Genomic DNA, 55,367 nt, shown 5'->3' with positions numbered 1-55,367 from the left:
CGCCAGTGCCGTACGGGCCGTACGTCCCTCGGGGCCGATCGCGGACAGGTCGGGCACGGCGGCCCGCTCGGCCGGCTCGGCGCCCGGATCGAGGTGCTTGCGCACCAGCCGCAGCAACTCCGCCCCGCCGTCCGCCTTCACCTTCGCCTCGAAGGCGTTGCCCCGGGTCAGCGCGAACTGCGACTGGCCGAAGGCCGACGGTGCGCCGAGGGCGCTCGCCAGCGCGGTCTTGTCCACCCCGGCGCCGTCCAGGATCGCGCGCCGCCGGCACCCCGGGTTCGCGGCGAGTGCCGCGAGGGCGCGCGCGTCGAGGGCCTTGGCGGGGACGTCGGGGCCGCGCAGCTCAGCGAGCTGGTGCCGGAGCGCCGTCCCCCGCGTCGGTGGGGGCGGCGTCCGGTTCGGCTCCGGAGGCGAGCCGGGACTCGCGCTGCGATGGAATGCGCTCACCCGCCGAAGTCTGGCATCCGCCACTGACAATCGGGGAAACTGCGCCGCCGGAGCGTGCTGCGACCAGTGAGGTGCCCCGGGTCACCCGGATCCGGACGAAGTTCGCGGCCCGCGTCACATACGGCGTGAGCAGGTAGCCGACGCCCATCACGAACGCGCCCGCGACCGCGTCCAGGAAGTAGTGGTTGGCGGTACCCATGACCACGAGCGCGGTCAGCAGCGGGTAGGCCACCCCGAGCACCTTGGTCAGGCGGTTGCCGCCGTGGCGCCACAGCATGACCCCGCACCACAGCGCCCAGCCGCAGTGCAGGCTCGGCATCGCCGCGTACTGGTTGGTCATGCCGCCCAGACCGCGCGGGGCGCTGGCGTCGCCGGCCCACCAGCCGTACGAGCTGTACTGCGCCATCGTGTCGACGAAGCCGTACTTCGCGTCCAGTAGCCGGGGCGGGCAGGTGGGCAGCAGGGTGAAGCCGATCAGTCCTATGAACGTGGACGTCATCAGCCAGGTGCGGGCCCGCCGGTAGACCTCGGCGCGCTTGCGGAACAGGAACACCAGGATCACCGGGGTGACCAGGTAGTGCAGCGAGGCGTACCAGAAGTCGGCCGGTACGCCGAGCCACGCCTCGCGGGTGAACAGGCGGTTGAGCGGGTGCTCGGCGTTGAGGTGCAGGGCCTTCTCGATGCGCAGGACCGTCAGGCCGTGGTCGACGGCGGTCGAGGTGTCCCCGCGCGCGAGCAGGCGGCCGGCCGTGTAGAAGCCGTACACCAGCAGGATCAGCGGCAGCTCGGTCCACCAGCGCAGTCGGGTTGGCGCAGCCACCTCGGTGCCCGTTTTCTCGGTCTGCGGCATCCGACTGCCTCCCCCTTCTCGTCCCTGTCTGCGCGGCACCCGGCTGGCCGACCGTGACACTTTACGTTGCGCGCAATCCCGCCCATGCAGGGCGCTCAGCCCTCAAAGACGCGGAGACCGCCCGCCGGGTTGCCCGTTCCCGGCGCGTTCCCAGGGTGGGTGATGATGGAGGTGTCCCGCTTCCGAATTTCTCCCGAAAGGTTCCCTCTCCATGGCACCGCGCATCCTGCTGGCCCGGCACGGACAGACGGAGTGGTCGCTGTCCGGCAAGCACACCGGCAGGACCGACGTACCGCTCCTGGAAGAGGGCCGGCGGGGCGCCAAGCTGCTGGGCGAGCGTCTGCACCGGCCGCCGTACGGCGCTCTCGCGGACGCCGAGATACGCACCAGCCCGCTGGCACGCGCGCGTGAGACGTGCGAACTCGCCGGGTTCGGCGAGCGGGCCGAGCGGTGGGACACGCTGATGGAGTGGGACTACGGCGCGTACGAGGGCCTGACCCCGGCGGAGATCCAGGCGGCCCGGCCGGGCTGGCTGATCTGGCGGGACGGGGTGCCCGGGGGCGAGTCCCTGGCGGAGGTGACCGCGCGGGCGGACGAGGTGGTGGCGTGGGCGCGCGCCGCCGACCGGGACGTGCTGGTGTTCGCCCACGGGCACATCCTGCGGTCGATCGGGGCGCGGTGGCTCGGGCTGCCGCTGGACTTCGCGGCACGGATCCGGCTGAACCCGACGTCGCTGTCGGTGCTGGGCTGGGCCTACGGGGAGCCCGCGATCGAGAGCTGGAACGACCTGGGGCACCTGGCCGGCTGACGGTGGGCGGGGGCGGGGGTGTGGTCGCTTGGGGGAGGCGCGACTGCCCGCAGCTAGGGAGAGACGGCGGGCGAAGCGCCCCGTAAGGGGCGCGGGGAACTGCGCGACCAGCCCCCACGCACCCGCACTCGAATCCCGGCCCTACACAACCCGCGGTGTCGACGCGTGCCGGTCCAGGAACTCCTGGACCCCACTCGCCCGCCGATGCGGCAGCAGCACCCGCGCCGTGCCCGCCAGCATCCCCTGGATCCGGGACGACTGGACCTGGCCCAGCAGGTCCAGGACCCGCAGCCCCGCCATCGCCGCCTCGTCGGGACGCCCCCCACGGGCGAGGTCGTCCGCGAGCTCCGCCGTGTACAGCGCGATGTTCCTCGTGAAGTGCGGATCCTGCAGCTCGGCGGCCCTGCGCGCATGCCGCGAGGCCCGCCGCCAGTCGCCCAGCGTGGACCAGCACTGCGCCTCCAGGCCTTCCAGCTCGGCCTCTCCGTAGAAGCTCATCCACTCGGGGTCGGCGTCCGAGTGGCCTCGCTCGAAGAGGGCCTGCGCCCGGACCAGGGCCTGCTCGCAGCCGGTGCGGTCGGCGAGCCCCGCCCAGCCGCCCGCCTCGCGCAGCGCGAGCAGGGACATCAGGCGGGCCGAGCCCAGCGGCCGGCCGACCCGCTGCGCGGCCTGCGCCGCGCGCACCGCTTCCCTCGGCCGCCCCGCGTCCCGCGCGAGGAATGCCGTGTTGCAGAAGGCGTGCGCCTCCAGCCCCGGGTCCCCGGTCATCCGCGCCGTCGCCAGCGCCTCCGCGTAGTGCGAGCGGGCGTCGTCGAAGCGGCCGGAGTCGTGGGCCAGCCAGCCCACCGAGATGGCCAGTTCACCGGCGCCCGAGTGCAGCCGGTCGGCGGTCGTCTGCCGGGTCGCGCCGGCGTCCAGCAGCGCGTACGCCGCGCGCAGCGGAGCCGCCGCGCGCCGGTACAGTCCGTCCGCGCCGTGCCGGTCGTCGAGCAGGCGGATCCGGCGTACGGCCTCCTCCAGGGCGGCCGCGTGCGAGGACCCGGCCCGGCGTACCGGCCGGTCCGCCGCCACGGCGTCGATGGTGGACCCCAGGGGGCCCAGCGTGGCGGCGGCCACCGTGGCGCCTCCGCCGGTCATGAATAGGCGACGCAGCACGTCGCTCTCCTCGTAGTTGTCGTGCGTCTCGTACGTGTCCTGCGGGTGATGCGTGTCCTGCGGTTCAAACCCGTCCGGTGGTCGAAACCCGTCCGGCGGGTCATACGGCTCGATGGCCCCTTGTGTCTCACCTCTCACGCGTGCGAGGGGTGTGTCCTCGGGCGGCCGTGCCCCGCGTCCGCGGACGGACGAGCGGGGCGCGAAGCCGAGGTCGGCGAGCGTGCGACCGGGGAACATGTGCAGGAACACCCGTTCGTACGCGTAGTTCGGGCAGCGGATCTCACCCGCCTCGACCCGGCCGATGTAGCGCGCGTCACAGCTCACCCGCTCGCCGATCTCGCGGGCGGCACGCCGAACCAGCGCGGCGAACTCGGCCGGCGAGTGCCGGCCGCGCAGTTGCCGGAAGGCGAGGTTCGGCCGTACCGGCCGATCGGGCTGCGACGGGGTCGTGGTTGACGACGCCATGGCCGGGTCCTCTCGTGCGAACCGTCGAACCATGCCGGACTCGTGGTGAGTTGTCCGAGTGGACCCTTGATTCCGGCGGGCAAGAACGTACCTGCTGTGTCGGACCCGTGACGCTGGGTTTGGCTACAAACCGGATATCTCCTGCACGATCTGCCATGAACTGCCATCCTTTGCGGCTGACTTCCGCCGTAGCCGTTGACGCGGTGGCGCGTTGGACGTCATGGACTGCAAGAGGGCTGCGCGGTGGAGGCCGGGATGGAGACCAGCCAGAGCAACGATCCTTGTACGCCGTCGAGGACTTCGACGGCAGACGATGCGGGATGCGATCTCGTGACGGTGCCGGCCCGGCAGGGCCTGGAGGCGGTCGACATCCTGCGCCGGGGGGCCGGGGAGGCGGTGGGGCCCGTGCTCCACGACGACGGGGGCGACACCCTCGGCTTCGTGGTGCCGGCCGGTACGGCGGCGGCCTGGGACGTCCCCGGCAGCACCTGTACCGGCACCGACGGGCGCGGACTGCGGCTCAACCCCGAGCCGCCGGTCGACGGCTCCGACTGGCTGCTGCCGCCCGGCGAGGCCGATCTCGCGACGGACCCGGCGGTGCTGCGCCGGGCGCTCGGGGAGGCGGCGAGGCTGATCAAGGCCGCGGACAGCTGCTGCTGAATTTCCGGTACGGCCGCGGCCTGCGAAAATGGCGGAATGGGCAAGTCCAGGAACACCCGGCGCCGGTCGGCTGCCGCCGCCGAGGCCGTTGTCGAGGCCGTCGACGGCGGCCTCGCCCAGCTCATACCCGACCCCGAGCGCGGCCGTGCCTGGACCCTGCTCATCGACGGTGCCCCGCAGTCACACGTCGACCTCGACGATCCCGCGTACCTCTCCTTCGAGTACCAGCGCCGCCTCGGCCATGTGATCGACCTGGTCGCACCGCCGGGCAGACCGGTGCAGGTGCTGCACCTCGGGGGCGGGGCCTTCACGCTGGCGCGGTACGTCGCGGCGACCCGGCCCCGGTCCACGCAGCAGATCGTCGAACGGGACGCGGCCCTCGTCCAACTGGTCCGGCGGGAGCTGCCGCTGGATCCGAACGCGCGGATACGGGTGCGGTCCGTGGACGCCAGGGAAGGGCTGGGCAAGGTGCCGGAGGGGTGGGCGGACCTGGTCATAGCGGATGTGTTCAGCGGGGCGCGGACGCCGGCGCACCTGACGTCCACGGAGTTCCTGGACGAGGTCCGGAGAGTCCTGCGGCCGGGGGGTGCCTACGCGGCGAACCTCGCGGACGGGCCGCCGCTCGCGCACCTCAGGGGGCAGATCGCCACGGCGGCGGCGCGGTTCGCGGAGGTCGCGGTGGTGGCGGACGCGGGGGTGTGGCGGGGGAAGCGGTTCGGCAACGCGGTGCTGGTGGCGGCCGACGTACAGCTGCCCGTCGCAGAGCTGACCCGGCGCTGTGCATCCGACTCGCACCCTGGGCGGGTCGAACACGGGCGGGCGTTGCGGGACTTCGCCGGTGGGGCGGTTGCCGTGACGGACGCGGTGGCCGTGGCTTCGCCTTCACCGCCGCCATCGGTGTTTCGCTGAAGCCTCCCCTTCAGTACGTCTCGACCTGCACGTGCGGCGGGCCGTCGTGCCAGGTGCAGAAGACCGACACCCGGTCCGTGCTCCTGCTGAACTCGATGCGGATCCAGGACTCCGTCTTCCACACCTGCATCGACCAGCCCGTGCCCGGTGTCGCCGACACGAGCGTCGCGCTGCTCCTGGCCAGGTCGAAGACCGCCCGGCCGCCGTCGGTGTCGTAGGCCTTGACCTCGCCGGTCGCGGTGGCGGACGGGGTCGGGGCGGGCGCCGCGGTGCGGGAGGGCGTCGGGGTGGGAGTCGCCGACGGGCGCCGGGAGGCGGTGGGCGAGGGGCTCGGCGGGCGGGACGTGGCCGACGCCAGCGGCTTGGAACCCTGCGTCGTCGGGTCGTCGTCCGCCGCCGTGATGGGCAGGGCGCGCGGCGGGTCGTAGGCCGTGCCCGCCATCACCGTGTGGACACCCCACCACGACAGCGTGACCGCCGCGCCCGTGGCGAGCAGCCAGGCCAGTACGTGTACGAGTCCTCTGCGCATCGCGGGCCATACTGCCTCAGGGGTACCGCCGTGCGCACCCGACCCGAGTTATCCACAGGCTCCGGCCGGCGCCTGCCGCATGGCGTACGGTGCGGCGCATGGCAAGTGTGCTCGTGGTCGAGGACGACCAGTTCGTACGCTCGGCGCTGATCCGGCATCTCACCGACGCCTCGCACACCGTGCGCAGCGTCGGTACGGCACTGGAGGCGCTGCGCGAGGTCGCCCATTTCCGCTTCGACGTGGTCGTCCTGGACCTCGGACTGCCGGACCTGGACGGCTCCGAGGCCCTGAAGATGCTGCGCGGCATCACCGACGTGCCGGTGATCATCGCCACCGCCCGGGACGACGAGACGGAGATCGTCCGGCTGCTCAACGCCGGTGCGGATGACTACCTGACCAAGCCGTTCTCCGTCGAGCACCTGTCGGCGCGGATGTCCGCCGTGCTGCGCCGGGCGCGGTCGGCCGGGGGCGAGGCGGCGCCGTCGAGCGTGCTGCGGGTCGGTGGGCTGGCCGTCGACCCGCTGCGCCGGCAGGCCGAGTTGGACGGGGTGCGGCTCGATCTCACTCGCCGGGAGTTCGATCTGCTGGCCTTCCTCGCCGGGCGGCCGGGGGTCGTGGTCCCGCGCAAGGAACTGCTGGCGGAGGTGTGGCAGCAGTCGTACGGGGACGACCAGACCATCGACGTGCATCTGTCCTGGCTGCGGCGGAAGTTGGGGGAGACGGCGGCCCGGCCGCGGTATCTGCACACACTGCGGGGGGTCGGCGTGAAGCTGGAGCCGCCCGGCGGGGAAGCGAGGCCGGTCGGATGAGATGGGCTCTGGTCAAGGTCTGTCTGGCGGTCACCGCGATGGTCGTGGTCGCCTTCGCCGTTCCGCTCGGTCTGGTCGTCAAGGAGCTGGCCCGCGACCGCGCGTTCTCCAACGCCGAGCGGGAGGCCGCCGCCGTCGCCCCGGCCCTGTCCATCACCACCGACCGGGACAAGCTGGAGCGGGTGGTGGCCGCGGCCGGCGCCGACCGGGGCATGGCCGTGCACATACCCGCGTCCGGGGACGGTGCCGCCGTCGACATCGGGCGGCAGCGCGCCGCCGACCGGGACATCGCGACCGTACGGAAGCTGGGGCGTGCCTCCACGACCGGGGTGGCGGGCGGCTCGACGCTGCTGCAGCCCGTGGCGCTCGGCTCCGGTGCCATCGCGGTCGTCGAGGTGTACGTCCCCGAGTCCGAGGTGACCAACGGCGTCTCCACGGCCTGGGCGGTGCTCGCCGCCGTCGGCCTGGCGCTGATCGTCGGCTCGGTCGCCGTCGCCGACCGGCTGGGCGTACGGATGGTGCAGCCCGCCCAGCGGCTGGTCGAGGGCGCCCACGAACTGGGAGAGGGCAGGCTGGGGTCGCGGGTGCCCGAGGAGGGGCCGACCGAACTGCGGCTGGCGGCGGCCGCGTTCAACTCGATGGCCGACCAGGTCGTACAACTGCTGGCGAACGAGAGGGAGCTGGCCGCCGATCTGTCCCATCGGCTGCGGACCCCGCTCACCGTGCTGCGGCTCAACGCGGCCTCGCTCGGGGACGGGCCCGCCGCCGAGCAGACCAGGGCCGCCGTCGCCCAGCTGGAGCGTGAGGTCGACACCATCATCCGGACCGCCCGGGAGGCCAAGCCGCAGACGGCGGCCGCCGGTCCGGGCGCCGGGTGCGACGCGGCCGAGGTGGTGCGGGAGCGGATGGGGTTCTGGTCGGCGCTCGCGGAGGACGAGGGCCGCAAGTGGCGGGTGGCCGGCGTCGACCGGCCGGTACGCATACCCGTGGCCCGCGCCGACCTGGCCGCGGCGCTCGACGCGCTGCTCGGCAACGTCTTCCGGCACACCGCCGAGGGCACCGCCTTCGCGGTCGACGTGCACAACGGGGACGACGCGGTCATCGTGCTGGTCTCCGACGCCGGGCAGGGCATCCGGGATCCCGAGGCCGCGATGGCCCGGGGGCGGGGTTCCGGGGCGGCCGGGTCGACCGGGCTCGGCCTCGACATCGTGCGCCGGCTCGCCGAGTCGACCGGCGGGGACGTGCGGATCGGCTCGTCGGTGCTCGGCGGCACCGAGGTGCGGATCTGGATCCAGCTGGACGGCGGGAAACCGGAGCGGAAGGGGCATCGGGGGTCGGTGCGCAGACGCCGTTCGCGCAGGCAGTCGGGGGAGACGGGCCGGAGAGGAACCGGGGAGACCAAGAAAATTGGTCTCGACCTTTAATCGGTCCCGATCCCTTCCTTAAGCGCACCCTAAGATCCCCAACGCCCGTCCCTATCAGGCCGTTTGTCCGGTTCCCGGTCGCTAGCGTGCTGCCGCACCCCCCCCATTCGGCAGGCGAAGGCAGGCACGCGCATGAGTACGCACCGGCGCAGCATCAGTGGCAGGAACAAGGTGATAGGCGGTCTGGTCGCCGCGGCCGTGGTCGGTGGCGGGGCGATCCTGTTCACCGGAATCGCGCAGGCGGCCGGGGTCGGCGCCGCGTACACCAAGACCAGCGACTGGTCGACCGGGTACTCCGCGCAGTACGTCGTGACGAACAACAGCGGTGCCACGGAGAAGGACTGGACGCTGGAGTTCGACCTGCCGGCCGGGGCCAAGCTCAGCTCGCTGTGGAACGCCGAGTCCACGGTCAGCGGGCAGCACGTCACCGTGAAGCCGCCGAAGTGGGACACGGACGGCCTCGCGGCCGACGAGTCGGTCACCGTCGGCTTCGTGGTCAACGGCAGCGGGGACCCGACCGGTTGCCGTATCGACAACGCGAGCTGTTCGGCGGACGGCACGGCGACCCCGGAGCCCAGCGGCCGCCCGACGGAGTCCACCACACCGACCGCGACCGTCACACCCTCTGCCACCTCCACCCCTACTCCCACCTCCACCCCCACCGCGACGGTCACCCCCACCGCGTCCCCCACCCAGAGCAGCGGCACCGGCACCACCGCCTCCGCCGGCTTCGCCCCGTACGTCGACACCTCCCTCTACCCGGCGTTCGACCTGCTCGCGGCCGCCGACGCGACCGGCGTGAAGAACTACAACCTCGCGTTCGTCACCGACGGCGGCGGCTGCACGCCCAAGTGGGGCGGGGTGACGGACCTGGCCAGTGACGGCGTGGCCTCCCAGATCGGCGCCCTGCGCGCCAAGGGCGGTGACGTCCGGGTCTCCTTCGGCGGCGCCTCCGGCTCGGAACTCGCGACCACCTGCTCCTCGGCGGACGCGCTGGCGACGGCGTACGGCAAGGCCGTGGACGCCTACGACCTGACCAAGGTCGACTTCGACGTGGAGGGCGGCGCGCTGCCCAACACCACGGCGAACACCAACCGCGCGAAGGCCATCGCCAAGCTCCAGGCGAGCCACCCCGACCTGGACGTCTCCTTCACCCTCCCGGTCATGCCGGAGGGCCTCACCCAGGACGGCGTGAACCTGCTCTCCGACGCCAGGGCCAACGGCGTGAAGATCAGCACCGTCAACATCATGGCGATGGACTACGGCGCCTCGTACGACGGCGACATGGGCACGTACGCCACCCAGGCCGCCACCGCCACCCAGGCCCAGGTCAAGAGCGTGCTCGGGCTCTCCGACCCAGCCGCCTGGAAGGCGGTCGCCGTCACCCCGATGATCGGCGTCAACGACGTCTCCACCGAGGTCTTCAAGGTGGACGACGCCACCCAGCTCGTCGACTTCGCCAAGTCCAAGGGCCTCGGCGGGCTGTCGATGTGGTCCGCCACCCGAGACAAGCAGTGCGACGGCGGCGCCAAGCCCACCGCCGACGCCACGTGCAGTTCGATCACCCAGGACAAGAACGCCTTCTCGAAGGCGTTCGCAGCGATCGGCTGACACGACCGTGACAGAGCGAAGGGGGGCGCGGTACTCCCTGGACCGCGCCCCCGGGCTCAGGACGCCGGGCGGGCCGGCGGGAGGGTTCCCGTGCGGGCCGCTTCCGCGTACCAGTGGGCGCTGGACTTCGGGGTGCGGGCGAGGGTCGCGTAGTCGACGTACACCGCGCCGAACCGCTTCTCGTAGCCGTACGCCCACTCGAAGTTGTCCATCAGGGACCACAGGTAGTAGCCGCGGACATCGGCGCCGTCGGTGATCGCGCGGCGTACCGCCGAGAGGTGGCCGTGCAGGTAGGCGATGCGCTCCGGGTCGTGGACCCGGCCGTCCGGGTCGGGCTTGTCGTCGTAGGCCGCGCCGTTCTCGGTGATGTAGAGGGGCAGGCCCGGAGTCTCGGCGGTGTACCGCATGATCAGGTCGTGCAGGCCGGTCGGGTCGATCGTCCAGCCCATCTCGGTGCGCTCGCCCGGGGTCTGGTGGAAGGCGATGTCGTCGGCGCCCGGCCAGGGGGAGTGGGCACTCGCGCCATGGCCGTCCGACCGCGGGCCGGTCACCGCGCCGGACGCCGACGACACCAGGGTGGGCGTGTAGTAGTTCAGCCCGAGGGCGTCCAGCGGCTGCTGGATGGCGGCGAGATCGCCGTCCAGGACGTACGACCAGTCGGTCACCGACGCCGTCGCCGCGAACAGCGACTGAGGATACGAGCCGTGCAGGATCGGGCCGTGGAAGACGCCGTTGGCCAGGTCGTCGATGGTCCGGACCGCCGCCAGATCGGCCGGGTCCTGCGAGAGGGGCCGTACGACGGAGGAGTTGAGGCTGATCGCGATCTGGTTGCGGGCCGGCATCGCCGCACGCAGCGCCGACGTGGCGAGGCCGTGCGCGAGGTTGAGGTGGTGCGCGGCGCGCAGGGTGGCCGCCGGGTCGGTACGGCCGGGGGCGTGCACCCCGGAGCCGTAGCCCAAGAACGCGCTGCACCAGGGCTCGTTGAGGGTGATCCACTGCTCGACGCGGTCGCCGAGCGCCTCGCCGAGGATCTGGGCGTACTCGGCGAACCGGTACGCCGTGTCCCGCTCCGGCCAGCCGCCCGCGTCCTCCAGCTCCTGCGGCAGGTCCCAGTGGTAGAGGGTGACGGCGGGCTTGATGCCCTTGGCCAGCAGCTCGTCGACCAGCCGGCGGTAGAAGTCCAGGCCGACCTGGACCGCCGGGCCGCGTCCGGTCGGCTGGACGCGCGACCAGGAGACCGAGAACCGGTAGGCGTTCAGACCGAGGTCCGCCATCAGCGCCACGTCGTCGCGGTAGCGGTGGTAGTGGTCGACAGCGATGTCACCGGTCTCGCCGCCGGCCGTCCTGCCCGGCGTATGGCTGAAGGTGTCCCAGATCGAGGGGGTGCGGCCGTCCTCCCGCACCGCCCCCTCGATCTGGTACGCGGAGGTCGCGGCGCCCCAGAGGAAGGCGGGAGGAAAGGTCACGGAAGTCATGGGCTCAGGCATGGAAGCGCTCCCATAGGAGGTCGTGGAGACCGACGGGTAGATGAGGAGAGAGAAAGGGGCGGGCGGGACGGGAGGGGCCGGGGCGGCGGTGACCCGGCCCCCGTCGTTCCGCGGGCGGTCAGCCCTTCACCGCGCCCTGCATGATGCCGCCCACGATCTGCTTGCCGAAGATCGCGAAGACGAGCAGCAACGGCAGCGTGCCCAGCAGCGCGCCCGCCATGATCAGGGACTGGTCGGGGGTGTAACCGCGGCCCAGGCCCGCCAGGGCGACCTGCACGGTCGGGTTGCCGGTCTGCGTCAGGACCAGGAACGGCCACAGGAAGTCGTTCCAGGCCTGGACGAACATCAGCATGCCGAGCACCGCCATCGCCGGGCGCGCCGCCGGGAACACGACGTGCCACACCACCCGCCAGCTGCTCGCGCCGTCCACTCGGGCCGCCTCGATCAGCTCGTCCGGCAGCGCCTGGATGAGGTACTGCCGCATGAAGAACACGCCGAACGCGCTCACCAGGGACGGGAAGATCACCGCCTGCAACTGGTCCGCCCAGTTCAGCTTGGCGACCATCATGTAGAGCGGGATGATGCTGAGCTGCGGCGGCACCATCATCGTGCCGATCACCGTCAGCATCAGGATGTTGCGGCCCCGGAACCGCAGCTTGGCGAAGGCGAACCCGGCGATCGTCGACAGCACGACGATGGTCACCGCGGACGTCCCCGCCACGATCGTGGTGTTGAGGAACGCCTTGCCGAGATTGGCCTCGGTCCAGGCGACGTCGAGGTTGTGGAAGAGGTTCCCGCCGAACCAGAACGGCGGCGGGGTCTCCGCCAGCCGGTTGTTGTTCCGGGAGGCGGCGATCGCCGTCCACACCAGCGGGAACAGCGAGCCGATGGAGAACAGCACGAGGACCGTGTAGGCGATCGGGCCCGCGTGCATGGTGCCGCCGGCGCGCGCGGACTTCGGGCGCCGCACGCGCTTGGGCTCGGCGTCGGAGGGGGTGGTGGTCAGGGTTGTCGTCGTCACGGCCGGTCTCCTAACTACTGGCGCGCAGCCGGCGCGAGATGACGTAGTTGACGAGCCCGATCACGATGAGGATCAGGAACATCGTCCAGGCGATGGCCGAGGCACGGCCCAGGTGCTGGTTCACCCAGCCCTGCTCGTACAGGTACAGGCCGAGCGTCTGGAACTGGTGCTCCGCGCCGCCCGACGCCCCCTTGTTCGCGTCGAAGATCAGCGGCTCGCCGAACACCTGGCTCGCCCCGATGGTGGAGACGACACAGGTGAACAGGATCGTCGGGCGCAGCTGCGGCAGCGTCACATGGAGGAACTGCTGCCAGCGCGAGGCGCCGTCCAGGGCCGCCGACTCGTACAGGTCCTGCGGGATCGCCTGCATCGCGGCCAGGTAGATCAGCGCGTTGTAGCCGGTCCAGCGCCAGATCACGATCGTCGAGACCGCTATCTGGGAGGGCCACTTGTCGTTCTGCCAGTCGATGTGGCCGACGCCGAAGAAGTGCAGCGCCCAGTTGATCATGCCGTAGTCCCGGCCGAACAGCAGCACGAAGACCAGGGAGGCGGCCGCGATCGACGTGGCGTACGGCGCCAGCATCACGACCCGGTAGAAGATCGAGGCACGCAGCCGGTAGTTGAGGATGTGGGCGAGCCCCATCGCCATCAGCAGCTGCGGAACCGTCGAGATGATCCCGATGGTCAGGGTGTTCCTGGCCGCGTTCCAGAAGAAGTCGTCGCCGAAGATCCGGGTGTAGTTGTGCAGCCCCGCCCACTGCATGTCGGTGGGCGCGGTCAGCTCCACCGTGTGCAGCGAGGCCCACCCCGTGTAGACCAGCGGGAAGAGCCCGAAGGCGACGAAGAGCAGGAAGAACGGCGAGATGAAGCCGTACGGGCTCCACTTGATGTCCCGCTGCCAGCGGCGCGAGAGACGGGTGCGGCGCCGCAGCTCCGCCTCCGTGGGAGCGGCGGGCGGACGGACCGGGGCCGCGCCCCCCTCCTGCGCGAGGGGGGCGGCGGTGTCGTGCCGGGTGGCCATGGCGGTCACTTGTCCAGGCTGTTGTCGATGGTCTTGACCGCTGTGTTCCACGCCTCCGCGGCCGACTTGCCCTTGGTGACGAGGACGACGCCGTTGTTGGCCAGACCGTCCTGGATGATCTGGTCCTTCGGGCCGATGACCTGCACCGGGCTGCTCTTGGCGGCCGCGGCGAAGATCGTGCCGATCGGGGCGTCACCGGTCATGTCGTTCTTGGCGCCGGTCACCGCCGCCGAGGTGTACGTCGACGGCGCGCTCGGGAAGGAGCCCTGCACGCTGAAGAGCTTGGCCTGCTGTTCGGGTGCGGTCAGCCAGGCGACCAGCTTCTCGGCCTCCGCGACGTTCTTGCCGCTCTTGGGCACGGTCAGGAAGGACCCGCCCCAGTTGCCGGCCTTCGGCGCCTGGGCCACGTCCCACTTGCCGGCCGCGTCCGCCTTCGACTGGCCCTTGATGTAGCCGAGCATCCACGGCGGGCAGGACATCGCCGCGAACTTGTTGTTGGCGATCGTGCTGTTCCAGGACGGCTGGAACTGGGTCTGCGCCTGGACCAGCCCGTCCTGCGCGGCCTTCGCGGTCTGGTCGAACGCGGTCTTCACGGCCGGGTTCGTCTTGTAGATGATCTTGCCGGAGGAGTCGTAGAACTTGGTGCTCTCACTGGAGAGGATCGCGTTCAGGAGACCGCCGGGGGAGTCCATGAAGGTGGTCCCGGAGGGCGCCTTCTTCTTGTAGTTCTCGCCGACCTGGACGAACTTGTCCCAGCTGCCCGCCCAGAGCTTGCTCACCGCGTCGCGGTCGGTGGGCAGACCGGCCTGCTGGAAGAGGTCCTTGCGGTAGCAGATGGCGAGCGGGCCGACGTCGGTGCCGAGCCCGATGGTCTGGCCGCCGCTGGTCGTGGCCTGCTTCCACTTCCAGTCCAGCCAGTTGCTCTCCGAGACGCCGCTGACCTTGGACAGGTCCTCCAGCTTGTCGGCGAAGGTGCTGGTGACCTCGGCGATGTTGCTGACTTCGACGGCCTGGACGTCCATCAGGCCGCTGTTGGTGGTCAGGTGGTTGACCAGCGCCGGGTAGTAGTTCGCGTTCTGCTCGACCGAGGTGTCCTTGATGACGATGTTCGGGTGGAGCTTCTCGTACTCCTTGTAGAGCCCGGCCTCCTTGAAGCCGAACGTGCCGAACAGACCGAGCGTGATCGTCGTCTTGCCCTTGCCGCCGCTGGTGTCGTCACTGCCGCCACCACCGTCGTCGGCACAGCCGGCCAGCAACGCTCCTCCCAGCGACACGACGGCCGCCAGGACCACCGCCTTGCGGGAGGCGGTTCGGGTACGTGCTCGCATTACGTCCTCCTGTTGCCCTGACGTGCCGACCCCCCGGCCAACTGCATGGTTGGGCCCGTCTGTTTCTCGCTGCGGCTCGGGCGGGGAACGTGCGGGATGTGTATGTGTCAGGTACTGTGGGAGCGCTCCCACCGATGATGTGTTGAAGGGTCGTCGGTTCGGAGCGGGGTGTCAAGGGAGCGGACGCGGAGGGGTGTGTTCGGTTATCCGGCTGTTAGCTAACCGCGGTTGGGAGCCGGGGCGGCGGGGCGGCGACAACGGCTGAAGGCCGGCCGGCGTCGCCCGCGGGCCCGTGCGGCGTCCGAAGGCGGGGTCGTCCGGACCGGAGCGGGGCCGGGGGCGGCAGCTCCCGGGAGCGGTCGTCCCGAAAGACGGGGCTGTTACATTCCAGGCCGGCAACAAGAACGCGGTGAGAAGGGCGGAGCCCATGGCAAGCCACGGAGCGCGGGGGCGTGGTGGTGGTCGGCCCACCCTCGAGGAGGTCGCCGCCCGGGCCGGGGTGGGGCGGGGAACCGTGTCGCGGGTGATCAACGGCTCGCCGCGGGTCAGCGACGCCACCCGGGCCGCCGTGGAGGCCGCGGTCGCCGAACTCGGTTACGTGCCGAACACCGCCGCCCGGGCCCTCGCGGCCAACCGCACCGACGCCATCGCCCTGGTCGTCCCCGAACCGGAGACCCGGTTCTTCGCGGAACCGTACTTCTCGGACATGCTCCGCGGTGTCGGCGCCGAACTCTCCGACACCGAGATGCAGTTGCTGCTGATCTTCGCCGGCAGCGACCGGGAGCGGGAACGGCTCGCCCAGTACCTCGCCGCCCACCGCGTGGACGGCGTCCTGCTGGTGTCCGTCCACGCCGACGACCCGCTGCCCGACCTCCTCGCCCAGCTGGAGATCCCCGCCGTGATCAGCGGCCCGCGCTCCGCCGCCGAGACGCTGACCTCCGTCGACTCCGACAACTACGGCGGCGGGCGCTCCGCCGTCGAGCACCTGCTGGCCGGCGGCCGCCGGACGATCGCGCACATCACCGGCCGCCTGGACGTGTACGGCGCCCAGTGCCGCGTCGACGGCTACCGCGACGCCCTGCGGGACGCGGGCCGGGAGGTGGACGAACTCCTCGTCGTCCCCGGCGACTTCACCGAGGAGGGCGGCCGCCGGGCCATGACCCTGCTGCTGGAGCGGCGCCCCGACCTGGACGCCGTCTTCGCCGGCTCGGACGTGATGGCGGCCGGCGCCCGCCAGGTGCTGCGCGAACTGGGCCGCCGTATCCCCGAGGACGTGGCGCTGGTCGGGTACGACGACTCGGCCATCGCCCGCCACATGGACCCGCCGCTCACCAGCGTCCGCCAGCCCATCGAGGAGATGGGCCGCGCGATGATCGACCTCCTCCTCGCGGAGATCGCCGACCGCCGCCCTGCCGTCTCCCGGGGCCTGGAGCGCCGGCACGCGGTCCTGCCGACGGAACTGGTGACCCGCGCCTCCTCGTAGGATCTGTCCGGACGATCCGAGCGGGCGGCGCGGATCGGCTGGTCGGCGATCGCCGGAACCGCGGGAGCGCCGGGCTGTGCGCCGGCCGCCCTGGCCGTTGTCTGCGCGGCCGCGGTTCTCGGGGGTCTTTACGTGGTGGTGGCGATCACTCACCAGGTCTTGTCCAGACCTCTCATGTGCACCCGGGCGGCCTGGCTGTCGGTCTTCTCCGGCCGGTGGAGCCGGTCGGGTCCGGTGGCGGTGAGGGTTCCGTCAGCGACCTGAGGGCCGGGCGCAGGAGCGCGGCGATGTGTTCGGGAGGCGCGTCGCGCAGCACGGGCAGCGCGAGGAGCTGATGGCCGATGGTGACACCGACCAGGGCGGTGACGACGAGGGCCGCGCGCAGCTCGGCGTCCTCGGCGGCGTTCTCGTCCTCCTCCTCGGGAAGGGCCCTGGCGATCGACTCGATCTGCCGGCCCATGGCCCGGCGGGCGTGCTCGGCCGCGTCCGGGTCGGTGAGCATCGAACGCAGGGTCGCGAGCGTGCCCTCGGGCAGGCCGCCGAGCTTCATGTCGAGGGTTGTCAGCAGCTGGTCGACGAGAGCGTCGGTGCCGGTGCCGGCATCCGCCGGTTGGGCCGGGCCCGCCTGGACGGCCTCGGTGAACAGCTCGCGCTTGCTGCCGAAGTGCTGCATGACCAGTGCAGGGTCCACCTGTGCGGTGGCGGCCACGGCCCGGACGGTGGTCCGCTCGAAGCCGCGCTCGGCGAACAGCGTACGGGCGCTGTCGAGGATGCGGGCCCGGGTGGCCTGCCGACGGGCGGCACGGGAGAGCGGGGCGGGAGAGCCGGGGCGGTCGGGCACGTGGTCACTCTACAAGCACTCGCTCTACAAGCGTTGACCGAAGCCGCGGACAGTCCTAGAGTCTTCACTCAACAAGCGTTGACTGAATATGGATGATCGCCATGACGGTGTCCGAACCGCCGCTGACCCGCACGCCCCGTGAGGTGCTGGCCCTCTACCGCCAGGCCATGCGCGACAAGTCGGCCGACGACCTGGCGGACCTGTACGCCGTGGACGCGGTGCACGAGTTCCCGTTCACGAGCCCCGGCTTCCCCGCGCGCTACGACGGCCGGGAGGAGATCCGCACCGGATACCGTGCGGCCTGGGGCGCCAGCCCCGTGCGTGTGACGGAGATCAAGGAGGTCGCCGTCCACGAGACGGCCGACCCCGAGGTGATCGTCGCCGAGCAGACGGTGGTCGCCGGTCCGCCGACGGGTGGTACAGGCTTCGATATCCCCGGGCTGCTGGTGCTGCGCGTCCGGGGCGGGCGGCTGGTGCGGGTCCGCGACTACATGGACGGCTACGGGGTGGCCAGGGCCCGGCAGGGGAACGACGGCTGACGGCGCAGGGCGAGTGCCGGCACTCGAACCCAACCCTGGGCACTGCTCAGGACCTGCGGATCAGCCCGGGAAGAGCGTCCCGAGGCCCTCGCCGCTCGACCTACCTCAACTCATCCCGGACGAACTTTTCGAGGAGCGTGAACGACTTGGGCGTACCGCCCGGCTGCGGTTTGCCCTCCTTGCGTCCCGCAACCCGATAGCCGGCGCCGAGGTAGTACGCACTCAGGCGTGCGTTGGTCGCCAGGCAGTCCAGACGAACCAACGGCCGGCCCGCTTCGGCCACGCGGCGCTCCGCGACTCGCAGAAGCTGCCGCCCTGTCCCGGGCGGGACACATCCGTGGTCCACCATCAGCCGGTGCACGTAGCCGGCCGTCGGCGGCTGCGGCCCCCAGGCGTCCTCGTCCTCCCACCAGAGCTCCCAGGCCCCGACCACCCGACCGGCAGCCTCTGCGAGCCATACCTCCCCGCTCTTCATGATCCGGCGGAAGTGGTCCTCGCCCAGCTCACCAGGCTGCCACTGACCGGTGACGCCTTGGGCAAGCATCCAGCGGGCCGCGTCGTCGCGCAGACGCACGACAGCGGCAAGATCGGCGTCGTCAGCGAGACGGAAGCGTAGATCGTTCACGCCACGATCGTGGCACAGGCATCCGCCCCCGCACCGACCGGCCGCAGGGGCCGCCCCTGGAAGAACGACAGACACCTGTCGCCGCCTGAGCGAACCCAACTGATCCACAGGCATTGACCATTACTCCCCCATCCTTTGGGGAGGCCTGACCTCGGGTTCCCGACTACCGCTACATGCCACTGAGTTTCGATGAGCGTTCGGTTGCGGCGCATGTCGTCGGTGTGGAGGACTGTTTCGTGACCAGCCACCCTCCAGAGGGCCTTGTACGCCTGTTGGTACTTGCCGCTCATCGGGCCGCCCGGTCGGCGCCCTCCCTGGACCACGGACCTGGAAACTCGCCGTGCCGTCCTTGTGGATCCGATTCCTGATGATCACTATGGGGCACCACATCGAAAAGGCGGCCATGTCGGGCAACCGAAAGGCCCCTGGCCTGCGTTTCCGCAAGCCAGGGGCCTCTCATGCAAGGGTGAGTGACGGGACTCGAACCCGCGGCATCCTGGACCACAACCAGGTGCTCTACCAGCTGAGCTACACCCACCACGACCGGTAGCGATTCCGTGGTCTCTCCGACCGGCCGAGAAAAAGTGTACAGGGTCCGAAGGGGTGCTCGCGCACGGCTTTACGGGAGTGCCCGCGGGGGCCTCCCGGACGCCTATTCCGCAGGCAGGACGTGCTTGGCCGCGATCGTCCTCGCGGTGTCCGAGTCCGGGCCGGGCTGCGGTACGAAGATGGCCTCGCGGTAGTAGCGCAGTTCGGCGATCGACTCGCGGATGTCGGCGAGGGCGCGGTGGTTGCCGTTCTTCTCCGGGCTGTTGAAGTACGCCCGCGGATACCAGCGCCGGGCCAGTTCCTTGACGCTGGACACGTCGACGATCCGGTAGTGGAGGTATCCCTCCAGGGCCGGCATGTCCCGGGACAGGAAGCCGCGGTCGGTGCCGACGGAGTTGCCGCACAGCGGGGCCTTGCCGGGCTCCTTCACGTGCTCCCGTACATAGGCCAGGACCTGCTCCTCGGCCTCGGTGAGCGTCGTGCCGCCGGCCAGCTCGTCGAGCAGGCCGGACGAGGTGTGCATCTGCCGCACCACCTCCGGCATCGTCTCCAGTGCCTTGGCCGGCGGACGGATGACGATGTCCACGCCCTCGCCGAGCACGTTCAGCTCGGAGTCGGTGACCAGTGCGGCCACCTCGATGAGCGCGTCGTCGGACAGCGAGAGGCCGGTCATCTCGCAGTCGATCCACACCATGCGATCGTTCATGCGACCACCCTAAAGCTGACGTCGCCGTTTGTGGCCCCCGCGGTCGGTGCCGCCGCCTTCCGGGGGCTGCCGCCCCCAGGTCCCCGCTTCGGCCTGAACGGCCTCGTCCTCGGTCGCCGGACGGGCTGAGTGGGGGCTTTTGTCCCACCGGGGCGGGGGGTGGGTGGGCGGAACGCGGAGGCCCCTGCCTACCCGAGGCGGTCGGGTGGGCAGGGGCCGGGTGCGTCCGGGTGCGTCAGCTGCCCGTGCGCGGGCCCGGGAGGCTGGCCGACAGGCCTACCGCCGCTGTCCTGCGGGTCTGCATCGGGAGTACCCCCTCGGGGTACTGGACCGTCAGCGGGCCCGTCGGGGGCATCGGTGCCGGTTCCGGCGTGTCGGCGCGCTCGGCCTGCGGCCTCCTCGCCCGGTAGGCCGCCCGGTACGCCGCCGGGGACGAACCGAGCTGGCGGCGGAAGTGGCCGCGCAGGGCGACGGGGGAGCGGAAGCCGCAGCGGCCCGCCACCTCGTCCACCGAGTAGTCCGACGTCTCCAGCAGGCGCTGCGCCTGCAGGACCCGCTGCGTGATCAGCCACTGCAGCGGGGCGCTACCGGTCAGCGAGCGGAAGCGGCGGTCGAAGGTCCGGCGGCTCATGTACGCGCGTGCCGCCAGCGTCTCCACGTCGAACTGCTCGTGGAGGTGCTCCAGCGCCCAGGCGACGACCTCGGCGAGCGGGTCGGCGCCGATCTCCTCTGGTAAAGATCGATCGAGGTAGCGCTCCTGACCGCCAGAGCGGCGCGGGGGGACCACCAGGCGCCGGGCGAGCGCGCCCGCCGCCTCGTTGCCGTGGTCCGTCCGCACGATGTGGAGACAGAGGTCGATTCCGGCCGCCGTACCGGCGGACGTCAGGACGTCGCCGTCGTCCACGAAGAGTTCGCGTGGGTCGACGTGCACCGACGGATAGCGCTTGGCCAGCGTCGGCGCGTACATCCAGTGGGTGGTGGCCGGGCGGCCGTCCAGCAGTCCGGCGGCGGCCAGCACGAACGCGCCGGTGCACAGCCCGACTATGCGGGCCCCTTCTTCATGGGCGCGGCGCAGCGCGTCCAGCGCTTCTTCGGGCGGTGGCGCGGTGATCGAACGCCAGGCCGGTACGACGACCGTGCCGGCGCGTGAGATCGCCTCCAGCCCATGCGGCGCGGTGAGTTCCAGGCCCCCTGTGGTCCGCAGCGGGCCTTCTTCGCCGCCGCACACCAGCAGTCGGTAGCGCGGCACTCCGGCGTCCTGGCGGTCTATCCCGAACACCGACAACGGTATGGAACTCTCGAAGATGGGACCGCCGCTGAACAGCAGCACCGCGACGATCTCCTTGCGGCGTCGCCCGGAGAGTTTCCGGGCCGCGGCTTCCGGCGCGGCAGTGGAGTCGTGGCTCATCCTGCTAAGCCCCCCTCGGTGGTCGCGGCTCCTCGGTTGTGTCGCTCCTGCACGTTTCCCCTCGGTCCTGCACGAGTCCCCCGCCGTAAGACGTCAAGATCGAATCTACTGGTTTCCGCGGTGTCGCGTTGACCAGTTCGACACGCCGTAGATTGTCGACATGACAACTTGGCGTGAAGCATTCGATCACGAAGCGTTGCACTCCCGGGCCGTGCAGGGAAGTGCGCCTCGTGGCAGTGGCCAAACCGCGTAGGGTGCGAAGGGTCCCGTGGACCCTTTCCGTGCAGGTGGAACGGGGGTTGGGGGGTGGTCGGGGCGCCACTTGCACAGGGGCGGGAAGTTGGCTGAAAAGAAGCGTTCCCGTGCGCGGAAACCGGTCAGTCGACCGGTGTAGTGCCCCTAGTGTGACGTCCACCTCCCCGGACCGCTCCGCGGGGTGCCCGGTGCGGCGCCCGGTGCGGCGCTCCGCGGTGTGTGCCATGGGGTGTGGCGGGCGGTGCCGTGCCGCGCTCCGAGCGGCGCAGCAGGTACCGGCAGGCGGCGGTGACGGCGGCGAGGCCGAGGGCGGTGCCGGCGGTACCGGCCAGTGAGGTGCCGTACCAGAGCAGCACCACGGGGACGAGGACACAGGAGAACGCGGCCCAGCGGACGACGTCACCCGCGCTGTCCTGGGCGGAGTGCGGGTCGGGTTTCGGGCGCGGTCCGGACATGTGCGTATCTCCCTGGTCTCCCTGGCGGTGTCGTGCTCCTGCGGGCTCCCTGGTGGTGCTGCCGCCGGGTTCAACGCGTGTTCGAGCGGTCGGTCACCGTGCGTGGACCCTGCTCCTGTCCGAATCCTGTGCAAACCGCCTGTACGGGGCAGCAACCATTGCGTTACGGGCGCGGCTCGTGCATGCTCCCTGGAACCCCTAACCGACTCCGGGGACGGTCCCCTACGGAGAGTGCGCGGGATCTGGGCCGAGGAGGCGTGCCGCCGTACCCTTGGGGGTATGGGGTTGGGAAGATGTTTCCCGGACACAGCTCCGCCGCACACTGTCGTCCCTCCCACAAAGGATCACAACGCCGAGACAGCCATGGCCGGTCACGAATTCTTCGATCCAGCGGACCGCAAGCGGCCGGTCGCCGACCCCACGGCGGCCGATGCGCTGGCGGCGGAAGAGCCACGCGCTTCCTGCGATCCCGCCTTCAAACACGGAGTGGTCGTCGGCTTCGACGGCTCCACCTCCAGTGAGCGCGCCCTCGCCTATGCGATCGGGATGGCACATCGCTCCCGCGCAGGGCTGATCATCGTCCATGTCGCCAACCGACTGCCGACCACCGTGTGGGCCGGCTGCGAGCCACCCGTCTTCGTCGACGTACCGGACCACCGCACCGAGGTGCTCGGTCTCGAACTCGCCTGTGCCGACTATCTGGCGGAGGTGCCCTGGATCCTCGTCGAGCGCGGCGGAGACATCTGCCACGAACTCGAAGAGGTGGGGCGGGAGTACGAGGCCGACGCGATCGTCGTGGGGTCGACCCACGGCATCGTCGGGCGGATCTTCGGCTCCGTCGCGGGCAGACTCGCCAAGCGGGCCAAGCGGCCTGTCGTTGTCATTCCGTAACTCCGCGTTCTCCCAGGTGAGATGCGCCGTGGGTACGGCCAGGCTCCCTTTGTGCCGTGCGTAAATCTACTCGTGCGTAGAGGTGTTTGTGCCCTTGTGAAGGGCATATACCGGTCACCGCGCACAACTGCACAAAGCATGAAGGGAGCCCGCCGTGGACAATGACGTCTCTGCGGGAAGCGGAACCACTACCGTGGCCGGCCGACTCGCCCTGGGGATCACCCTGTTGGCGTTCGGCCTCGGCACCACCGGCGTGATCGACGATGTCACCACGTCCGACGCCGTGTCAGTCGCCCATTATGTGGGCGGAGTCGCCCTCTTCCTCGTCGGCCTGCTGGCCTTCCGTGACCGTGACACCGTGAACGGCACGGGCTATGTGGCCCTCGGTGCCCTCTGGTTCACCTGGGCCGTCTCGTCCGGCGGCAACGCCTCGGCCAACGCGGCCGGGCTCTTCCTGCTCCTCTTCGCCCTCGTGGCACTGTCGTTGACCCTCGCGGGCGGCGACACGCTCGGACAGGCCATGCACGCGCTGCTGTTCCTGTCGATGCTGCTCCTCGCTGTCGCGAACTTCGCCGACAGCTCCTCGCTGGTCAAGGTGGGCGGCTGGGCCGCCGTGGCGGCGGGGGCGGTGGCCTGGTACGCGGCGACCGCCGCGCTGGCGCACTGGCCGACGGTCCTTCCGAGGCGGGCTGCCGGTCGGGGGGTGACGGCCCACGGCTGATATGGCAGCCGGCGCCGGGGAGTTGGGCGTCCCCGGCGATCCAATGAACGGACCCCTTCGTGGCCTGACGGCACACGCGGGGGTCCGTTCGGTTGTCCGGCGGGTGCGGGTGCGTGGGGGGTTGCTCGCGCAGTTCCCCGCGCCCCTGAAAGAAAGGGGCGCGGGGCTGTATCAATTTGCGGCTCCGCCGCGTGGGCGCGACCAGCCCCCACCGGCCCGCACAAGCAAACGGTCCTACTCCACCGTCACCGACTTGGCGAGGTTGCGCGGCTTGTCGATGTCGCGGCCCAGTGCCTTCGCCGTGTGGTACGCGAGGAGTTGGAGGGGGATGCCCATCAGGATGGGGTCGAGTTCGTCCTCGTTCTTGGGGACGACGATCGTGCGGTCCGCCTTCTCCTGGTGCTGGTGGGCCACCGCCAGGATCTTGCCGCTGCGGGCCTTGATCTCCTCCAGGGCCGCCCGGTTCTTCTCCAGCAGGTCGTCGTCGGGGACGATCGCCACCGTGGGCAGCGCCGGCTCGATCAGGGCCAGCGGGCCGTGCTTCAGCTCGGACGCCGGGTAGGCCTCCGCGTGGATGTAGGAGACCTCCTTGAGCTTCAGGGAGGCCTCACGGGCCACCGGGTAGCCCCGGACGCGGCCGATGAAGAGCATCGAGCGGGCGTCGGCGTACTCCTTCGCCAGCTTCTCGATCTCCGCCTCCTGGTCGAGGATCTCGGCGATCTGGGCGGGCAGCCTGCGCAGGCCGTCGATGACCCGCTTGCCGTCCCGGACCGAGAGGTCGCGGGTGCGGCCCAGGTGCAGGGCGAGCAGGGCGAAGGCGACCGTCGTGTTGGTGAAGCACTTGGTCGACACCACGCAGACCTCGGGGCCCGCGTGCACGTACATGCCGCCGTCCGCCTCGCGGGCGATCGCCGAGCCGACCACGTTCACCACGCCCAGCACCCGCGCGCCCTTGCGCTTCAGCTCCTGGACGGCGGCGAGGACGTCGTACGTCTCACCGGACTGGGAGACCGCGATGTAGAGGGTGTCGGGGTCGACCACCGGGTTGCGGTAGCGGAACTCGGAGGCGGGTTCGGCGTCCGCGGGGATCCGGGCCAGCTCCTCGATCATCTGGGCGCCGATCATGCCCGCGTGGTACGAGGTGCCGCAGCCGAGGATCTTCACCCGGCGCACGGCCCGCGCGTCCCGGGCGTCCAGGTTGAGGCCGCCCAGGTGCACGGTGGAGAAGCGGTCGTCGATCCGGCCGCGCAGCACGCGGTCGACCGCGTCGGGCTGCTCGAAGATCTCCTTGTGCATGTAGGTGTCGTGGCCGCCCATGTCGTACGACTCGGCCTCCCACTCCACGGTGGTCGGCTCGGCCGTCGTCCGGGTGCCCTCGGTGGTGTATGTCCGAAAGTCGTCGGCCTTGAGGGTGGCCATCTCGCCGTCGTCCAGAGTCACTATCTGGCGGGTGTGGGTGACCAGGGCCGCGATGTCGGAGGCGACGAACATCTCCTTGTCGCCGATGCCGAGGACGACCGGGGAGCCGTTGCGCGCCACCACGATGCGCTCGGGGAAGTCGGCGTGCATCACCGCGATGCCGTAGGTGCCCTCGATCAGGCGCAGCGCCTGGCGGACCCGCTCCTCCAGGGTCTCCGCCTGGGAGCGGGCGATCAGGTGGACGAGGACCTCGGTGTCGGTCTCGGAGAGGAACTCGACGCCGTCCGCCTCCAGCTTGCGGCGCAGGTCGGCCGCGTTGTCGATGATGCCGTTGTGGACGAGGGCGACCTTCTGGTCGGCGGACATGTGCGGGTGGGCGTTCACGTCGGAGGGCGCGCCGTGGGTGGCCCAGCGGGTGTGGGCGATGCCGGTGGTGCCCTTGAAGCGCGCGGGGACCTTGGCCTCCAGGTCCCGGACCCGGCCCTTGGCCTTGACCATCTTCAGGCCGGCCGCCTTCGGGGAGGTGACGACGATGCCCGCCGAGTCGTAGCCGCGGTACTCCAGCCGCTGCAGCCCCTCCAGGAGCAGGGGAGCGACATCACGCTTACCGATGTATCCGACAATTCCGCACATATATAGGTGTTCCGTATTCCTCAGCCGTAGACCATGCGGCGCAGCTGCCGGAGGGTGAGCTCCGGCGGGGCGACCGCCCTGTACTTCAGATCCGCCTCGATCCGATCGAAGATCTCCGCGTTCACCAGGCCTTCTGCCTGCAGTTCGCGGTGGCGGCGCCGGACGTAGTCCCCGGTCGTCTCGTCGAAGTAGGCGAGCACGTCCTGTATCACCCGCAGCGCCTCGCCCCGGCTCAGAGGCGTGGACCGCGTCAGATGATCAACAAGTTCGTCGTGCACCCGTAGATCCTGGAGTACGGGATGGCGGTTTAGCAAGAATCCTGCCCGATTCCGGGCAACAGCCTGTTGAATCTCTTATGGGGCTCTGTTCGCAGCCTGTCCATCCTGTGTCTTGCGCCACGTCGTTTGTGGAGACGAGTTTCAGACGCCATGGACATTCCTCGTATGGGCGTACCCGATGAGCTCGCCGAGCGCATGAGCATGGCCGAGCAGCACGAGTACCTCCGCGCCAAGTTCTCCCGGCGCTCCATGATCAGAGGCGGCGCCGTCACGCTCGGCGCCGTCACGGGCGGCTCGCTCGTCATGGGCGGCACGGCCCAGGCCGCCGTCCCCACCCAGTCCTCCGCCCCCGCCACCCAGTACGTCGACGGCGCCTTCGTCGCCCCGTTCGGCCGTCACCTGGCCTACGGCAACGACGCCAGCACGGAGATGACGATCTCCTGGCAGGTCCCGGTCGCGGTCAAGAAGCCCTTCGTTCGCATCGGCACCCACGCCTCGCACCTCTCGGTCAAGATCGACGCCGAGATCCGCACCCTGTACACCCCGGCCGGTATCGGCGCCAGCGGCGACCACACCCAGTACTACGTGCACGCCAAGCTGGCCAACCTCAAGCCCGGCCGCACCTACTTCTACGGCGTCGGCCACGAGGGCTTCGACCCGGCCTCGCCGCAGTTCGCCAGCACCATCGGCACCTTCACCACCGCGCCCTCGCACAAGGAGCCGTTCACCTTCACGGCCTTCGGCGACCAGGGCGTCAGCTACCACGGCCTGGCCAACGACAGCCTGATCCTCGGCCAGAACCCCAGCTTCCACCTGCACGCCGGCGACATCGCCTACGCCGACCCGGCCGGCGCCGGCAAGACCGCCGACACCGGCTTCGACTCCCGCGTGTGGGACCAGTTCCTGGCCCAGACCGAGTCGGTCGCCAAGTCCGTGCCGTGGATGGTGTCGTACGGCAACCACGACATGGAGGCCTGGTACTCGCCGAACGGATACGGCGGCGAGGAGGCCCGCTTCACCCTGCCCGACAACGGGCCGGACAAGAAGAACCTGCCGGGCGTCTACTCCTTCGTCCACGGCAACACGGCGATCATCTCGCTCGACCCGAACGACGTCTCCTTCGAGATCCCGGCCAACCTCGGCATCTCGGGCGGCACGCAGACCAAGTGGTTCGAGGCGCAGCTGAAGAAGTTCCGCGCCTCGAAGGACATCGACTTCATCGTCGTGTTCTTCCACCACTGCGCCTACTGCACCTCCACGGCGCACGCCTCGGAGGGGGGCGTGCGACAGGAGTGGGTGCCGCTGTTCGAGAAGTACACGGTGGACCTGGTCATCAACGGCCACAACCACCAGTACGAGCGCACCGACGTCATCAAGGGCGACAAGGTCGTCAAGAAGCTCCCGATCGGCGAAACGGCCTACTCCGAGACCGAGGGTGTCGTCTACGTCACGGCGGGCGCCGCGGGCCGCAGCCTGTACGCGTTCACCGCGCCGGACTCCTACGAGGGGCACCTGAACGAGGTCGACTCCGTCGCCTCCTTCATCAACACCAAGGACGGCAAGGTCAACGAGACCGTCACCTGGTCCCGGGTGCGTTACCTCAACTACTCGTTCCTGCGCGTGGACGTCGAGCCGGCGCCGCGCGGCCAGTACGCCAAGCTGAAGGTGTCGGGCATCGCCGAGACCGGCGACCGCATCGACCACTTCACGGTGGCCCGCAAGGCCAAGTAAGGCCGGGCAAGACCAAGCAACACCCGTGAGGAAAGGGGCGGGTGGTCCTCGGGCCGTATGAGGATCACCCGCCCCGTCCTTTTCGCGTGCTCTTCGGCCTCACATCCTCTTCAGCACCGCCTGTTTGGCCCTCGCGAACTCCTCGTCCGTGAGCACGCCCTCGCGATGCAGCTCACCCAGTTCGCGCAGCCGCCGCAGCAGCGCGTCGTGATCGGCCTCGGGCTCCTCGGCCGTCGGGGGCGCCTCGGGCAGGGCCGCCGATGGATGCGGCAGCCGCGCCTGCACCGCCGCCGCGACCAGCGCCATCAGCGGATCCCGCTTGAACCCCCACAGTTCCACCGCGTTCGGGTCGTACTTGGCCCGCACCTTGGCCGGAACGCCGCGCACCCGGAACCGCAGATGGCCGTTCTCCAGTCCGGCGGAGGGCTGCCACTCCACGGCCAGGATGTCCGCCAGGGCCAGCGTGCGGGGGCCGGCGGCCGCCTTCGCGTCCTCCGTCTTCCAGTTCCACTCCAGCCGCACCCGCTCGCCGTCGAAGCCCGCCGTGCCGTCCCCGGCGGAGACCGACAGCGGCAGCCGCGGCCCCGGCAGCAGGTACCCGGTCACCGGCGTGCCCGGGACCTGCTCAAGGAGCAGCGCGTCGCGCACCTCGTCCGTGAAGTACTCGGCGACGCCGTACCGGTCCGGCTCCACGGTCAGCTGGTAGGGGTCGTGGATCTCGGCGAGCCGGCCGCCGGTGGCGTGCAGCAGCGGATCGGCGCCGTCCCGCAGCCGCAGCCTCAGCCGCCCCGACCGGCGGCCCTGCTCGAACGAGATGCCCGCCAACGCGCCCAGCGGGACGACCAGTTCACCCAGCGTCCGGCGCAGCACACTGACGTTCCTGTCCCGCCCGGGAGTCAGCCGCAGGGCGTCTGAGTCGAAGGCCCAGATACCGTCCTTCTGGATGATTTCCGCCATGCGGGGATTGTTCCACCGGAAGTACCGCCGGATGGTCTCGACCAATCCCGGTCTCTGGTGAATCCTCTCTGGTGACTCCTTCACCGAGTCACAGCCGAGAAGGGAGCGCATGTGAGACGGCACCACAGAACGACTCCCGGAACTTCCCGCACTTCCCCCACCCCCCGTTTGGCCCGCGTCCTGGGGTCCCTGCTGCTGGTCGCGGCGGCCGGGGCCTTCACGGTCGGCGCCACCCCGGCGTCGCCACGGTCCGTCCCGGTCCCGCTCGACCGGGTCGTCCCGGCGCCCGCCTCGGTCAGCGCGGGCGGAGCGCCGTACCGCATCACCCGTGACACGGCGATCCGCGTCGACGGCTCCCGGGAGGTGCGCCGGGTCGCCGAGTACCTGGCGGACCTGCTGCGTCCGTCCACCGGCTACCGGCTGCCCCTGACCGCGCACGGCACCTCGGGCATCCGACTCCGGCTGGCCGACGGCCCGTTCGGCGCCGAGGGCTACCGCCTCGACAGCGGCCGCGACGGCGTCACCCTCACCGCCGCCGAACCCGCCGGCCTCTTCCACGGCGTCCAGACCCTGCGCCAGCTGCTCCCGGCGGCCGTCGAGAAGGACACCGTGCAGCCCGGCCCCTGGCTGGTCGCGGGCGGCACCATCACCGACCGCCCCCGTTACGCCTACCGGGGCGCGATGCTCGACGTCTCCCGGCACTTCTTCACGGTGGCCCAGGTCAAGCGGTACATCGACGAGCTGGCCCTCTACAAGATCAACGAGCTGCATCTGCACCTCAGCGACGACCAGGGCTGGCGGATCGCCGTCGACTCCTGGCCCCGCCTGGCGGCCTACGGCGGCTCCACCCAGGTCGGCGGCGGCCAGGGCGGCCACTACACCAAGGCCGACTACCAGGAGATCGTCCGCTACGCGGCCTCCCGCTACCTCGAAGTCGTCCCCGAGATCGACATGCCCGGCCACACCAACGCGGCCCTCGCCTCCTACGCCGGCCTCAACTGCGACGGCACCGCACCGCCGCTGTACACCGGCACGGACGTCGGCTTCAGCTCGCTGTGCGTGTCGAAGCCGGTGACGTACGACTTCGCGGCCGACGTCATCCGCGAGCTGGCCGCCCTCACCCCGGGCCGCTACCTCCACATCGGCGGCGACGAGGCGCACTCCACCGCCCACGAGGACTATGTGGCGTTCATGGACCGGGTGCAGCCGCTCGTCGCCGAGTACGGCAAGACGGTGATCGGCTGGCACCAGCTGACCGGCGCGCATCCGGCCAAGGGGGCGATCGCCCAGTACTGGGGGCTGGACGACACGAGCGCGGACGAGAAGGCCCAGGTGGTCGAGGCCGCCCGGAACGGCACCGGGCTGATCCTCTCGCCCGCCGACCGGGTCTACCTCGACATGAAGTACGACGCGGACACCCCGCTCGGCCAGGACTGGGCCGGCCTGGTGGAGGTACGGCGGTCCTACGACTGGGACCCGGGCAACTACCTGGCCGGTGCGCCGAGTTCGGCGGTCCGCGGGGTCGAGGCGCCGCTGTGGACCGAGACCATCGTGACCGGCGCCGACATCGACTACATGGCCTTCCCGCGGCTGCCGGGGGTCGCCGAGCTGGGCTGGTCGCCGGCGGCCACGCACGACTGGGACGCCTACAAGGTGCGGCTCGCCGCGCAGGCGCCCCGCTGGGACGCCCTCGGCATCGGCTACTACCGCTCACCGCAGGTGCCCTGGCCTGCGGCGTAGGCTGAGAGAAGACGACGGGCTCCCCCGAGGACCGTACTCGGGGGAGCCCGTCTGCCCGGATCAGAACCCCGTGACGGGATTTTTCAGGGTTCCGACCAGCTGGAGGGCGCCCGACGGGTCCGCCAGGTCCACCATCTGCTTGTTGTTGCGCAGCTGGAGCCGGTTGAGGCAGGACAGCGCGAACTCGGGCGCGAACATGTCGTACTGCGCGAACTTGCCGGCGAGTTCGGGCGCCGACTCCTGGTACGCACGGGTGACCTCGGCGACCGTCCGCCAGAAGTCGTCCTCCGTCAGGACCCCTTCGGCCGCGAGGTTCGCGGCGAGGAAACGGAAGAAGCAGTCGAAGACGTCCGTGAAGAGGGACAGCAGCTTCTTGTCCTCGGGGACCTCGACGCGCAGCCGCTCGACCGCCGGCGGCAGCACCGCGTCCGGGTCCATGACCGCGATCTCCTCGGCGATGTCCTTGTAGACCGCCCGCTGCACCACGCCGTCCTTCAGGACCAGGATGACGTTCTCGCCGTGCGGCATGAACACCAGGTCGTAGGCGTAGAAGCTGTGCAGGAGCGGGGTGAAGTAGGCCTTCAGATAGGCCCGCAGCCAGTCCTTCGGGGTCAGCCCGCTGCGCTCGATCAGCGCGGCCGCGAAGGACGCGCCCTCGTGGTCCACATGGACCAGGGAGGCCATCGTCGCGAGCGACTCGCCCTCCTGGAGGACCGGCACCGGGCTCTCCCGCCAGAGCGCGGCCAGCATCTTCCGGTACGGCGAGTAGCGGTCGGTCGCCTGCTCGTACTCCAGGTGCCGGTAGCCCACGGCCGCCCGCTCCCGGATGATCGACAGGCCGGTGGACCTGAGCACCGGGTCGTTGTCGATGAGCTGGGCCAGCCAGTCGTTGATCGCCGGGGTGGCCTCCATGTAGGCGGCCGAAAGACCGCGCATGAAGCCCATGTTGAGGACCGACAGGGCGGTCTTGACGTAGTGCTTCTGGGGGTGGCTGCTGTTGAAGAAGGTCCGGATGGACTGCTGGGCCAGGTACTCGTCGTCGCCCTCGCCCAGGCACACCAGGTGCCCGCGCGCCACCTCGGCGGCGAAGGTGACCGTGAGCTTGTTCCACCACTGCCAGGGGTGGACCGGGATGAAGAGGTAGTCGGCGGGGTCCAGGCCCTGGTCGCGCAGGACGCCGTGGAAGCGCCGCACGGTCTCCTCGCCCAGCTCGTCGCGTACGAAGGACTCGTACTCGATGCCGACGCCCGCCGTGAACGCGGCGCGCGAGGTGTGGGCCGCCAGCCAGACCAGCCGGACCGGGCTCGCGGTCTCGGGGGCGTACGACAGGTACTCGTGGACGCCGAAGCCGAGCCGCCCGTTGTTGGCGACGAAACAGGGGTGGCCCTCGGTCATCCCGGTCTCGATGGCCTGGAAACCGCTTTTGACGAGCTCGGCGACCGGGATCTGCGGCTTGGTGAGCTTGTAGCAGGTGCCGGAGAGGGTGGAGGAGATCTCCTCCAGGTAGACCGGCAGGATCTCGTCGCTCAGACCCAGCGAGTCCTTCAGCTCGATGAAGAAGTCGAGGGCGGCGAGCGGGAGTTCGGCGCCGTCGCGGACCCGGCTGACGGAGTCGGCGTCCACCTGCCAGTGGTCCAGGGCCCGGCGGACGGCGGTGAAGCGGTAGCGGGTGAGCCCGTCGTCGCTGCGGACGACATACGACTCCCCGTCCTGCTCGGGGGTGACCAGACGCTCGTGGGCGAACTCCGCGAGCGCCTTGCGTATCAGGAGCCGGTTGGCCTTCTCCCAGCGCTCGGGGGAGAGATGGGCGACCGCGTCTGCGAGGGTCATCCGGACACCGCCTTCTCGAACCGCTCCCGGGTGCAGAAACTCAGCAACGCCTGCTTCTCCGGCTTCTGGATCTCGCCCACGGGCACGAACCCGACGGCCTCGTTCAGCGCGTGCACGGCCGTGTTGTGCACATCCGGCTCGACGACGACCCGGCGGGCCGCCGGATCCTCGAAGAGATGCGCCACCACGGCCGTGATGACGGCCTTGGTGAACCCGTGCACGGGCGTGTCGGTCGCCGGGGTCAGGAAGTGCATCCCGACGTCCCCCGGCTCGGGCTCGTACAGCCCGGCCAGCTCGCGGTGGACGGGGTCGTACTTCTCCATGAGGAAGGCGGGCTCGCCGTCCGCACCGAGCCCCAGCAGCGCGTGATGGTGCTCGTCGGCCGCGATCTCCATGTAGGCCCGCTCGACGTCCTCCAGTTTCGCGTCCTGCATCATCCAGTAGGCCGCCTTGGGGTGTGTCACCCAGCGGTGCAGCAGCTCGGCGTCCTTGAGCGGATCGAGGGGCCGGAAGGTGAAGGTCAGGGTGGCGGTGGCGCTCATACGGCGAACTCCTGGAAGGCGATCGTCTTCTCCACCGGGTAGTACTCCGAGCCGAGCAGCTCGCGGATGATGTACGCGTTCCGGTAGGGGCCCATGCCCAGGTCGGGGCTGGTGATGCTGTGGGTGTGGACGCCGGCGTTCTGCAGGAACACACCGCGGCCGGTGACGTCGATGGCGTAGTTGCGGGCCACGTCGAAGTTGCCGTGCCAGTCGTAGCGCAGCCGGTCCTGGACGGGCTTCAGGAACTCGGGCTCGGCGTACTTGTAGCCGGTGGCCAGGATCAGGCCCTGGGTCTCCAGCTCGTAGTCCTTGCCCTGCTCCTCCTGGCGGAGGGAGAGGGTGTAGGTGCCGTTGTCGTAGGCGGCCGCGTTCAGGCTGGAGTTGGTGAGCAGCCGGGTGGGGACCGGGCCGCCGAGGTTCTTCTGGTAGAGCAGGTCGAAGATCTCGTTGATCAGGTCGCCGTCGATGCCCTTGAACAGGCCCTTCTGCTCTGCGGTCAGCCGGTAGCGGGTCTGCTCGGGCAGGGCGTGGTAGTAGTCGATGTACTCGGGGCTGGTCATCTCCAGCGTGAGCTTGGTGTATTCGAGGGGGAAGAAGCGCGGGGAGCGGGTGACCCAGTTCAGGCGGTAGCCGTGGACGTCGATCTCGCCGAGCAGGTCGTAGTAGATCTCGGCGGCGGACTGGCCGCTGCCTACCAGTGTGATCGACTCCTTGGACTGGAGTTCCTGCTTGTGCCTCAGGTAGCGCGAGTTGTGGATGAAGTCGCCGCCCAGGCCCTGGCACGCCTCCGGGACGTACGGCGGGGTGCCGGTGCCGAGGACCAGCCGGCGGGCGCGGTAGGTGTCACCGGCGGCCGTGGCGACGACGTACAGCTCATCCTCGTACCGGACGTCCGTCACCGTGGTGCTGAAGCGGACGTTGGTCAGCTTGTTCGCGGCCCAGCGGCAGTAGTCGTCGTATTCCACCCGCAGCGGATAGAAGTTCTCGCGGATGTAGAACGAGTACAGCCGGCCCTTCTCCTTCAGGTAGTTGAGGAAGGAGTACGGCGAGGTGGGGTCGGCCAGCGTGACCAGGTCCGACATGAACGGGGTCTGGAGGTGGGCGCCGTCCAGGAACATGCCGGCGTGCCACTCGAAGTCGGGCTTCGAGTCCAGGAAGACGCCGTCGAGTTCGGCGATCGGCTCGGTCAGGCAGGCGAGGCCGAGGTTGAAGGGCCCGAGCCCGATCCCCACGAAGTCATGGATTCTGGTCGGGTTGTCAGGACGCGCGGTCAAGGGACTCTCCCAGGTACTGCTCGGCGTGGCCGGCGATCAGAGCGAGGACGGCGGCGATGTCGGCCGTCGTGGTCTCGGGGTTGAGCAGGGTGAACTTGAGGTAGTGGCGGCCGCCGACCTTGGTGCCCGCGACCACCGCGTCGCCGGAGGCGAACAGGGCCTTGCGGGCGTACAGGTTGGCGCGGTCGATCTCGGCCGGGTCGGTGATGGCCGCCGGGATGTAGCGGAAGACGAGGGTGGACAGGGACGGCTGGACGACGACGTCGAAGCGGGGGTCGGCGGCGAGCAGCTGCCAGCCCTCCGCGGCCAGGTCGCAGACCTCGTCGAAGAGCCGGCCGATCCCGTCGGCGCCCATGGTGCGCAGCGTCATCCACAGCTTGAGGGCGTCGAAGCGGCGGGTGGTCTGCAGGGACTTGTCGACCTGGTTGGGGATGCGCTCCTCGACCATCCGGCGCGGGTTGAGGTACTCCGCGTGGTAGGTGGCGTGGCGCAGGGTCGCGGCGTCCCGGACCAGCACGGCGGACGAACTGACCGGCTGGAAGAAGGACTTGTGGTAGTCGACGGTGACCGAGTCGGCGCGCCCGATCCCGGCGATCCGGTCCCGGTGCTTGAGGGAGGCGAGCAGACCGCAGCCGTAGGCCGCGTCCACGTGCATCCAGACGCCGTACTGCTCGCACAGCTCGGCGATCTCCGGCAGCGGGTCGATGGAGCCGAAGTCGGTGGTGCCGGCGGTGGCGACGACCGCCATGGGCACCAGGCCGTCGTTCTTGCAGCGCTCCAGTTCGCGGGCGAGGGCGACGGTCCGCATCCGCTTGTCGGCGCCGACGGGGACGGAGACCACCGCGTCCTGGCCGAGGCCGAGCAGTTTCGCCGACTTCTTCACGCTGAAGTGGCTGACCTCGGAGGCGAAGATCCGCAGTTTCGCCAGGGAGTCGGTCTTGGACTCCTCCCGGGCCAGCAGCAGCGCCTGGAGGTTGGACTGGGTGCCGCCCGAGGTGAACACACCGTCGGCGGCCTCGCCGAGGCCGATGCGGGCGGTCGTCCAGTCGATCAGTTTCCGCTCGATGAGGGTGCCGCCGGCCGACTGGTCCCAGGTGTCCAGGGAGGAGTTGACGGCGGTGAGCACCGCCTCGCCGAGTACCGCCGGGATGACCACCGGGCAGTTGAGGTGGGCGAGGTAGCGGGGGTGGTGGAAGTAGACGGCGTCCCGGAGGTAGACGTCCTCCAGCTCGTCCAGGACCGCGGTGGTGTCGTGCAGCGGCCGGTCGAGGTCGATGCCGTCGATGAGAGGGGCGAGGGCGTCGACGGTGACACCCGTGAACGGCCGTTCGGTGGTGGCGAGTTTGGCCGCCACCCGCTCTACTCCTTCGGTCACGGAGCGGCGGTACTGCTCCGCGGTCAGGTCATTGAGCAGGTGCGAGCGCATGTGGGGGTCCTCCGGGGACGATCCGTGCGGGGGAGGGGAGCAATCGGCTCCACTTAGGTTAGCCTAACCTAAGTAACGCGACGGAAACGCTGCCCCTCCCGTGACAGCCGTCACTTCGGCCTCGGACTACGCGTCCGACTCGGACTACTCGCCGGATTCCCGGAGCTGTTCCTCCGTCAGGCCCTGTCGCCAGTAGCCGACGAAGGTGACCCGGCGCCGGTCCACCCCCCGCTCCCCGACGAAGTGCCGGCGCAGCTCCTTGACCCGCCCGGACTCACCGGCGATCCAGACGTACGGGCGCTCCGCGGCGGGCAGTTGGGCGCCCCGGATCGCCGCCTCGGCGGTGCCGCCCACCACCCAGTCGATCTCCGCGTCGGCCGCGGTCGCCACGTCCTGGATGTCCCCGGCGCGCGGCACCTCCAGCCAGGCGCGCACCCGGGTGCCGGCGGGGAGGGACTCGAGGATGGCGGTCGCAGCGGGTACGGCGGTCTCGTCGCCCCAGACCAGCACCAGATCGGTGTCCGCGGGCGGCCGGAAGCGGATCGCCCGGTTGTCGGCGACCGCGGGTCCGAGCAGGATCACCCGGTCCCCGGCGGCGGCCCGGGAGGCCCACCGGGAGGCGGGCCCGGCGGGGGATGGGGGTCCCCCCGCTCGAGCGGAGCCGAGAGTGGGGGAGGCTCCCGGTTCGACCCCGTGCAGCACGAAGTCGATGTCGATCTCGTCCGGGCCGCGGCGCAGTTCCCGGAGCGTGTACGAGCGCATCACGGCCCGTACGTCGTCCGGGAGTTCACGCCAGCCCTGCCACCAGCCCTCACCGAGCTCGATCGGCACCGCTGGCTCGGACCGCCCCTCGGCCGGGATGAACAGGGAGAGGGACTGGTCGCGACCGTGGGAGTGGAAGTGCTCCAGATCGGCGCCGGCGAAGGTGACCCGGACCAGGGACGGACCGAGCCGCCTCGTCCGTACGACCTGGAGGGAGAAGAAACGGAACGGGGCGGCTACGGCCGTCGTCATATGAGCTCCTGAGACTCAGGAAGTTGTGTGGACGTGCTCGGGACCGGAGGTCAGCTGACCTTCTTCGCCGTCTCCAGCGCCTTGGCGAGGTTCTCCACCATCGCGACGCACTTGTCGTAGGAGAAGATCGGCTCGGGGGAGCGGGCGATGACCTGGCCGGCCTTGACCGCGGGGAGCTTCTTCCAGGTGGCCTGGGTGATGTCGGCCGGCTGGATGGTCGCCGAGCGGTCGTCCATCATGATCACGTCGGCCTTGTACTTGTCGACGTTCTCCCAGCTCAGGTCCTCGTACCAGCCGCCGCTCTTCTTCAGCACGGAGGCCGACGGCTCGACGAAGTTCACGCCGAGGGCCTTGAAGTACTCCAGGTCCACCGAGAGGTTGGAGCCGGAGACGTAGAACAGGTCCTGGGCGGCCGAGCCGGCCAGCACCTTGATGTCGGGGTGCGCCTTGGCGGCGGCGCGCAGCCGGCTGGACGCCGCCTCGAAACGCTTCTTGGCGTCCGTGACCTTGCTCGCCGTCATGTCCGCGCCGAGCGACTCCGCGAGGGCCCAGACGCGCTGGAGCGGGACGGTCAGCTGGCGGTCGTAGGCCGAGATGCCGACGCTCGGGGCGAGCTTGGCGATCTTGTCCTTGGACTCGTCCGGGACGTACCAGAGGGTGCCGGCGCCGTCGAACAACGTGGTGATGAGGACCTCGGGGGCGAGGGCCGCGTACTTCTCGACGTTGAACTGGCCCCAGGTGTTGCCGAGGACGGTCACCTTGCTGATGTCCATGTCGCCGGCCTGGACGTCGGCCTTGCCGTCCTTGGTCTTCGTCGGGCCGAACACGCCCTTGACGTCGATGCCGTAGTCGTACAGCGCGGCGGCGACGCCGACGAAGGCGACGATGTTCGCCGGGGCCTTGTCCAGCTTCACCGTGGTCCCGCGGTCGTCCTTGAACGTCCAGGGGCCGGACTTGGCGGCCGTCGTCTCCTTGTCGGAGGAACCACCGCTTTTCGCGTCGTCGTCCCCGCAGGCGGCGAGCACGGCACCGAGGCCGAGGGCGCCACCGGCGGCGAGGATGCCGCGGCGAGTGAGGTGGGCTGCTCTGACGTTGGACATAGGTGTGGCTGCTTTCGGACGTGCGGAAACACCGCCGGACAAGTCGTGGATTAGGTTAGCCTAACCTCAGATCTTGTCCAGGGCCGCCCCTGACGCCTTCCGCGCGAGACCGGCTCACGTCTTCCAACTCCCGGACGCATGTGTGTCCTTGCCGTTGCGTGACCGACCCTTGATGCGCGCTGGTCGGCGTGCTCACCTTGTGTGGTGACATACGGCTGGAGCAGACGCTCGCTCGTGTCCCTCTTCGTGGTCTCGGTGGGAGTTCCGGCGGTGCTCGTCCTCGGAGCCGTCACGGGGTGGAGCCATTCGGTGATCGGTACACCGACTTGGGCGGCGTGGACGATCGCGGCGCTGGCGATCTGCGTCGGTCTGCCGCTTGCCTGGGGCTCCACCCCGCTGGGTACCAGAACGGCCACGCACCTCCTGCTCAATGCCTATCGCCGCGAGGGACTGGAGACTGCCGAACGGGAGTATCTGTCCAGGCTGGCCCCTCGCAGGGCCGGGCTTCAGCTGTTCAACCTCGGCCTCGCCCTCGATCGCGCGGGCGATCAAGACGGCGCCCACGCGGTCTACCGGCGCGCGGCGGAGTGCGGATTTCCGCCGGCCATGGCGAACCTGGCGTACGGCCTGAGCCGACGTGGTGAGGAGGACGAGGCGCAGGACTGGTACCGCCGCGCGGTGGAGGCGGGGTTCACGCCTGGTGGTGTGCCGAGGCGGGTGGACGGCGAGTAGGAGACGCTGTGTTGCCGGGGGACGCCGATGGTGAGGAACTTCCGGCGGGCGTCGCCGACTTGGTGGCGGTCGGCTCCGGTGCGGGCCAGGGCGAGGAGGGTGCGCAGGTTCTCCTTGGCGATCCAGGCCGTCAGCGGTGTCTGCCCGATCTTCCCCTCGCCCGGGAGCGTGTTCCACATGGTGGCGAACTGGTCGTTCCGCCGGCCGGTCGCTCGACCCGCGCGGCGGACACCCCGTCGGGGTCGAACAGCAACGTCGTCGTTGGGCAAGCCCGTGGCTCCTGCGCGATCGTTCTGCGTCGGGAACGGAGATGATCACGCAGGTCCACGGGCATCCTGCATCCGGGGCCGTGCCCGAATGCGTCATGGCGATCGGCCGGGTGTGGTTCGCTGCTGGGGTGACTCAGGACTTGGAGACCGTCGTATTCGAATCCGCCGAGGCATTCCGGACATGGCTCGGCGAGAACCATGCCGTCTCGCCCGGCATCTGGCTCAAGCTTCGCAAGAAGGGCCCCGGAATCGTCGCGCTGGACTACGCCCAGGCGCTCGACGTGGCCCTCTGCTACGGCTGGATCGACGGCCAGAAGGCCAAGTTCGACGACCAGTGGTGGCTCCAGCGGTTCACCCGCCGCAAGCCGCGCAGCAAGTGGTCCAAGGTCAACCGGGACAAGGTGGCCGCCCTGATCGAGCAGGGCCGGATGCATCCCCCGGGGCAGGCCGAGATCGACCGAGCCAAGGCAGACGGCCGCTGGGAGGCGGCCTACGACAGCGCGAAGACCGCCACGGTGCCGGACGACCTCACGGCGGCCCTGACCGCCGACCCGGCCGCGGCGGAGTTCTTCGGGACACTGGACCGGCAGAACCGCTACGCGATCCTGTACCGGGTCCAGGACGCCAAGAAGCCCGAGACCCGGGCGCGCCGGATAGAGAAGTACGTGGCGATGCTGGCGAAGGGCGAGAAGCTGTACCCGTAGTCACGGAGAGGGACCGCAGCCGTGTAGTGCCTTGGGGTCCCGGCGCGCCTGCGGCCCCGGCGGCAGCCGCCAGGCGCCCTCACTGAGCGTAACGAAACGTCAGACGCCCTGAGCGGGCGCACCGCTCAAGATCGAAGACCCACGAACCCACCTGCGACTTGTGCGGAAGGACTGTGCATCCTGGACGCTGTGACGAACCCCGAAGGCCCGTATGTGAGCAACCCTGACTGGTCGACCCCCTACCAGCCGTTTTGCTGCGAGCTTTTATGCGATCGGACGTCCGGGCCGGAGTCCCGGCAGGCACCGCATCCGATCGGCATCGTCACTTTCTGCGTTCGATGATTACTCTGTGTATGGTCTTCTCATGGCCGCTCCCAGTGCCGTCCGCCGGCTCCTGCTCGTCACCGGCTTTCTGGTGCTTGTGCAGGCGGGGGTCGGCTTGGTCATCAATCTCTACGGCCTCTTTCCGGTTCACCATCGGGGCTCTCAGGCGGGGGCCCCTCGTATAAGGGCCTACGAGAGCTTCGCCTGGGCGGTCGGGCACGGCACCTTCGCCCTTGCCGTGCACACCGCGCTCGGCCTCGTGCTCGTCCTGCTGTCGATCGTCGCGGCAGTGCGCGCCGTGCTGCTCCGTCGGCGCGCGGTCGCGTTCTGGACCGTGCTCGGGGCGCTCCTCGTCATCGGTGCCGCTGCGTTCGGTGGGAGCTTTCTCGCCCACGGCAAGACCCTCAACTCACTGCTGATGGCCCTGTTCGCGCTGAGCGCCGAGCTGTGCTTCCACCTCGCCGTCGACCTTCTGCCTTCCGGGCGGCACGGAGCTGTGGCCACACTCCGTTGAGGTGCGCCGCGTGATCGGCAACGCCTCACGCCAGGGTGACGTGCATGCAGAGGGCGTAGGACCGGCCGTCCGGTGTTGTGGCCTGGGGCAGGTGCTCGCGTGCGGTCGGACAACCGCCGAAGTAGCCGCCTGGCCTCACCGACTCGCCGAGTGCCAGGTGGAGGCCTGGGCGAGCGCGGTGGGATCCGTTGGCGGAAGCCGCGGGGCGGTCAACTGATCGTTTCCGGCCCCCAGTGCTCAGGTCCCACTCCGCGCCAGTCGATCCACGGTGACTCGGCCACCTCCGCCGGGTCGATCTCCAGCCCGGCCCGGCGGAGGAACTCCGCGATGTCGACTGCATGGTGAGCCAGCCCGAGGATCACGCCGTCCACGCGCACGCGGCGGCCCCCCGTGGGCGACGGTGGATGCACGGTCACACGTATCGGTCCGGGTATGCCTTCGGGATCATCCGGGACATGCGGACCCGCATTCCAGGTCGTCATGGGTGATGCCGCTCGTTCACGTTCCGGTCCGACCATCCCAGGTCGCGCAGGTCCCGCCACGCGGCGGGGCTCGGGCGCCGTTGCCGCCAGTAGGCATGGAAGTACAGCTGAGCCGACAGCCGGTACAGGCGTCGGCGCAACTCGGTGCGACCGGGTTGCTGGGCGAGCTGTCGGTAGGTGGCGCTCCACTCCTGCTGTGCCTGGGCAAGGTCGGCGGGAAACTGTCGCATGACCAGATTCAAGCACGTGTTCGATTTTTGGGGCCAGCATCAAGGCGACGGGCGGCCGCGTGGTTGTGACTGAGCAGCTGTTGCCGCAGGTCAGGGCGCGGAGAGGCGTGGTGCCTCGCCTAAGAGACGTGGGCCGAGGCCCGGGGTGGGCGGACTTTTGCCGGTACGGCCCGCCCACCCCGGCGGTCAGTCGGCCGCGACGATCTCGTTCACGATCCACGCGCCGAGTTCTTCGGTCATGGTGGTGTGTCCTTCGTTGCGGCCGGCGCACGCGAAGGCGTCGAGTGCGCTGTGGTCCGGTGTGACCGGCCGGTAGAGCGCCTTCGGGTCCTTGATGTCGCCGGCGGCGACGGCGCTGATGCTGGGGATGAAGCAGGACGTGGTGATGACGTCCGGGTCCACCTCGTTGCCGATGAGGGCCATGAGGAGGGCGGCCAGGCCGAAGCTGCCGGTGTCGCCCGCAGGAGACGGCATGGTGAACAGGCCCCCGGGAGCACCGTCGATCTCGGGCAGCCCGCTGGTGCGAACCGATACCGGCTCGCCGCCGGTCTTCTGCAGGCGTGCGACGACCTGCTCGCCCTGTGCCTGGGTCTTGAGCCACGTGTCCTGCAGCGTGTCACCGTTGCACTTCACCGCGGTCGCGCCGGCCTTGACGCCGTTGCCGGTGCCGGTGTCCACGCCGTTGGCGACACCGATCTTGCGGACGTTCCGCGGCCATCCCCCGACCTCGTCGAGCGCCCGGAGGAACGCCACCCGCTCCGATGCCTGCTCCGGGGTGTCGCCGACCTTCTCGATGTGCCACCGCGCCATCTGCTTGGCGGCGGGGCTGTTGAGCAGCCCGGAGAACTGGCGCAGGACGGGGCCCACGCCGGGAGCGTCCCCCCACTCGTCCGTCGCGAAGTGCGTGAACGCCTGGATGCCGACGGGGAACCACGCACCATGGTGCGGGGTGTCGTAGGAGAGGTAGACCGACGTCTCGTGGTCGGGAAGCTTGGGGTCCTGCTCCATCTTGGCCAGCGCGTAGCGGGTGACCAGTCCGCCCATGCTGAATCCGCCCACGACCAGCTTCGCACTGCCCACCCGCTCGGCGACGGCCCGCCGGATGCAGTCGATGGCGGTGTCGGCGTTGTCCGTGATCGAGGCCGTCCGGTCGTGGTAGCCGAGGATGATCACGTCACGGCCGGCCGCGTGCAGTTCGGAGATGAAGCGGAAGTCGCCGTTCTCCTCCAGGCCGTACCAGAGCTGGTCGAGGTTGCTCGACCCGCTGGAGAAGCCGTCGGAGAGGATGACGGGCCTGATGAGCTGCCGGCGGTTCAGCGGGCTGTAGTAGACCCAGGCCGTTCCGCCGGCGAGGGGCCATTCGTCATGGGGTTCCGGAGCGGGGGGATACGAGGAGCGGGCCCCGGGGGCGACCGGGCCCCAGACGTCAACGACGGGTGCGGACATGATCGATCGACTCCTTGCGCGTTTCACGGGTTCGCCGAATGGCCGGTCACGCAGTCATCGCGAGATCGCGACCACCTGACACCATGGTCGCAGAATGTGCACAGACGGCTACTCGTAGTTCTCGTGATGCCGTTCCCGTCCTGCATCACCGGTAGCCCCGTCAAGGCCGGCGGGTCAGGGGCCTGCTCGAAGTCGGCCCGACAGCCCGCCTCTCAATCGGTTCCCGAAACCCCCCGACCCGGGCGGCCGCATCGGGGTCGCCGGGGACCCATCAGCCCGAGCAGACGCGGCTTGACCGCACGGCTGGCCGACTGAAGTGCTCAGTGGCCAACTGGCCGACCACGGCTGTTGTGATGGGGCGGGGTAGCTGGCCCGATTGGCCATGCAGACGCTCAGTCGGCAAGTGTGGATGAGGTGCTGTCGCGACCCGAGCCTTCCCGCCTCACCTCCAGGTCACGGTACGTAGCCTCAGTTGGTCCTGGCCGCGGTTCCGTCTCGGAGGGCAGGATCACGGGGTGGGAGGAGGCGCCTCGCGCCGACGCGACCTCGGCCGAGGAGTTCGAGAGGGTATGGCTGGACGCCCGACGGGCCCTCGGCGCCACCCCACCGCCCCGGGCTCCGGGCGGATGACGGCCGCCACCGCGTCCGTCCCGGAGTGCCAGGGTCTGCCGGCCGGCCTGCACGAGTGCTCGGGCGACCGGCTGAGTATGCGGCTGAGGCCGTCCTCGGCGGCGAGCCGCTTCCCGCGTGGGAACGCGATCAGCCCCAGGGCGTGCTGGGGAGCCGACCCCACGGACCTTGGCCCGGTATCACGGTCAGTACCGGCGGTGCAGCGCTCGGCTGTTCAGCACTCGGCTGTTCAGTGCCCGGCTGTTCAGCGGGCTGGTTCGCCGTGCCCGGGGCCTGTGCGGCTCCGGTGGCCCACAGCTGGTCGACACGGGAGCGCTCGGTGGCGTTCGGGTAGCGGTTGGTGCAGGAGGGGCCGGCGGTGCCGCCCGACATCAGCTCACTGCACGGTCCGCCGTAGTCGTCCGGCAGGCCCAGCACGTGCCCGGTCTCGTGGGTGACGACGCGGACCGAGTCGTACTGCCGGCTCTGGGTGTAGTCGATGAAGATGTAGCCGCTTCCGTGGCCGTTGGTGGAGGCGTAGGACCCGCGCTGGTCGTTGCCCTCGTAGTAGGAGAAGTCGGCGCCGCTCGACGCCTCCTGGAGCTTGACGTGGGTCTCGGAGCTGTTCCAGATCGCGGCCGCGCTCGATATCTGCGAACGGAAGCTCGGTGCCCGGGTGTCGTCGTAGTAGATGGTTACCGCCTGCGCGTCGGGCTGGGCGGCGCGCTTCTCGGCGACCGACTTGAGCACGGCCTCGAAGAACGCCTTGTTGTTCGCGGCCTCCTCACCCGACCCGTCGTACCGCGCCACGGAGGTACCGGTGGAAGCGGACGGGGTGGCGGCCGTCTGGGCACTCGCCGGCACCGTCGCGCCCAGCGCGCTGGAGGCCAGCCCCAGACCGAGAGCGAGGAGTCTCGCGGGTATTCGGGACGACTTCATGTGGGGGGCTCCTACTCACTCGGTGACGCCGAGCGCCCGGTGCGCGGTCGAATCTGCGGGAAACACCGGTGCTGAACTGCGGCGACGTCCTGTGGGTCGTCATTCTTAGGACGGCTTGACAGGGAGCGCAAAGGGTCCCCGCCACTAGGTCGCCTAGTAGGTCCCAGGACCTCGCCGGAGCAGTGCGAGGCTCTCCGGTCCGCATAGGGCGACGGGCGGAAAATCTGTCGCGGCGTCAGAAGCCTTACGCCACACGGCAGCGGGCGCGCCGGCCGGCCGGGCGGAGTTCCGGAACCCGCGTCGCGATCCGCATCCGGGCCAAGACGGACAAATGCTTAAATGTCTGCCACGTCGTGTCTACTAAGTACGCCGGTTGATTGGCGGAGCGCTGTGACCGACGTCATAAAACATGGGCTTCCATGACTTTTGCGCTCCATCGGCCCCGAATCGCCCCTCAGGGAGTCACCTTCGGTGCTGGTCGGCGTCCTTCCCGCACACAGAAGCGCCCGCCCCTGTCACCGGGCGGGCGCGTTCGTGCCGTGCGGGATGCCTGCGCGAGGGTCAGCTGATCAGCCCCAACTCCCGCGCGATCAGCATCCGCTGTACCTCGCTCGTGCCCTCGCCGATCTCCAGGATCTTGGAGTCGCGCCACATGCGGGCCACCGGGTACTCGTTCATGAAGCCGTAGCCGCCGTGGACCTGGGTGGCGTCGCGGGCGTTGTCCACGGCGACGGTGGAGGAGTACAGCTTGGCGAGGGCCGCCTCCTTCTTGAAGGGTTCCCCGGCGACCAGCCGGGACGCCGCGTCGCGCCAGGCCAGGCGGGCCGTGTGGGCCTTCATCTCCATGTCGGCGATCTTGAACTGGATGGCCTGGTTGGCGCCGATCGGGCGGCCGAAGGCGTGCCGTTCCTTCGCGTACTTCACCGACTCGTCCACGCAGCCCTGGGCCAGGCCGGTGGCCAGGGCCGCGATGGCGACGCGGCCCTCGTCGAGGATGCGGAGGAACTGGGCGTAGCCGCGGCCCTCCTCGCCGAGCAGGTTGGCGGCGGGGACCCGGACGTCGGCGAAGGACAGCTCGCGGGTGTCCGAGGCGTTCCAGCCGACCTTGGAGTAGGGCGCGGCGACCGTGAAGCCGGGGGTGCCCGACGGGACGATGATGGACGAGATCAGCGGCTTGCCGTCGGGCTTGCGGCCGGTGACCGCGGTGACGGTGACCAGACCCGTGATGTCCGTGCCCGAGTTGGTGATGAAGCACTTGGTGCCGTTGATCACCCATTCGTCGGTGGCCGGGTCCAGGCGGGCGGTGGTGCGGGTGGCGCCCGCGTCGCTGCCGCCGTCCGGCTCCGTGAGGCCGAAGGCGCCCAGGAGCTCGCCGGAGCACAGGCGCGGGAGCCATTCGCGCTTCTGGTCGTCCGTGCCGAAGAGGTGGATGGGCATGGCGCCCAGGGAGACCCCGGCTTCGAGCGTGATCGCCACCGACGAGTCGACGCGGGCCAGTTCCTCCAGGGCGATGCCGAGCGCGAGGTAGTCGCCGCCCATCCCGCCGTACTCCTCGGGGAACGGCAGCCCGAACAGGCCCATGCGGCCCATCTCGCGGACGATCTCGTACGGGAACTCGTGCCGTTCGTAGAAGTCGCCGATCTTCGGCGCCACGACGTCGTGGGCGAACTCCTCCACCGTGCGGCGGAGTTCGTCCAGTTCGGGGGAGAGGCGGTGGTCCATGGTCGTCACTCCTGGTGGGAGAGGGCGCGGACGGTACGGGACGGGCTGGGTCGGCCCAGTTGTTCGGCCATCCACACGCTGGTGGCGGTGAGTTTGCCGAGGTCGACTCCGGTCTCGATGCCGAGGCCCTGGAGCATCCAGACCAGGTCCTCGGTGGCGAGGTTGCCGGTGGCGGACTTGGCGTAGGGGCAGCCGCCGAGCCCGCCGGCGGACGCGTCGACCGTCGTCACGCCGTGTTCCAGGGCCGCGTAGGTGTTCGCGAGCGCCTGGCCGTAGGTGTCGTGGAAGTGCACGCCGATGACGTTCGTCGGCACGCCTTCCTCGTTGAGGAGGGACAACAACTCCAGGGTGTGACCCGGGGTGGCCACACCGATCGTGTCGCCGAGGCTCAGCTCGTCGCAGCCCATGTCCCGCAGCGCCTGGCAGACGCGGACCACCTGGTGGAGGGGGACGGCGCCCTCCCAGGGGTCGCCGAAGCACATCGAGACGTAACCGCGGACATGGGCGCCGGCGTCCTTCGCCTGCCGGACCACCGGGTCGAAGACGGCCAGCGACTCGTCCACCGTGCGGTTGAGGTTGGCCTTGGCGAAGGACTCGGTGGCGCTGGCGAAGACGGCGACCCGGCGGGCGCCGAGGGCCAGCGCCCGGTCCAGGCCGCGCTGGTTGGGCACGAGGACGGGGAGCGCCACCTCCCGGAGATCCGAGAGGCGGGGGAACAGGTCCTCCGCGTCGGCCAGTTGGGGCACCCACTTCGGGTGTACGAAGCTGGTCGCCTCGATCGTCGTCAGGCCCGCGTCGGCCAGCCGGTGCACGAACTCGGCCTTCACCTCCGTGGGGACCGTCGACTTCTCGTTCTGCAGCCCGTCGCGTGCGCCGACCTCGTGGATCCTGACGCGGGCGGGCAGGTCGGTGGCCGGTACGACCATGGGGAGGCCGGTCTCCGGGGTGGTCATGCGGTCTCCTCCTCGTGCGGGGCGATCACGGCCAGCACCTGGTCCATGGCGACCGTGGCGCCCGGTTTCACATCCAGTTCGGCGACCGTGCCGGCGTGCGGGGCGGAGATGACGTGCTCCATCTTCATCGCCTCCACCACCAGCAGGCTCTGCCCGGCGATCACCTGATCCCCGACGGCGACCTTGACGACGGTCACCGTGCCCGGCATGGGTGCGGTGAGCGAGTCGGCGCCCGCGTGCGCGGCCCGGTTCAGCGACGCGGCGACCGGGTCGTGGTCGCGGACCTGCCAGGCGTCGCCGTCGCGGCCGATCCAGTCGGCGGTGTGGACGAAGGTGTGGCGGACGCCGTCCAGGGTGACCGACACCCGGTCGGGGGCGACGGAGTGCGTGCCGCGCGGGACGTACTCCACCGGGTCCTGCACCCGCAGGTGGAAGCCGACCGGCCTGGGCGTGCCGCCGAGCCGCCAGCCGCTGGGCACCGAGAAGGGGTCCGTCCAGCCCGCACCGGCGACGGGCTTCAGCGCCTCCAGCCGTACGGCCGCGGCCGCCTCGTACACCTCGTCCGGTACGTCGGTGGAGACCAGCTCGTCCACCACCCGCTCCACCAGCCCGGTGTCCAGCTCGCCCGCCACCACCGCCGGATGGGCGAGGAGCCGGCGCAGGAACCCGGCGTTGGTCCCCACGCCCAGCGTGACCGTCTCCGCGAGGGCCCCGCGCAGCTTGCGGAGCGCGGTCTCCCGGTCCGGGCCGTACGCGATCACCTTGGACAGCATCGGGTCGTAGAGGCTGCCGACCTCGGTGCCCTCGCTGAGCCCGGAGTCGGTGCGGACGCCGTCGCCCGAGGGCTCGTTCAGCAGCAGCACCGTGCCGCCGGTGGGCAGGAACCCGCGCGCCGGGTCCTCGGCGCAGACCCGGGCCTCCACCGCGTGCCCGGTCAGCCGGACGTCCTCCTGCGCGAACCCGAGCCGCTCCCCGGCCGCCACCCGCAGCTGCCACTCCACCAGGTCGAGGCCGGTGACGAGCTCGGTCACCGGGTGCTCCACCTGGAGGCGGGTGTTCATCTCCATGAAGTAGTACGACGAAGGGTCGCCGCCCGGCACGATGAACTCCACCGTCCCCGCGCCGCGGTACCCGCACGAGCGCGCCGCCTGCACCGCCGCCTCGCCCATCGCGGCCCGCGTCGCCTCGTCCAGCAGGACCGACGGCGCCTCCTCGACGACCTTCTGGTGCCGGCGCTGGAGCGAGCACTCGCGCTCGCCCAGGTGCACCACGTTCCCGTGGCCGTCGGCCAGTACCTGGATCTCGATGTGCCGGGGGCGGTCGACCCACCGCTCGACCAGGAGCGTGTCGTCGCCGAAGGAGGCGCGGGCCTCGCGGCGGGCGGCGGCGATCTCCTCGTCAAGGAGCGTCAGGTCCCGCACCAGCCGCATGCCCTTGCCGCCGCCGCCCGCGGACGGCTTGAGCAGCACGGGTGCACCCAGCGCGCGGGCGGCGTCCGCGAGTTCGGGGTCACGGCCACCGGGCACCACCGGCACCCCGGCCGCGCTCACCGTCTCCTTCGCGCGGATCTTGTCGCCCATCAGCGCGATCGCGTCGGCCGGCGGGCCGATGAACACCAGCCCCGCCTCCTCGCAGGCACGCGCGAAGGCGGCGTTCTCGGCGAGGAAGCCGTACCCGGGGTGGACCGCCTGGGCACCGCTCACGGCGGCCGCCTTCAGCAGCCGCTCCACGGACAGATAGCTCTCGCCCGCCGGCGCCGGACCGAGCCGTACCGCCGTGTCGGCCTCCCGGACGTGCCGGGCGTCCGCGTCGGCGTCGGAGTACACGGCCACCGAGCGCACGCCCAGCGAGCGCAGCGTACGGATGACCCGGACGGCGATCTCGCCCCGGTTGGCCACGAGTACGGTGTCGAACACGAGTCCCCTCCTCACATCCGGAAGACGCCGAACTGGGGCTCACCCAGCGGCGCGTTGCCACAGGCCGTCAGAGCGAGGCCCAGTACCTGGCGGGTGTCGAGGGGGTCGATGACCCCGTCGTCCCAGAGCCGGGCGGTCGCGTAGTAGGCGTTGCCCTGGCGCTCGTACTGCGCGCGGACGGGCGCCTTGAAGGCCTCCTCGTCCTCGGCCGGCCAGGACTCTCCCCGGGCCTCCAGCTGGTCCCGCTTCACCGTGGCGAGGACCGACGCGGCCTGCTCGCCGCCCATCACCGAGATCTTGGCGTTCGGCCACATCCACAGGAAGCGGGGGGAGTAGGCCCGGCCGCACATGGAGTAGTTCCCCGCGCCGTACGACCCGCCGACCACCACCGTCAGCTTCGGGACGCGCGTGCAGGCCACGGCCGTCACCATCTTGGCGCCGTGCTTGGCGATGCCGCCGGCCTCGTAGTCCTTGCCCACCATGAAGCCGGAGATGTTCTGCAGGAACACCAGCGGGATGCCGCGCTGGTCGCACAGCTCGATGAAGTGGGCGCCCTTCTGGGCGGACTCGGAGAAGAGGATGCCGTTGTTGCCGATGATCCCGACCGGGTGGCCGTGGATGCGGGCGAAGCCGGTGACCAGGGTCTGCCCGAACTCGCTCTTGAACTCGGCGAACCGGGAGCCGTCCGTGATCCGGGCGATGATCTCGCGCACGTCGTAGGGGGTGCGGGAGTCGACCGGGACGGCGCCGTAGAGGCCGTAGGGATCGACCTTCGGCTCGGCGGCCGGGGCGGTCTCCCAGGGCAGGGAGCGCCGGGCGGGGAGGGTGGCGACGATGTTCCGGACGATCCTGAGCGCGTGCGCGTCGTCCTCGGCGAGGTGGTCGGTGACGCCGGAGACGCGGGAGTGCACCTCGCCGCCGCCCAGCTCCTCCGCCGTGACGACCTCACCGGTGGCGGCCTTCACCAGCGGCGGGCCGCCGAGGAAGATCGTGCCCTGGTTGCGGACGATCACCGCCTCGTCGCTCATCGCCGGTACGTACGCGCCGCCGGCGGTGCACGACCCGAGGACGGCCGCGATCTGCGGGATCCCCGCGCCCGACATCCGGGCCTGGTTGTAGAAGATCCGCCCGAAGTGGTCCCGGTCCGGGAAGACCTCGTCCTGCATGGGCAGGAAGGCGCCGCCGGAGTCCACCAGGTAGAGACAGGGGAGCCGGTTGTCGAGGGCCACCTCCTGGGCCCGCAGGTGCTTCTTCACGGTCATCGGGTAGTACGTGCCGCCCTTGACCGTGGCGTCGTTGGCGACGATCACGCACTCGCGCCCGCTGACCCGCCCGATCCCGGCGATCACGCCGGCCGCCGGGGCCGCCCCCTCGTACATCCCCTCGGCGGCCAGCGGGGCCAGCTCCAGGAACGGCGAGCCGGGGTCCAGCAGTGTGTCCACCCGGTCCCTGGGCAGCAGCTTGCCGCGTGCGGTGTGCCGGGCCCGCGCCTTCTCGCCGCCGCCCAGCGCGGCCGCGGCGAGCTTGCCGCGCAGCTCCTCGACGAGGACGCGGTGCGCCTCCTCGTTGGCCCGCCAGGCCTCCGAGGCGGGGTCTGCCGCGCTCGTCAGCTCCGGTGCCTGGTCCATGCCCGCGATCCCCTCACTTTGTTAATGAGCGTTAACGCATTTCCCTCAGGTTAACGACCGCTAACCTCCCTGTCTAGAATTGCCCTCATGGTCACGAGAACCGATGCCCCGACCCGTCGCGAGCAGATCCTCAAGGAGGCCGCCCGGCTCTTCGCCGAGCGCGGCTTCCACGGTGTCGGCGTGGACGAGATAGGCGCCGCGGTCGGCATCAGCGGGCCCGGCCTCTACCGGCACTTCCCGGGCAAGGACGCGATGCTGGCGGAGCTGCTGGTGGGGATCAGCGGGCAGCTGCTGACGGGCGCGAAGCGGCGGCTGGCGGAGGCCGACGGGGAGACCGTGCCCTCGACGGTCCTGGACTCCCTCATCGAGGGCCACATCGACTTCGCCCTCGACGACCGCCCGCTGATCACCCTGCACGACAGGGAGCTGGACCGCCTGCGCGACAGCGACCGCAAGCTGGTGCGCCAGCTCCAGCGCCAGTACGTCGAACTGTGGGTGGAGGTCCTCCGCGAGGTCTATCCCGCCCTGCCGGAACCCGCGGCCCGCTCGGCGGTCCACTCGGTCTTCGGCCTCCTGAACTCGACCCCGCACCTGGGCCGGCCGGGTTCCCTGCCGGGGCGCGGGGCGACGGCGGTACTGCTGCACCGGATGGCGAGGGGCGCGTTCGAGGCCGCGGCGGCGTGATGAGCGTTACCCCCATCCCCCCGGCTCGCGCCCTGGACCCACCCGCCTACCCACCGGTACGGTGAAGTCTGAGCAAGCGCTTAGACAGATGAACCGTGCCTGGAGGTGGCGGCCGTGCGCCGTACGTTGTTCAACGAGGATCACGAGGCGTTCCGGGAGACCCTCCGCGCCTTCATCGAGGCCGAGGTCGTACCGGTGTACGACGAGTGGTTCGCGGCCGGTCAGGCGCCCCGCGACTTCTACTACAAGCTCGCCGAGCTGGGTGTCTTCGGCATCCGCGTCGACGAGGAGTACGGCGGCGCCGGCATCGACTCCTACAAGTTCGAGGCCGTCCTGTACGAGGAGACCGCCCGCGCCGGCATCTCCTTCGGCGGCTCCGGCGTGCACGTGCTGCTCGGCCTGCCGTACATAAAGCTGCTCGCCAACGACGAGCAGAAGAAGAAGTACCTGCCGAAGTTCGTCTCCGGCGAGGAGATGTGGGCCATCGCGATGACCGAGCCGGGCACCGGCTCCGACCTCGCGGGCATGAAGACCACCGCCAAGCTCTCCGAGGACGGCACCCACTACGTCCTCAACGGCGCCAAGACCTTCATCACCGGCGGTGTGCACGCCGACCGCATGATCGTCTGCGCCCGCACCTCCGCGCCCACCAAGGAGGACCGCCGCCACGGCATCTCCCTGTTCGTGGTCGACACGAAGGCCGAGGGCTACTCGGTCGGCCGCAAGCTCGACAAGCTCGGCCTGAAGACCTCCGACACCGCCGAGCTGGCGTTCGTCGACGTCAAGGTGCCCGTCGAGGACCTCCTCGGCGAGGAGAACAAGGGCTTCTACTACCTCGGCCACAACCTCGCCTCCGAGCGCTGGGGCATCGCCTTCGGCGCCTACGCGCAGGCCAAGGCCGCCGTGCGGTTCGCCAAGCAGTACGTGCAGGAGCGGGTGGTCTTCGGCCAGCCCGTCGCCGCCTTCCAGAACACCAAGTTCGAGCTGGCCGCCTGCCAGGCCGAGGTGGACGCGGCCGAGGCCGTCGTCGACCGCGCCACGGAGGCCCTGGACGCCGGCGAGCTGACCCCGGCCGAGGCCGCCAGCGCCAAGCTGTTCACCACCGAGGTCGCCCACCGGGTGATCGACCGCTGCCTCCAGCTGCACGGCGGTTACGGCTTCATGAACGAGTACCCGATCGCCCGCCTGTACGCGGACAACCGCGTCAACCGCATCTACGGTGGCACCAGCGAGATCATGAAGACGATCATCGCGAAGGACATGGGCCTGTAAGGTCCGCGTAATTACCGGCCAGTAGAAAAGGTGCCATGAACGAGGCACTGAATGATCTCCTCGATCTGCTCGACCTGGAGCAGATCGAGGAGAACATCTTCCGAGGCCAGTCCCGGTCCGCCGTCGTCCCGCGCGTGTTCGGCGGGCAGGTCGCGGCCCAGGCGCTGGTCGCCGCCGGGCGCACGGTCCCGGCGGACCGGCACGCCCACTCGCTGCACGCGTACTTCCTGCGCGCCGGCGACCCGGGCGCGCCCATCGTCTACAACGTCGAGCGGATCCGCGACGGCCGCTCCTTCACCACCCGGCGCGCGGTCGCCGTCCAGCACGGCAGGCCGATCTTCGCCCTCTCGGCGTCCTTCCAGCTGTACGAGGACGGCCTCGACCACCAGACCCCGATGCCGCCCGCGCCCGACCCGGAGACCCTGCCCACCTCGGCGCAGCGGCTGCGCGGCTACGACCATCTGCCGTCCGCCGTGGTGGAGAAGTTTCTCGAGGCCCGCGAGGCCATCGACCTGCGCTACGTCGACGAGCCGCCGTACGGGAAGTTCGGCGAGCCGCGCGAGCCGCACAGCCAGGTGTGGTTCCGGACCAACGGCAAGCTCGACGACGACCCGCTGCTGCACGTCGTGCTCGCGACCTACGTCTCCGACATGACGCTGCTGGACTCCGTGCTGCTCGCGCACGGCCGCGGCGGCTGGGCCGTCGGGGACGTGGTGGGGGCCTCGCTGGACCACGCCATGTGGTTCCACCGGCCGTTCCGCGCCGACGAGTGGCTGCTGTACGACCAGGAGTCCCCGTCGGCGTACGGCGGCCGCGGGCTCGGCCAGGCCCGGATCTACACCCAGGACGGTTCACTGGCTATTTCCGTGATCCAGGAGGGTGTGGTCCGCGTCCCCAGGTAGAACTGGGGGCATGTCCCAAGTCGAACAGAGTGGCGGAGCCGACCAGCGCGGCGGAGCCGAACAGGGCGGCGGCGAGAGCACCGCCACGGTGATCGTCGCCGCCGTCGCCAACCTCGGGATCGCCCTCGCCAAGGCGGTCGCCGGGGTGATCAGCGGGTCCAGCGCGATGCTCTCCGAGGCGGCGCACTCGGTCGCCGACACGGTCACCGAGCTGCTGCTGCTCACCGCACTCAAACGCAGCGAGAAACCCGCCGACGAGGAACACCCGTTCGGCTACGGCCCCGAGCGGTACATCTGGGCCATGCTGGCCGCCGTCGCCACCTTCGTCGGCGGCGCGGTCTTCTCCCTCTACGACGGCATCCACACCCTGACCGCGGGCGAGGAGCTGGGCAACCCGCTGGTCTCGTACATCGTCCTCGCGGTCGCCTTCGTCCTGGAGGCGTTCTCCCTGCGTACGGGGCTCAAGCAGGCGTACGGGGAGGCGGCCCGGTTCCGGGTGTCGTTCAAGCTGTATCTCCGGCGCACCCCCGACACCGCCGTGAAGGCCGTGGTGATGGAGGACTCGGCGGCGCTCGTCGGCCTGGTGCTCGCGGCCGGCGGCCTGCTCGGCGGGCAGCTCACCGGCTCCGGCGTCTGGGACGGCCTCGCCTCCCTCCTCATCGGCGTGCTCCTGCTGTACGTCGCCTGGGTGCTGGGCCGGTCGAACGCCGAGTTCCTCATCGGCCGGCCGCTGCCGAAGGCCGTGCGGGAGCGGATCCGGGCGGAGCTGCTGGAGTCCGAGCACATCGTGGCCGTACTGGAGCTGACCACCCTGGTGCAGGGCCCGAACGAGGCGCTGGTCGCGGCCAAGGTGGACTTCCGGGACGTGTCGACGGCGGCCCAGATCGAGTGGGCCTGCGAACGGGCCGAACAGCGGCTGCGGGCCGCGTTCCCCATGATCGGCCGGGTCTACCTGGACCCCACTCCGGGGCCCGCGACCTCGGTCGATAACGGGCGGTGATCGCTCGAAGTGCCGGGCGACTTGTCCGAGATTAAGCTCTATGAGTGAAATGCCGCACAGTGCATGTGCCGCATAGCGGACGTGCCGCGTAGCGGACGTAAGTCCGGCAGAAAGGTATTTCCCATGCGAGTACAGCGCGCGAGGCGCATCGCCGCGATGTCCGCCGCCGGCCTGATGCTGGCCGGTGGAGCCGCGATCGGCGCCGCGGGCACCGCCTCGGCGGCCCCCGCCTCCACTCACCAGAGCGTGGTCACCGGCGGCTTCGGCTGCAACTCCCGCTTCGGCGGCGGATTCAACAACTGCCGTGGTTACGGCGGCTTCGGCTACGGCGGCGGCTACGGCTTCGCCCCCGTCGCGGTCGTCCCCGTCGTGGTCGTCCCCACCGTCGGGTACGGCGTCGGTGGCTTCGGTGGCCTCGGCTACGGCGGCTTCGGCTACGGCGGGTTCGGGTTCTGAGCCGACCGGACGCGAACAGACACCAAGCCAATTCAGGGTCTAGGCCAGGCCACGAGGTGCGGTTCCCGTGCGCGGGGGCCGCACCTCGCCCGGTCCGGCGCGGTTACGCCAGACCCGCCTCGGACAGCAGGTACGCGGTCATCGGGTCGTAGTACCGCGGGCTGAGCACGTGGTCGTCGAGCGGTACGGCCACCTGGAGGGTGCCCTCCGCCTCGGCGAGGAACAGCGCCGGGTCGTTGCAGTCGGCGTATCCGACCGAGTCCAGGCCCACCTGCGCCGCGTACCCCGCCCAGCCGTGGTCGGCGACGACCAGGTCGGGCCGCGGGCGGCCCTCGCGCTCGAGCCCGCTCAGGATGGCCTTCATCGGCTCACCGGAGTGGGTGTGCCACAGCGTCGCCCCGTGCTCCAGGACGGCCACGTCGGCGAACTGCATGACGTATCCCTCGTCCGTCTGCAGCCCGTCCGGGATGACCACGATCTCGCAGCCGGCGGTGCGCAGCGCGGCCGCCGTCGCCCGGTGCACGTCCAGCAGGCCGCCCGGGTGCCCGGTCGCGAACAGCACCCGCTGCCGCCCCTCGGCGGCCTTGCGCAGCCGCGCCGCCAGCCGGTCCAGACCGTCCACGGTCAGCTCGGGGTCGATGGTGTCCTGGCCGTACCGGTACTCGGGGTCGTCGTTCACCCCGACCCGCTCGGCCATCACGGCCAGCACGTCCTGCTCGTCGGTCCAGCGGTCGCCGAGTTCCAGTCCAAGCCACCAGTTGCGCTCGCCGTTGGCCAGCTTGCGGTAGTGGAGCAGGTTGTTCTCGCGGGGCGTGGCGACATCGCCCGCGATACGGGTCTTCACAAGGTGCTCGACGAGCTCGGCGCGGCTGGGTGTCCCGGGTATCGGCATGGCTCCATTTTGACATCCTCCCCCTTCTGGAAAATGGGGATCCCAACCCATGTGGGTTGAGGTTCACGGGCGCTCGAACGGCCAGTGGCCGCTGTCACCCCTCCGGCACCGGCTGTTCGCCGGGGGCGGGGGATTCCGCCCTGTCCTGCCGCGACGTTGACTGCTGCGTTCTCGTCGGCGTTGCAGGTGAAGCCGCAGGACACGCAGACGAAGTCGGCTTGGCTCTTGCGCGACTTCTTCTCGATTCTCCCGCAGGCACTGCACCGCAGAGACGTAAAGGCGGCGGGGACATCCTCCACTCGGCTGGGGGCCTTCTCCTCCGTGCGCTGCCTGAGCAGGCCCCAGCCCTGGGCGAGGATGGCCCGGTTCAGTCCGGCCTTCTGCCGGACATTCTTGCCTGGGCGTTCCACGGTGCCCTTCGCGGAGCGGGTCATGACCTTGATGTTCAGTTTCTCGAAGCGGATGAGGTCGTACGACTTGGCCAGCATGGTGGACGTCTTCTCGCCCCAGTCCTTGCGCCGGTTGGCCTCACGCGCTTTGAGTCGGGCGACCTTCGCATGTGAGTCTGCCTTGGCCGCACTGCCCCTCGGGGCACGGGCGGCACGTCGCTCGTGCTTGCGGAACTGGGCGCGTTCCTTGACCGTGAGCTGCGGACAGTTGAGCTTCCGGCCGTCCGAGAGGGCGGCTGTGATCTTCACACCTCGGTCGATGCCGATGACCTTGCCGGTGCCGGGTGCGTCGACCGGCTCGGG

Annotated in this window: 51 protein-coding genes, 1 tRNA gene and 1 pseudogene (2 of these 53 cut by a window edge); 19 read left to right on the top strand and 34 right to left on the bottom strand. The window is 70.4% G+C overall.

From position 1 onward, the window contains the following. Positions 1–447, bottom strand: partial view of a hypothetical protein gene (locus ACFWXC_RS13045; protein ID WP_384477574.1) — the 5' end (the start) only. 735 nt of this gene lie to the left of the window's left edge; the window shows 447 of its 1,182 coding nt (coding positions 1–447); the start codon lies at positions 445–447; its stop codon lies beyond the left edge, outside the window. After that, on the bottom strand, positions 344–1,297 hold the full coding sequence (locus ACFWXC_RS13040; protein ID WP_384477572.1) for a phosphatase PAP2 family protein: 954 nt from the start codon (positions 1,295–1,297) through the stop codon (positions 344–346). The genes ACFWXC_RS13045 and ACFWXC_RS13040 overlap by 104 nt, the downstream gene beginning before the upstream one ends. Before the next feature lie 211 nt (positions 1,298–1,508). Here ACFWXC_RS13040 and ACFWXC_RS13035 point away from each other — a divergent pair, with 211 nt between their 5' ends. Next, complete coding sequence (locus ACFWXC_RS13035) at positions 1,509–2,105, top strand: histidine phosphatase family protein (protein WP_384477569.1); 597 nt, start codon at positions 1,509–1,511, stop codon at positions 2,103–2,105. Between the two features lie 141 nt (positions 2,106–2,246). Here ACFWXC_RS13035 and ACFWXC_RS13030 read toward each other — a convergent pair whose 3' ends face one another. Beyond that, positions 2,247–3,725, bottom strand: a complete 1,479-nt coding sequence (locus ACFWXC_RS13030) for a hypothetical protein (RefSeq protein WP_384477566.1) — start codon at positions 3,723–3,725, stop codon at positions 2,247–2,249. A gap of 255 nt (positions 3,726–3,980) precedes the next feature. Between ACFWXC_RS13030 and ACFWXC_RS13025 the strand changes: the two genes are divergently transcribed. After that, the gene (locus ACFWXC_RS13025) at positions 3,981–4,385 is read left to right on the top strand and encodes a hypothetical protein (protein ID WP_384477564.1); all 405 of its coding nucleotides are present in this window, start codon (positions 3,981–3,983) and stop codon (positions 4,383–4,385) included. 36 nt (positions 4,386–4,421) lie between these two features. Further along, positions 4,422–5,294, top strand: a complete 873-nt coding sequence (locus ACFWXC_RS13020) for a spermidine synthase (RefSeq protein ID WP_384477562.1) — start codon at positions 4,422–4,424, stop codon at positions 5,292–5,294. Between the two features lie 10 nt (positions 5,295–5,304). Here the strand turns inward: ACFWXC_RS13020 and ACFWXC_RS13015 are convergent, their stop codons facing one another. Beyond that, complete coding sequence (locus ACFWXC_RS13015; protein WP_384477559.1) at positions 5,305–5,823, bottom strand: hypothetical protein; 519 nt, start codon at positions 5,821–5,823, stop codon at positions 5,305–5,307. A 98-nt stretch (positions 5,824–5,921) separates the two neighbouring features. On the opposite strand from ACFWXC_RS13015, the gene ACFWXC_RS13010 reads away from it, so the two are divergent. The 3 genes from ACFWXC_RS13010 to ACFWXC_RS13000 all read left to right on the top strand — a co-directional run bounded on the left by ACFWXC_RS13010 (position 5,922) and on the right by ACFWXC_RS13000 (position 9,667). Next, positions 5,922–6,632 (top strand): response regulator transcription factor, encoded by a 711-nt coding sequence (locus ACFWXC_RS13010; RefSeq protein ID WP_384477556.1) that lies wholly within the window; start codon positions 5,922–5,924, stop codon positions 6,630–6,632. Beyond that, complete coding sequence (locus tag ACFWXC_RS13005; protein ID WP_384477553.1) at positions 6,629–8,056, top strand: sensor histidine kinase; 1,428 nt, start codon at positions 6,629–6,631, stop codon at positions 8,054–8,056. Before ACFWXC_RS13010 ends, ACFWXC_RS13005 begins: the two co-directional genes overlap by 4 nt. A gap of 132 nt (positions 8,057–8,188) precedes the next feature. Beyond that, positions 8,189–9,667, top strand: coding sequence for a cellulose binding domain-containing protein (locus tag ACFWXC_RS13000; protein ID WP_384477550.1), 1,479 nt, complete (start codon positions 8,189–8,191; stop codon positions 9,665–9,667). Positions 9,668–9,723: 56 nt separating this feature from the next. Here ACFWXC_RS13000 and ACFWXC_RS12995 read toward each other — a convergent pair whose 3' ends face one another. The 4 genes from ACFWXC_RS12995 to ACFWXC_RS12980 all read right to left on the bottom strand — a co-directional run bounded on the left by ACFWXC_RS12995 (position 9,724) and on the right by ACFWXC_RS12980 (position 14,524). Further along, positions 9,724–11,142, bottom strand: a complete 1,419-nt coding sequence (locus ACFWXC_RS12995; RefSeq protein ID WP_384477547.1) for a GH1 family beta-glucosidase — start codon at positions 11,140–11,142, stop codon at positions 9,724–9,726. 130 nt (positions 11,143–11,272) lie between these two features. Next, positions 11,273–12,175 carry a carbohydrate ABC transporter permease gene (locus ACFWXC_RS12990; protein WP_384477544.1) on the bottom strand — a complete coding sequence of 301 codons (903 nt, stop codon included), beginning with the start codon at positions 12,173–12,175 and terminating at the stop codon, positions 11,273–11,275. Between the two features lie 10 nt (positions 12,176–12,185). Beyond that, a complete protein-coding gene (locus ACFWXC_RS12985; RefSeq protein WP_384477899.1) occupies positions 12,186–13,196 on the bottom strand; it encodes a carbohydrate ABC transporter permease in 1,011 nt (336 codons plus the stop codon). 5 nt (positions 13,197–13,201) lie between these two features. Beyond that, positions 13,202–14,524 carry an ABC transporter substrate-binding protein gene (locus tag ACFWXC_RS12980; protein ID WP_384477541.1) on the bottom strand — a complete coding sequence of 441 codons (1,323 nt, stop codon included), beginning with the start codon at positions 14,522–14,524 and terminating at the stop codon, positions 13,202–13,204. Between the two features lie 427 nt (positions 14,525–14,951). Here ACFWXC_RS12980 and ACFWXC_RS12975 point away from each other — a divergent pair, with 427 nt between their 5' ends. Next, complete coding sequence (locus ACFWXC_RS12975) at positions 14,952–16,007, top strand: LacI family DNA-binding transcriptional regulator (protein WP_384477538.1); 1,056 nt, start codon at positions 14,952–14,954, stop codon at positions 16,005–16,007. Between the two features lie 172 nt (positions 16,008–16,179). Here the strand turns inward: ACFWXC_RS12975 and ACFWXC_RS12970 are convergent, their stop codons facing one another. After that, positions 16,180–16,848 carry a TetR/AcrR family transcriptional regulator gene (locus tag ACFWXC_RS12970; protein WP_384477535.1) on the bottom strand — a complete coding sequence of 223 codons (669 nt, stop codon included), beginning with the start codon at positions 16,846–16,848 and terminating at the stop codon, positions 16,180–16,182. A 101-nt stretch (positions 16,849–16,949) separates the two neighbouring features. Between ACFWXC_RS12970 and ACFWXC_RS12965 the strand changes: the two genes are divergently transcribed. Then, entirely contained in the window at positions 16,950–17,387 is a 438-nt protein-coding gene (locus ACFWXC_RS12965) for a nuclear transport factor 2 family protein (RefSeq protein ID WP_384477533.1), read from the top strand. A 100-nt stretch (positions 17,388–17,487) separates the two neighbouring features. On the opposite strand, the gene ACFWXC_RS12960 is transcribed toward ACFWXC_RS12965, so the two are convergent. The 5 genes from ACFWXC_RS12960 to ACFWXC_RS12940 form a co-directional block, all read right to left on the bottom strand. Beyond that, positions 17,488–18,012: a GNAT family N-acetyltransferase gene (locus ACFWXC_RS12960; protein ID WP_384477530.1), complete on the bottom strand. Its 525-nt coding sequence runs from the start codon at positions 18,010–18,012 to the stop codon at positions 17,488–17,490. A 465-nt stretch (positions 18,013–18,477) separates the two neighbouring features. Further along, positions 18,478–18,550, bottom strand: a tRNA-His gene (locus ACFWXC_RS12955). 114 nt (positions 18,551–18,664) lie between these two features. Beyond that, entirely contained in the window at positions 18,665–19,267 is a 603-nt protein-coding gene (orn, locus tag ACFWXC_RS12950) for an oligoribonuclease (protein WP_384477527.1), read from the bottom strand. 235 nt (positions 19,268–19,502) lie between these two features. Then, a complete protein-coding gene (locus tag ACFWXC_RS12945) occupies positions 19,503–20,675 on the bottom strand; it encodes a helix-turn-helix domain-containing protein (protein WP_384477524.1) in 1,173 nt (390 codons plus the stop codon). Between the two features lie 377 nt (positions 20,676–21,052). Further along, positions 21,053–21,385: a hypothetical protein gene (locus tag ACFWXC_RS12940; protein WP_384477521.1), complete on the bottom strand. Its 333-nt coding sequence runs from the start codon at positions 21,383–21,385 to the stop codon at positions 21,053–21,055. Between the two features lie 363 nt (positions 21,386–21,748). Between ACFWXC_RS12940 and ACFWXC_RS12935 the strand changes: the two genes are divergently transcribed. Continuing rightward, on the top strand, positions 21,749–22,276 hold the full coding sequence (locus ACFWXC_RS12935) for a universal stress protein (protein ID WP_384477518.1): 528 nt from the start codon (positions 21,749–21,751) through the stop codon (positions 22,274–22,276). A gap of 154 nt (positions 22,277–22,430) precedes the next feature. Then, positions 22,431–22,997, top strand: a complete 567-nt coding sequence (locus tag ACFWXC_RS12930; RefSeq protein ID WP_384477515.1) for a GPR1/FUN34/YaaH family transporter — start codon at positions 22,431–22,433, stop codon at positions 22,995–22,997. A 234-nt stretch (positions 22,998–23,231) separates the two neighbouring features. Here ACFWXC_RS12930 and glmS read toward each other — a convergent pair whose 3' ends face one another. Both glmS and ACFWXC_RS12920 read right to left on the bottom strand, forming a co-directional pair. Then, a complete protein-coding gene (gene glmS, locus ACFWXC_RS12925; protein ID WP_384477512.1) occupies positions 23,232–25,049 on the bottom strand; it encodes a glutamine--fructose-6-phosphate transaminase (isomerizing) in 1,818 nt (605 codons plus the stop codon). A 20-nt stretch (positions 25,050–25,069) separates the two neighbouring features. Next, positions 25,070–25,327, bottom strand: coding sequence for a hypothetical protein (locus ACFWXC_RS12920; RefSeq protein ID WP_384477509.1), 258 nt, complete (start codon positions 25,325–25,327; stop codon positions 25,070–25,072). A gap of 165 nt (positions 25,328–25,492) precedes the next feature. Here ACFWXC_RS12920 and ACFWXC_RS12915 point away from each other — a divergent pair, with 165 nt between their 5' ends. Further along, positions 25,493–27,058, top strand: a complete 1,566-nt coding sequence (locus ACFWXC_RS12915; protein WP_384477506.1) for a purple acid phosphatase family protein — start codon at positions 25,493–25,495, stop codon at positions 27,056–27,058. A gap of 99 nt (positions 27,059–27,157) precedes the next feature. Here ACFWXC_RS12915 and ACFWXC_RS12910 read toward each other — a convergent pair whose 3' ends face one another. Then, positions 27,158–28,015, bottom strand: coding sequence for a DUF4429 domain-containing protein (locus ACFWXC_RS12910; protein ID WP_384477504.1), 858 nt, complete (start codon positions 28,013–28,015; stop codon positions 27,158–27,160). Positions 28,016–28,126: 111 nt separating this feature from the next. Between ACFWXC_RS12910 and ACFWXC_RS12905 the strand changes: the two genes are divergently transcribed. After that, on the top strand, positions 28,127–29,755 hold the full coding sequence (locus tag ACFWXC_RS12905; protein WP_384477501.1) for a beta-N-acetylhexosaminidase: 1,629 nt from the start codon (positions 28,127–28,129) through the stop codon (positions 29,753–29,755). Positions 29,756–29,815: 60 nt separating this feature from the next. Here ACFWXC_RS12905 and ACFWXC_RS12900 read toward each other — a convergent pair whose 3' ends face one another. The 7 genes from ACFWXC_RS12900 to ACFWXC_RS12870 all read right to left on the bottom strand — a co-directional run bounded on the left by ACFWXC_RS12900 (position 29,816) and on the right by ACFWXC_RS12870 (position 37,852). Beyond that, complete coding sequence (locus ACFWXC_RS12900; RefSeq protein ID WP_384477498.1) at positions 29,816–31,585, bottom strand: IucA/IucC family protein; 1,770 nt, start codon at positions 31,583–31,585, stop codon at positions 29,816–29,818. Continuing rightward, on the bottom strand, positions 31,582–32,127 hold the full coding sequence (locus ACFWXC_RS12895; protein WP_384477494.1) for a GNAT family N-acetyltransferase: 546 nt from the start codon (positions 32,125–32,127) through the stop codon (positions 31,582–31,584). The genes ACFWXC_RS12900 and ACFWXC_RS12895 overlap by 4 nt, the downstream gene beginning before the upstream one ends. Beyond that, the gene (locus tag ACFWXC_RS12890; protein ID WP_384477491.1) at positions 32,124–33,401 is read right to left on the bottom strand and encodes a lysine N(6)-hydroxylase/L-ornithine N(5)-oxygenase family protein; all 1,278 of its coding nucleotides are present in this window, start codon (positions 33,399–33,401) and stop codon (positions 32,124–32,126) included. The genes ACFWXC_RS12895 and ACFWXC_RS12890 overlap by 4 nt, the downstream gene beginning before the upstream one ends. Continuing rightward, the gene (desA, locus tag ACFWXC_RS12885) at positions 33,385–34,827 is read right to left on the bottom strand and encodes a lysine decarboxylase DesA (protein WP_384477488.1); all 1,443 of its coding nucleotides are present in this window, start codon (positions 34,825–34,827) and stop codon (positions 33,385–33,387) included. The genes ACFWXC_RS12890 and desA overlap by 17 nt, the downstream gene beginning before the upstream one ends. 144 nt (positions 34,828–34,971) lie before the next feature. After that, positions 34,972–35,841: a siderophore-interacting protein gene (locus ACFWXC_RS12880; RefSeq protein WP_384477485.1), complete on the bottom strand. Its 870-nt coding sequence runs from the start codon at positions 35,839–35,841 to the stop codon at positions 34,972–34,974. Positions 35,842–35,891: 50 nt separating this feature from the next. After that, positions 35,892–36,941: an ABC transporter substrate-binding protein gene (locus tag ACFWXC_RS12875; RefSeq protein WP_384477482.1), complete on the bottom strand. Its 1,050-nt coding sequence runs from the start codon at positions 36,939–36,941 to the stop codon at positions 35,892–35,894. 569 nt (positions 36,942–37,510) lie between these two features. Beyond that, positions 37,511–37,852: a hypothetical protein gene (locus tag ACFWXC_RS12870; RefSeq protein ID WP_384477480.1), complete on the bottom strand. Its 342-nt coding sequence runs from the start codon at positions 37,850–37,852 to the stop codon at positions 37,511–37,513. A gap of 185 nt (positions 37,853–38,037) precedes the next feature. Between ACFWXC_RS12870 and ACFWXC_RS12865 the strand changes: the two genes are divergently transcribed. After that, a complete protein-coding gene (locus tag ACFWXC_RS12865; protein ID WP_384477896.1) occupies positions 38,038–38,646 on the top strand; it encodes a YdeI family protein in 609 nt (202 codons plus the stop codon). A gap of 364 nt (positions 38,647–39,010) precedes the next feature. Continuing rightward, a complete protein-coding gene (locus tag ACFWXC_RS12860) occupies positions 39,011–39,484 on the top strand; it encodes a hypothetical protein (RefSeq protein WP_384477477.1) in 474 nt (157 codons plus the stop codon). A gap of 209 nt (positions 39,485–39,693) precedes the next feature. Here ACFWXC_RS12860 and ACFWXC_RS12855 read toward each other — a convergent pair whose 3' ends face one another. The 8 genes and pseudogenes from ACFWXC_RS12855 to ACFWXC_RS12820 form a co-directional block, all read right to left on the bottom strand. After that, on the bottom strand, positions 39,694–39,918 hold the full coding sequence (locus ACFWXC_RS12855) for a hypothetical protein (RefSeq protein WP_384477894.1): 225 nt from the start codon (positions 39,916–39,918) through the stop codon (positions 39,694–39,696). A gap of 44 nt (positions 39,919–39,962) precedes the next feature. Next, positions 39,963–40,196 carry a hypothetical protein gene (locus ACFWXC_RS12850; protein ID WP_384477474.1) on the bottom strand — a complete coding sequence of 78 codons (234 nt, stop codon included), beginning with the start codon at positions 40,194–40,196 and terminating at the stop codon, positions 39,963–39,965. 186 nt (positions 40,197–40,382) lie between these two features. Further along, on the bottom strand, positions 40,383–41,642 hold the full coding sequence (locus tag ACFWXC_RS12845) for an esterase/lipase family protein (protein WP_384477471.1): 1,260 nt from the start codon (positions 41,640–41,642) through the stop codon (positions 40,383–40,385). 867 nt (positions 41,643–42,509) lie between these two features. Then, positions 42,510–43,190, bottom strand: a pseudogene (gene snpA / locus ACFWXC_RS12840) (snapalysin); the annotation flags it as partial. A gap of 561 nt (positions 43,191–43,751) precedes the next feature. Beyond that, positions 43,752–44,912 (bottom strand): acyl-CoA dehydrogenase family protein, encoded by a 1,161-nt coding sequence (locus ACFWXC_RS12835; RefSeq protein ID WP_384477468.1) that lies wholly within the window; start codon positions 44,910–44,912, stop codon positions 43,752–43,754. Between the two features lie 5 nt (positions 44,913–44,917). Next, the gene (locus ACFWXC_RS12830) at positions 44,918–45,865 is read right to left on the bottom strand and encodes a hydroxymethylglutaryl-CoA lyase (protein WP_384477465.1); all 948 of its coding nucleotides are present in this window, start codon (positions 45,863–45,865) and stop codon (positions 44,918–44,920) included. Beyond that, on the bottom strand, positions 45,862–47,781 hold the full coding sequence (locus tag ACFWXC_RS12825) for an acetyl/propionyl/methylcrotonyl-CoA carboxylase subunit alpha (RefSeq protein WP_384477462.1): 1,920 nt from the start codon (positions 47,779–47,781) through the stop codon (positions 45,862–45,864). Before ACFWXC_RS12825 ends, ACFWXC_RS12830 begins: the two co-directional genes overlap by 4 nt. Positions 47,782–47,792: 11 nt before the next feature. Continuing rightward, a complete protein-coding gene (locus ACFWXC_RS12820) occupies positions 47,793–49,409 on the bottom strand; it encodes a carboxyl transferase domain-containing protein (RefSeq protein ID WP_384477459.1) in 1,617 nt (538 codons plus the stop codon). An 87-nt stretch (positions 49,410–49,496) separates the two neighbouring features. Between ACFWXC_RS12820 and ACFWXC_RS12815 the strand changes: the two genes are divergently transcribed. From ACFWXC_RS12815 to ACFWXC_RS12795, 5 genes are all read left to right on the top strand, one after another. After that, positions 49,497–50,093, top strand: coding sequence for a TetR/AcrR family transcriptional regulator (locus ACFWXC_RS12815; protein ID WP_384477456.1), 597 nt, complete (start codon positions 49,497–49,499; stop codon positions 50,091–50,093). Positions 50,094–50,207: 114 nt separating this feature from the next. Next, positions 50,208–51,365 carry an acyl-CoA dehydrogenase family protein gene (locus ACFWXC_RS12810; protein ID WP_384477453.1) on the top strand — a complete coding sequence of 386 codons (1,158 nt, stop codon included), beginning with the start codon at positions 50,208–50,210 and terminating at the stop codon, positions 51,363–51,365. Between the two features lie 35 nt (positions 51,366–51,400). After that, positions 51,401–52,267: an acyl-CoA thioesterase II gene (gene tesB / locus ACFWXC_RS12805; protein WP_384477450.1), complete on the top strand. Its 867-nt coding sequence runs from the start codon at positions 51,401–51,403 to the stop codon at positions 52,265–52,267. A gap of 10 nt (positions 52,268–52,277) precedes the next feature. After that, positions 52,278–53,267 carry a cation diffusion facilitator family transporter gene (locus ACFWXC_RS12800; protein WP_384477447.1) on the top strand — a complete coding sequence of 330 codons (990 nt, stop codon included), beginning with the start codon at positions 52,278–52,280 and terminating at the stop codon, positions 53,265–53,267. 123 nt (positions 53,268–53,390) lie between these two features. After that, entirely contained in the window at positions 53,391–53,723 is a 333-nt protein-coding gene (locus ACFWXC_RS12795) for a hypothetical protein (RefSeq protein WP_384477444.1), read from the top strand. Positions 53,724–53,826: 103 nt separating this feature from the next. Here the strand turns inward: ACFWXC_RS12795 and ACFWXC_RS12790 are convergent, their stop codons facing one another. Next, entirely contained in the window at positions 53,827–54,615 is a 789-nt protein-coding gene (locus ACFWXC_RS12790; protein WP_384477442.1) for a phosphatase, read from the bottom strand. Then, positions 54,564–55,367: the 3' portion of an RNA-guided endonuclease InsQ/TnpB family protein gene (locus ACFWXC_RS12785; protein ID WP_384477439.1), read on the bottom strand. Its footprint extends 576 nt past the window's final position; 804 of the gene's 1,380 nt are visible here — the last part of the coding sequence; its start codon lies off the right edge, out of view; it ends in the stop codon at positions 54,564–54,566. Before ACFWXC_RS12785 ends, ACFWXC_RS12790 begins: the two co-directional genes overlap by 52 nt.

Origin of the sequence: Streptomyces sp. NPDC058683, assembly GCF_042716195.1 — a bacterium.
Classification (GTDB): domain Bacteria; phylum Actinomycetota; class Actinomycetes; order Streptomycetales; family Streptomycetaceae; genus Streptomyces.
Note: the sequence above shows the minus strand (reverse complement) of the source record. Positions and strands in the feature narration are given on the sequence as shown.

Coding starts and splice junctions, on each gene's coding strand:
- ACFWXC_RS12800 (WP_384477447.1), top strand. CDS start 52,278: ATGTCCCAAGTCGAACAGAGTGGCGGAGCCGACCAGCGCGGCGGAGCC.
- ACFWXC_RS12985 (WP_384477899.1), bottom strand. CDS start 13,196: ATGGCCACCCGGCACGACACCGCCGCCCCCCTCGCGCAGGAGGGGGGC.
- ACFWXC_RS12940 (WP_384477521.1), bottom strand. CDS start 21,385: ATGTCCGGACCGCGCCCGAAACCCGACCCGCACTCCGCCCAGGACAGC.
- ACFWXC_RS12880 (WP_384477485.1), bottom strand. CDS start 35,841: ATGACGACGGCCGTAGCCGCCCCGTTCCGTTTCTTCTCCCTCCAGGTC.
- ACFWXC_RS12850 (WP_384477474.1), bottom strand. CDS start 40,196: ATGCGACAGTTTCCCGCCGACCTTGCCCAGGCACAGCAGGAGTGGAGC.
- ACFWXC_RS12870 (WP_384477480.1), bottom strand. CDS start 37,852: ATGTGGAACACGCTCCCGGGCGAGGGGAAGATCGGGCAGACACCGCTG.
- ACFWXC_RS13035 (WP_384477569.1), top strand. CDS start 1,509: ATGGCACCGCGCATCCTGCTGGCCCGGCACGGACAGACGGAGTGGTCG.
- ACFWXC_RS12910 (WP_384477504.1), bottom strand. CDS start 28,015: ATGGCGGAAATCATCCAGAAGGACGGTATCTGGGCCTTCGACTCAGAC.
- glmS (WP_384477512.1), bottom strand. CDS start 25,049: ATGTGCGGAATTGTCGGATACATCGGTAAGCGTGATGTCGCTCCCCTG.
- desA (WP_384477488.1), bottom strand. CDS start 34,827: ATGCGCTCGCACCTGCTCAATGACCTGACCGCGGAGCAGTACCGCCGC.
- ACFWXC_RS12875 (WP_384477482.1), bottom strand. CDS start 36,941: ATGTCCAACGTCAGAGCAGCCCACCTCACTCGCCGCGGCATCCTCGCC.
- ACFWXC_RS13040 (WP_384477572.1), bottom strand. CDS start 1,297: ATGCCGCAGACCGAGAAAACGGGCACCGAGGTGGCTGCGCCAACCCGA.
- ACFWXC_RS12975 (WP_384477538.1), top strand. CDS start 14,952: ATGGCAAGCCACGGAGCGCGGGGGCGTGGTGGTGGTCGGCCCACCCTC.
- ACFWXC_RS12965 (WP_384477533.1), top strand. CDS start 16,950: ATGACGGTGTCCGAACCGCCGCTGACCCGCACGCCCCGTGAGGTGCTG.
- ACFWXC_RS12980 (WP_384477541.1), bottom strand. CDS start 14,524: ATGCGAGCACGTACCCGAACCGCCTCCCGCAAGGCGGTGGTCCTGGCG.
- ACFWXC_RS12795 (WP_384477444.1), top strand. CDS start 53,391: ATGCGAGTACAGCGCGCGAGGCGCATCGCCGCGATGTCCGCCGCCGGC.
- ACFWXC_RS12820 (WP_384477459.1), bottom strand. CDS start 49,409: ATGGACCAGGCACCGGAGCTGACGAGCGCGGCAGACCCCGCCTCGGAG.
- ACFWXC_RS12935 (WP_384477518.1), top strand. CDS start 21,749: ATGGCCGGTCACGAATTCTTCGATCCAGCGGACCGCAAGCGGCCGGTC.
- ACFWXC_RS12895 (WP_384477494.1), bottom strand. CDS start 32,127: ATGAGCGCCACCGCCACCCTGACCTTCACCTTCCGGCCCCTCGATCCG.
- ACFWXC_RS13030 (WP_384477566.1), bottom strand. CDS start 3,725: ATGGCGTCGTCAACCACGACCCCGTCGCAGCCCGATCGGCCGGTACGG.
- ACFWXC_RS13005 (WP_384477553.1), top strand. CDS start 6,629: ATGAGATGGGCTCTGGTCAAGGTCTGTCTGGCGGTCACCGCGATGGTC.
- ACFWXC_RS13010 (WP_384477556.1), top strand. CDS start 5,922: ATGGCAAGTGTGCTCGTGGTCGAGGACGACCAGTTCGTACGCTCGGCG.
- ACFWXC_RS12865 (WP_384477896.1), top strand. CDS start 38,038: ATGGCGATCGGCCGGGTGTGGTTCGCTGCTGGGGTGACTCAGGACTTG.
- ACFWXC_RS12830 (WP_384477465.1), bottom strand. CDS start 45,865: ATGACCACCCCGGAGACCGGCCTCCCCATGGTCGTACCGGCCACCGAC.
- ACFWXC_RS13000 (WP_384477550.1), top strand. CDS start 8,189: ATGAGTACGCACCGGCGCAGCATCAGTGGCAGGAACAAGGTGATAGGC.
- ACFWXC_RS12790 (WP_384477442.1), bottom strand. CDS start 54,615: ATGCCGATACCCGGGACACCCAGCCGCGCCGAGCTCGTCGAGCACCTT.
- ACFWXC_RS12835 (WP_384477468.1), bottom strand. CDS start 44,912: ATGGACCACCGCCTCTCCCCCGAACTGGACGAACTCCGCCGCACGGTG.
- ACFWXC_RS12815 (WP_384477456.1), top strand. CDS start 49,497: ATGGTCACGAGAACCGATGCCCCGACCCGTCGCGAGCAGATCCTCAAG.
- tesB (WP_384477450.1), top strand. CDS start 51,401: ATGAACGAGGCACTGAATGATCTCCTCGATCTGCTCGACCTGGAGCAG.
- ACFWXC_RS13015 (WP_384477559.1), bottom strand. CDS start 5,823: ATGCGCAGAGGACTCGTACACGTACTGGCCTGGCTGCTCGCCACGGGC.
- ACFWXC_RS13025 (WP_384477564.1), top strand. CDS start 3,981: ATGGAGACCAGCCAGAGCAACGATCCTTGTACGCCGTCGAGGACTTCG.
- ACFWXC_RS12860 (WP_384477477.1), top strand. CDS start 39,011: ATGGCCGCTCCCAGTGCCGTCCGCCGGCTCCTGCTCGTCACCGGCTTT.
- ACFWXC_RS12900 (WP_384477498.1), bottom strand. CDS start 31,585: ATGACCCTCGCAGACGCGGTCGCCCATCTCTCCCCCGAGCGCTGGGAG.
- ACFWXC_RS12945 (WP_384477524.1), bottom strand. CDS start 20,675: ATGAGCCACGACTCCACTGCCGCGCCGGAAGCCGCGGCCCGGAAACTC.
- ACFWXC_RS12845 (WP_384477471.1), bottom strand. CDS start 41,642: ATGTCCGCACCCGTCGTTGACGTCTGGGGCCCGGTCGCCCCCGGGGCC.
- ACFWXC_RS12995 (WP_384477547.1), bottom strand. CDS start 11,142: ATGACTTCCGTGACCTTTCCTCCCGCCTTCCTCTGGGGCGCCGCGACC.
- ACFWXC_RS13020 (WP_384477562.1), top strand. CDS start 4,422: ATGGGCAAGTCCAGGAACACCCGGCGCCGGTCGGCTGCCGCCGCCGAG.
- orn (WP_384477527.1), bottom strand. CDS start 19,267: ATGAACGATCGCATGGTGTGGATCGACTGCGAGATGACCGGCCTCTCG.
- ACFWXC_RS12915 (WP_384477506.1), top strand. CDS start 25,493: ATGGGCGTACCCGATGAGCTCGCCGAGCGCATGAGCATGGCCGAGCAG.